This is a genomic window from Oceanobacillus sp. M65, from assembly GCF_052246275.1.
Lineage (GTDB): Bacteria > Bacillota > Bacilli > Bacillales > Amphibacillaceae > Oceanobacillus_B > Oceanobacillus_B jordanicus.
The window spans coordinates 1,326,444-1,384,114 of sequence record NZ_JBQQCJ010000001.1 but is presented as its reverse complement, the minus strand read 5'-3'; the positions used below and the strand labels follow the sequence as shown (position 1 = coordinate 1,384,114).

At 39.9% G+C, this 57,671-nt stretch carries 60 protein-coding genes and 2 riboswitches (2 of these 62 cut by a window edge); of the genes, 5 read left to right on the top strand and 55 right to left on the bottom strand.

Features of this window, described 5'->3' with window-relative positions; all coding sequences use genetic code 11:
* From prfB to ACTWPF_RS06430, 21 genes are all read right to left on the bottom strand, one after another.
* A protein-coding gene (prfB, locus tag ACTWPF_RS06530) for a peptide chain release factor 2 (RefSeq protein WP_106897358.1) occupies positions 1-365 on the bottom strand; the annotation gives its coding sequence in 2 pieces (ribosomal slippage) (positions 1-292 and positions 294-365; 1,101 coding nt in all); it reaches 737 nt to the left of the window's first position.
* 64 nt (positions 366-429) lie between these two features.
* Positions 430-2,946, bottom strand: a complete 2,517-nt coding sequence (gene secA / locus ACTWPF_RS06525) for a preprotein translocase subunit SecA (RefSeq protein ID WP_443148731.1) — start codon at positions 2,944-2,946, stop codon at positions 430-432.
* Positions 2,947-3,213: 267 nt separating this feature from the next.
* Positions 3,214-3,369: a hypothetical protein gene (locus ACTWPF_RS06520; protein ID WP_155988275.1), complete on the bottom strand. Its 156-nt coding sequence runs from the start codon at positions 3,367-3,369 to the stop codon at positions 3,214-3,216.
* A 282-nt stretch (positions 3,370-3,651) separates the two neighbouring features.
* A complete protein-coding gene (gene hpf / locus ACTWPF_RS06515) occupies positions 3,652-4,209 on the bottom strand; it encodes a ribosome hibernation-promoting factor, HPF/YfiA family (RefSeq protein WP_106897360.1) in 558 nt (185 codons plus the stop codon).
* A gap of 290 nt (positions 4,210-4,499) precedes the next feature.
* Entirely contained in the window at positions 4,500-4,853 is a 354-nt protein-coding gene (locus tag ACTWPF_RS06510) for a flagellar protein FliT (protein WP_106897361.1), read from the bottom strand.
* On the bottom strand, positions 4,853-5,251 hold the full coding sequence (fliS, locus tag ACTWPF_RS06505; RefSeq protein ID WP_443148730.1) for a flagellar export chaperone FliS: 399 nt from the start codon (positions 5,249-5,251) through the stop codon (positions 4,853-4,855). Before fliS ends, ACTWPF_RS06510 begins: the two co-directional genes overlap by 1 nt.
* Before the next feature lie 28 nt (positions 5,252-5,279).
* Positions 5,280-6,764 carry a flagellar hook-associated protein 2 gene (locus ACTWPF_RS06500; RefSeq protein ID WP_443148729.1) on the bottom strand — a complete coding sequence of 495 codons (1,485 nt, stop codon included), beginning with the start codon at positions 6,762-6,764 and terminating at the stop codon, positions 5,280-5,282.
* A gap of 27 nt (positions 6,765-6,791) precedes the next feature.
* On the bottom strand, positions 6,792-7,133 hold the full coding sequence (gene flaG, locus ACTWPF_RS06495) for a flagellar protein FlaG (protein ID WP_443148728.1): 342 nt from the start codon (positions 7,131-7,133) through the stop codon (positions 6,792-6,794).
* 84 nt (positions 7,134-7,217) lie between these two features.
* Complete coding sequence (gene csrA / locus ACTWPF_RS06490; protein WP_106897365.1) at positions 7,218-7,442, bottom strand: carbon storage regulator CsrA; 225 nt, start codon at positions 7,440-7,442, stop codon at positions 7,218-7,220.
* 2 nt (positions 7,443-7,444) lie between these two features.
* Positions 7,445-7,894: a flagellar assembly protein FliW gene (fliW, locus tag ACTWPF_RS06485; RefSeq protein ID WP_443148727.1), complete on the bottom strand. Its 450-nt coding sequence runs from the start codon at positions 7,892-7,894 to the stop codon at positions 7,445-7,447.
* Positions 7,895-7,968: 74 nt separating this feature from the next.
* Entirely contained in the window at positions 7,969-8,541 is a 573-nt protein-coding gene (locus tag ACTWPF_RS06480) for a DUF6470 family protein (protein ID WP_443148726.1), read from the bottom strand.
* Between the two features lie 102 nt (positions 8,542-8,643).
* Positions 8,644-9,516 carry a flagellar hook-associated protein FlgL gene (flgL, locus tag ACTWPF_RS06475; protein WP_443148725.1) on the bottom strand — a complete coding sequence of 291 codons (873 nt, stop codon included), beginning with the start codon at positions 9,514-9,516 and terminating at the stop codon, positions 8,644-8,646.
* 9 nt (positions 9,517-9,525) lie between these two features.
* Positions 9,526-11,064, bottom strand: coding sequence for a flagellar hook-associated protein FlgK (gene flgK, locus ACTWPF_RS06470; RefSeq protein ID WP_443148724.1), 1,539 nt, complete (start codon positions 11,062-11,064; stop codon positions 9,526-9,528).
* Positions 11,065-11,086: 22 nt separating this feature from the next.
* Complete coding sequence (locus ACTWPF_RS06465; protein ID WP_106897370.1) at positions 11,087-11,575, bottom strand: flagellar protein FlgN; 489 nt, start codon at positions 11,573-11,575, stop codon at positions 11,087-11,089.
* Between the two features lie 31 nt (positions 11,576-11,606).
* Positions 11,607-11,867 carry a flagellar biosynthesis anti-sigma factor FlgM gene (gene flgM, locus ACTWPF_RS06460; RefSeq protein WP_036575125.1) on the bottom strand — a complete coding sequence of 87 codons (261 nt, stop codon included), beginning with the start codon at positions 11,865-11,867 and terminating at the stop codon, positions 11,607-11,609.
* Positions 11,868-12,129: 262 nt separating this feature from the next.
* Positions 12,130-12,543 (bottom strand): TIGR03826 family flagellar region protein, encoded by a 414-nt coding sequence (locus ACTWPF_RS06455; RefSeq protein WP_058950937.1) that lies wholly within the window; start codon positions 12,541-12,543, stop codon positions 12,130-12,132.
* A gap of 45 nt (positions 12,544-12,588) precedes the next feature.
* The gene (locus ACTWPF_RS06450) at positions 12,589-13,263 is read right to left on the bottom strand and encodes a ComF family protein (protein WP_443148723.1); all 675 of its coding nucleotides are present in this window, start codon (positions 13,261-13,263) and stop codon (positions 12,589-12,591) included.
* Positions 13,263-14,408: a DEAD/DEAH box helicase gene (locus ACTWPF_RS06445; RefSeq protein ID WP_443148866.1), complete on the bottom strand. Its 1,146-nt coding sequence runs from the start codon at positions 14,406-14,408 to the stop codon at positions 13,263-13,265. The genes ACTWPF_RS06450 and ACTWPF_RS06445 overlap by 1 nt, the downstream gene beginning before the upstream one ends.
* 546 nt (positions 14,409-14,954) lie before the next feature.
* Positions 14,955-15,797, bottom strand: coding sequence for a DegV family protein (locus tag ACTWPF_RS06440; RefSeq protein ID WP_443148722.1), 843 nt, complete (start codon positions 15,795-15,797; stop codon positions 14,955-14,957).
* Positions 15,798-16,086: 289 nt separating this feature from the next.
* Positions 16,087-16,782: a response regulator gene (locus ACTWPF_RS06435; RefSeq protein WP_106897374.1), complete on the bottom strand. Its 696-nt coding sequence runs from the start codon at positions 16,780-16,782 to the stop codon at positions 16,087-16,089.
* Between the two features lie 102 nt (positions 16,783-16,884).
* Positions 16,885-18,024: a sensor histidine kinase gene (locus tag ACTWPF_RS06430; protein WP_036575135.1), complete on the bottom strand. Its 1,140-nt coding sequence runs from the start codon at positions 18,022-18,024 to the stop codon at positions 16,885-16,887.
* A 171-nt stretch (positions 18,025-18,195) separates the two neighbouring features.
* Here ACTWPF_RS06430 and ACTWPF_RS06425 point away from each other — a divergent pair, with 171 nt between their 5' ends.
* A complete protein-coding gene (locus tag ACTWPF_RS06425; protein ID WP_443148721.1) occupies positions 18,196-18,837 on the top strand; it encodes a YigZ family protein in 642 nt (213 codons plus the stop codon).
* A gap of 278 nt (positions 18,838-19,115) precedes the next feature.
* On the opposite strand, the gene nagB is transcribed toward ACTWPF_RS06425, so the two are convergent.
* The 10 genes from nagB to ACTWPF_RS06375 form a co-directional block, all read right to left on the bottom strand.
* Positions 19,116-19,841, bottom strand: coding sequence for a glucosamine-6-phosphate deaminase (gene nagB / locus ACTWPF_RS06420; protein WP_443148720.1), 726 nt, complete (start codon positions 19,839-19,841; stop codon positions 19,116-19,118).
* 3 nt (positions 19,842-19,844) lie between these two features.
* On the bottom strand, positions 19,845-21,008 hold the full coding sequence (gene nagA / locus ACTWPF_RS06415; RefSeq protein ID WP_443148719.1) for an N-acetylglucosamine-6-phosphate deacetylase: 1,164 nt from the start codon (positions 21,006-21,008) through the stop codon (positions 19,845-19,847).
* 309 nt (positions 21,009-21,317) lie between these two features.
* The gene (locus ACTWPF_RS06410) at positions 21,318-21,479 is read right to left on the bottom strand and encodes a hypothetical protein (RefSeq protein ID WP_159033269.1); all 162 of its coding nucleotides are present in this window, start codon (positions 21,477-21,479) and stop codon (positions 21,318-21,320) included.
* Positions 21,480-21,623: 144 nt separating this feature from the next.
* Positions 21,624-22,115: a VanZ family protein gene (locus tag ACTWPF_RS06405; RefSeq protein ID WP_238020987.1), complete on the bottom strand. Its 492-nt coding sequence runs from the start codon at positions 22,113-22,115 to the stop codon at positions 21,624-21,626.
* 202 nt (positions 22,116-22,317) lie between these two features.
* Entirely contained in the window at positions 22,318-22,647 is a 330-nt protein-coding gene (locus tag ACTWPF_RS06400) for a helix-turn-helix domain-containing protein (RefSeq protein WP_036575146.1), read from the bottom strand.
* A gap of 71 nt (positions 22,648-22,718) precedes the next feature.
* A complete protein-coding gene (locus tag ACTWPF_RS06395; RefSeq protein WP_081779379.1) occupies positions 22,719-22,853 on the bottom strand; it encodes an anti-repressor SinI family protein in 135 nt (44 codons plus the stop codon).
* A gap of 22 nt (positions 22,854-22,875) precedes the next feature.
* Positions 22,876-22,958, bottom strand: a riboswitch (cyclic di-GMP riboswitch).
* A 152-nt stretch (positions 22,959-23,110) separates the two neighbouring features.
* On the bottom strand, positions 23,111-23,785 hold the full coding sequence (locus ACTWPF_RS06390; protein WP_443148718.1) for a hypothetical protein: 675 nt from the start codon (positions 23,783-23,785) through the stop codon (positions 23,111-23,113).
* A gap of 36 nt (positions 23,786-23,821) precedes the next feature.
* On the bottom strand, positions 23,822-24,412 hold the full coding sequence (sipW, locus tag ACTWPF_RS06385; protein ID WP_443148717.1) for a signal peptidase I SipW: 591 nt from the start codon (positions 24,410-24,412) through the stop codon (positions 23,822-23,824).
* Between the two features lie 2 nt (positions 24,413-24,414).
* Complete coding sequence (tapA, locus tag ACTWPF_RS06380; protein WP_443148865.1) at positions 24,415-25,272, bottom strand: amyloid fiber anchoring/assembly protein TapA; 858 nt, start codon at positions 25,270-25,272, stop codon at positions 24,415-24,417.
* Positions 25,273-25,412: 140 nt separating this feature from the next.
* Positions 25,413-26,027, bottom strand: coding sequence for a CalY family protein (locus ACTWPF_RS06375; RefSeq protein WP_106897383.1), 615 nt, complete (start codon positions 26,025-26,027; stop codon positions 25,413-25,415).
* A gap of 429 nt (positions 26,028-26,456) precedes the next feature.
* Between ACTWPF_RS06375 and ACTWPF_RS06370 the strand changes: the two genes are divergently transcribed.
* Entirely contained in the window at positions 26,457-27,056 is a 600-nt protein-coding gene (locus ACTWPF_RS06370; RefSeq protein WP_443148716.1) for a class D sortase, read from the top strand.
* A gap of 131 nt (positions 27,057-27,187) precedes the next feature.
* A complete protein-coding gene (locus tag ACTWPF_RS06365; protein ID WP_443148715.1) occupies positions 27,188-29,209 on the top strand; it encodes a penicillin-binding transpeptidase domain-containing protein in 2,022 nt (673 codons plus the stop codon).
* A gap of 63 nt (positions 29,210-29,272) precedes the next feature.
* Here ACTWPF_RS06365 and aldA read toward each other — a convergent pair whose 3' ends face one another.
* The 24 genes from aldA to motA form a co-directional block, all read right to left on the bottom strand.
* Positions 29,273-30,715 (bottom strand): aldehyde dehydrogenase, encoded by a 1,443-nt coding sequence (gene aldA, locus ACTWPF_RS06360; protein WP_443148714.1) that lies wholly within the window; start codon positions 30,713-30,715, stop codon positions 29,273-29,275.
* A gap of 243 nt (positions 30,716-30,958) precedes the next feature.
* Positions 30,959-31,405: an IDEAL domain-containing protein gene (locus ACTWPF_RS06355; RefSeq protein WP_443148713.1), complete on the bottom strand. Its 447-nt coding sequence runs from the start codon at positions 31,403-31,405 to the stop codon at positions 30,959-30,961.
* A gap of 159 nt (positions 31,406-31,564) precedes the next feature.
* Positions 31,565-31,912, bottom strand: a complete 348-nt coding sequence (locus ACTWPF_RS06350) for a DUF779 domain-containing protein (protein WP_106897389.1) — start codon at positions 31,910-31,912, stop codon at positions 31,565-31,567.
* 29 nt (positions 31,913-31,941) lie between these two features.
* Positions 31,942-33,462 carry an aldehyde dehydrogenase gene (adh, locus tag ACTWPF_RS06345; RefSeq protein WP_443148712.1) on the bottom strand — a complete coding sequence of 507 codons (1,521 nt, stop codon included), beginning with the start codon at positions 33,460-33,462 and terminating at the stop codon, positions 31,942-31,944.
* Between the two features lie 298 nt (positions 33,463-33,760).
* Complete coding sequence (locus ACTWPF_RS06340; RefSeq protein ID WP_036575169.1) at positions 33,761-33,943, bottom strand: cold-shock protein; 183 nt, start codon at positions 33,941-33,943, stop codon at positions 33,761-33,763.
* Between the two features lie 179 nt (positions 33,944-34,122).
* Positions 34,123-34,863 (bottom strand): Cof-type HAD-IIB family hydrolase, encoded by a 741-nt coding sequence (locus ACTWPF_RS06335; protein WP_058950926.1) that lies wholly within the window; start codon positions 34,861-34,863, stop codon positions 34,123-34,125.
* Positions 34,864-34,866: 3 nt separating this feature from the next.
* Positions 34,867-36,057 carry an MDR family MFS transporter gene (locus ACTWPF_RS06330; protein ID WP_443148711.1) on the bottom strand — a complete coding sequence of 397 codons (1,191 nt, stop codon included), beginning with the start codon at positions 36,055-36,057 and terminating at the stop codon, positions 34,867-34,869.
* Positions 36,058-36,165: 108 nt separating this feature from the next.
* Positions 36,166-36,762, bottom strand: coding sequence for a pyroglutamyl-peptidase I (locus ACTWPF_RS06325; RefSeq protein ID WP_161464599.1), 597 nt, complete (start codon positions 36,760-36,762; stop codon positions 36,166-36,168).
* Positions 36,759-37,715, bottom strand: a complete 957-nt coding sequence (locus tag ACTWPF_RS06320; RefSeq protein WP_443148710.1) for a biotin-dependent carboxyltransferase family protein — start codon at positions 37,713-37,715, stop codon at positions 36,759-36,761. The genes ACTWPF_RS06325 and ACTWPF_RS06320 overlap by 4 nt, the downstream gene beginning before the upstream one ends.
* Positions 37,716-37,748: 33 nt before the next feature.
* Entirely contained in the window at positions 37,749-38,507 is a 759-nt protein-coding gene (locus ACTWPF_RS06315) for a 5-oxoprolinase subunit PxpA (protein WP_443148709.1), read from the bottom strand.
* The gene (gene pxpB / locus ACTWPF_RS06310) at positions 38,500-39,219 is read right to left on the bottom strand and encodes a 5-oxoprolinase subunit PxpB (protein WP_443148708.1); all 720 of its coding nucleotides are present in this window, start codon (positions 39,217-39,219) and stop codon (positions 38,500-38,502) included. The genes ACTWPF_RS06315 and pxpB overlap by 8 nt, the downstream gene beginning before the upstream one ends.
* Before the next feature lie 33 nt (positions 39,220-39,252).
* Entirely contained in the window at positions 39,253-40,455 is a 1,203-nt protein-coding gene (locus ACTWPF_RS06305; RefSeq protein ID WP_443148707.1) for a CynX/NimT family MFS transporter, read from the bottom strand.
* 333 nt (positions 40,456-40,788) lie between these two features.
* Positions 40,789-41,049: a hypothetical protein gene (locus tag ACTWPF_RS06300; RefSeq protein WP_238020681.1), complete on the bottom strand. Its 261-nt coding sequence runs from the start codon at positions 41,047-41,049 to the stop codon at positions 40,789-40,791.
* Between the two features lie 620 nt (positions 41,050-41,669).
* Positions 41,670-41,765 carry a putative holin-like toxin gene (locus ACTWPF_RS06295; protein ID WP_081779381.1) on the bottom strand — a complete coding sequence of 32 codons (96 nt, stop codon included), beginning with the start codon at positions 41,763-41,765 and terminating at the stop codon, positions 41,670-41,672.
* Positions 41,766-42,109: 344 nt separating this feature from the next.
* Positions 42,110-44,128 (bottom strand): LTA synthase family protein, encoded by a 2,019-nt coding sequence (locus ACTWPF_RS06290; protein ID WP_238020680.1) that lies wholly within the window; start codon positions 44,126-44,128, stop codon positions 42,110-42,112.
* Between the two features lie 321 nt (positions 44,129-44,449).
* A complete protein-coding gene (locus ACTWPF_RS06285; RefSeq protein ID WP_443148706.1) occupies positions 44,450-46,144 on the bottom strand; it encodes a methyl-accepting chemotaxis protein in 1,695 nt (564 codons plus the stop codon).
* Between the two features lie 112 nt (positions 46,145-46,256).
* Entirely contained in the window at positions 46,257-46,892 is a 636-nt protein-coding gene (locus ACTWPF_RS06280) for a response regulator transcription factor (RefSeq protein WP_443148705.1), read from the bottom strand.
* Between the two features lie 111 nt (positions 46,893-47,003).
* Positions 47,004-48,713, bottom strand: a complete 1,710-nt coding sequence (locus ACTWPF_RS06275; RefSeq protein WP_443148704.1) for a methyl-accepting chemotaxis protein — start codon at positions 48,711-48,713, stop codon at positions 47,004-47,006.
* Positions 48,714-48,902: 189 nt separating this feature from the next.
* Complete coding sequence (locus tag ACTWPF_RS06270) at positions 48,903-49,259, bottom strand: response regulator (RefSeq protein ID WP_106897402.1); 357 nt, start codon at positions 49,257-49,259, stop codon at positions 48,903-48,905.
* 23 nt (positions 49,260-49,282) lie between these two features.
* Positions 49,283-49,741, bottom strand: coding sequence for a chemotaxis protein CheW (locus ACTWPF_RS06265; RefSeq protein ID WP_443148703.1), 459 nt, complete (start codon positions 49,739-49,741; stop codon positions 49,283-49,285).
* Positions 49,742-49,754: 13 nt separating this feature from the next.
* Entirely contained in the window at positions 49,755-51,737 is a 1,983-nt protein-coding gene (locus tag ACTWPF_RS06260; protein ID WP_443148702.1) for a chemotaxis protein CheW, read from the bottom strand.
* A 33-nt stretch (positions 51,738-51,770) separates the two neighbouring features.
* The gene (locus ACTWPF_RS06255; protein WP_106897405.1) at positions 51,771-52,235 is read right to left on the bottom strand and encodes a chemotaxis protein CheX; all 465 of its coding nucleotides are present in this window, start codon (positions 52,233-52,235) and stop codon (positions 51,771-51,773) included.
* A 17-nt stretch (positions 52,236-52,252) separates the two neighbouring features.
* Positions 52,253-53,023 (bottom strand): flagellar motor protein MotB, encoded by a 771-nt coding sequence (gene motB / locus ACTWPF_RS06250; RefSeq protein WP_443148701.1) that lies wholly within the window; start codon positions 53,021-53,023, stop codon positions 52,253-52,255.
* On the bottom strand, positions 53,016-53,801 hold the full coding sequence (motA, locus tag ACTWPF_RS06245) for a flagellar motor stator protein MotA (RefSeq protein ID WP_443148700.1): 786 nt from the start codon (positions 53,799-53,801) through the stop codon (positions 53,016-53,018). The genes motB and motA overlap by 8 nt, the downstream gene beginning before the upstream one ends.
* Before the next feature lie 158 nt (positions 53,802-53,959).
* A riboswitch (cyclic di-GMP riboswitch) is annotated at positions 53,960-54,044 on the bottom strand.
* A gap of 252 nt (positions 54,045-54,296) precedes the next feature.
* Here motA and ACTWPF_RS06240 point away from each other — a divergent pair.
* Positions 54,297-56,282, top strand: coding sequence for a methyl-accepting chemotaxis protein (locus ACTWPF_RS06240; RefSeq protein ID WP_443148699.1), 1,986 nt, complete (start codon positions 54,297-54,299; stop codon positions 56,280-56,282).
* A 151-nt stretch (positions 56,283-56,433) separates the two neighbouring features.
* Positions 56,434-57,671, top strand: partial view of a YheC/YheD family protein gene (locus ACTWPF_RS06235; protein WP_443148698.1) — the 5' end (the start) only. 1,264 nt of this gene lie beyond the right edge of the window; only the first 1,238 of its 2,502 coding nucleotides appear in the window; its start codon is at positions 56,434-56,436; its stop codon lies beyond the right edge, outside the window.

Genomic DNA, 57,671 nt, shown 5'->3' with positions numbered 1-57,671 from the left:
ATGGCTCACTTAAAAGCATTAACAATTCAAACTCATTTACATCAGAGATAATTTCTTTCATCTCTCCTGATAACTCCTGAAAAAGTTCTTGATCGTTTTCCTCTTTTACGAGCTCATACGATACTTCCAGATTCTCAATTCTCTCTTCTAATGCTTCAAAGTTTTCCGAATAACTTTTCAATCCATTTACTTCGTTTATTACTTTTTGAGCAGCTTCCTGATCATCCCAAAATCCTGGATCAGCCATTTCTAGCTCAAGTTCTTGGATACGTGCCTTTTTATTATCTAGGTCAAAGAGACCCCCTAAAGTTCTCTATTCGGGTATTTAATTTATCTAATTCATTTCTTATTTCAGCTAATTCCATGCTCTTCACCTCTGTTAGTAATATGTAGGAAAACACTCCCTATACTAAGAGAGTGTTTTCCGTTTTAACTTCCGTGGCAATTTTTATATTTTTTCCCGCTTCCACATGGACAAGGATCATTTCTTCCTACATCCTGTTTTTTTATAAACGGTTTACGGCTTTTCTTTTTCTCCTCTTGGTTTCCGGAGACAGCTTGCGTATTCTTAACAACTTCTTGGCGTTGTAAGTTATCTCTAATCTGTGCTTTCATAATATATTTTGCAACTTCTTCTTCAATGTTCTCAATCATGACCTCAAACATGGCGAACCCTTCAAGCTGATACTCGCGAAGTGGATCGTTTTGTCCGTATGCCCGTAAGTGAATTCCTTGACGAAGCTGATCCATTTGGTCAATGTGATCGGTCCATTTCGTATCAACGGTACGCAGAAGAATTACTTTTTCAAACTCTCGCATTTGCTCTTCTGTTAATTCTTCTTCTTTTTCATCATAGCGGCTACGGACTTTATCCATAATTAATGCATTTATCTCTTCTGGTTCTTTTCCACTTAAGTCATTTTCTGTGATATCTTCTGGTGGAAGAAGGTTACCTTCCACAAATTCAACGATGGATTTCAAATCCCACTTATCTTCATCATCGTCCTGTGTATGTGTCGCAACGACGCGATCCAGTGTAGAAACAATCATTTTTTCAATGATGTCACGTAATTCTTTGCCGTCTGACTCAATCACATCAAAACGTTGTTTATAAATGATTTCGCGTTGCTCACGTAACACATCATCATAAGATAGGACTGTTTTCCGTGCGTCAAAGTTATTTCCTTCAACCCGCTTCTGCGCTGATTCAACTGCGCGGGATACCATCTTACTTTCGATCGGCTGGCTATCATCCATACCGAGGCGCTCCATCATGGTTTTTAAGTTATCAGAGCCGAAGCGACGCATTAATTCATCTTCCATGGAAAGATAAAATTGTGACATACCTGGATCACCTTGACGACCTGAACGTCCACGAAGCTGGTTATCAATACGTCTTGATTCATGACGCTCCGTACCAACTACAGCTAGTCCACCTACCTCTTTAACACCGTCACCCAGTTTAATATCTGTACCACGGCCAGCCATGTTGGTGGCGATTGTTACAGATCCCTTTTGACCAGCATTTTCAATGATTTCTGCCTCTCTAAAGTGGTTCTTCGCGTTTAACACATTATGGCGAACTCCAGCCCTTTTCAGCATTTGGGAGATTAATTCAGATGTCTCTACAGCAACCGTACCAACAAGGACAGGCTGACCTGTCTCATGTTTTTCTTTAATTGACTCTACTACAGCCTGGAATTTACCTTCCATCGACTTATAAATCAGATCAGCACGATCATCTCGCACTATTTCTCTATTGGTTGGGATCGCAATAACATCCATATTGTAGATGTTTCTGAATTCTTCTTCCTCGGTTTTAGCTGTTCCTGTCATACCAGACAACTTATTGTACATCCGGAAGAAGTTTTGGAACGTAATCGAAGCGAGCGTCATGCTCTCATTCTGAATTTGAAGCCCTTCTTTAGCTTCAATTGCTTGGTGTAGGCCATCACTATAACGGCGTCCTTTCATAAGGCGTCCGGTAAACTGATCGACAATCACCACTTCGTCTTCTTGTACCACATAATCTGCATCTCGGTGCATCGATACATGCGCCTTTAGTGCTTGGTTTATATGATGGGTTAAGGATACATTGTCAAGGTCATATAAATTCTCAATGTTGAAATACTTTTCAGCTTTTGTAATACCGTCCTCTGTAAGTTGTACACCTTTGGTTTTTTCATCATAGGTATAATCGGTTTCTTTAGATAGGTTATTAACAAAGCCATCTGCCCGCTGATAAAGGGAGGCTGACTTTTTCGAAGAACCTGAAATGATAAGTGGTGTTCTTGCTTCATCAATTAAAATCGAGTCCACTTCATCAATAATGGCGAAATTCAATGGGCGCTGAACCATTTGTTCTTTGTAAAGGACCATGTTATCACGCAAATAATCGAAACCAAACTCATTGTTTGTTCCATACGTTATATCGCTATAATACGCTTCACGCTTTTGCTCTTTCGTAAGCCCATTACCATTAAGGCCGACTGTCAATCCTAGAAATGAGTATAGTTCGCCCATTTCTTTCGCATCACGGTCTGCTAAGTATTCATTGACCGTAATAATATGAACGCCTTTACCAGAGATTGCATTGAGATATGCAGGCATGGTAGAAGCAAGGGTTTTCCCTTCCCCTGTTTTCATTTCTGAAATATTTCCCTCATGCAGGGTCATCGCGCCCATTAGCTGCGTCTGGAAAGGACGCATACCAAGAACACGTTTTGCACCTTCTCGTACTACTGCATAAGCTTCAACCAATAAATCATCAAGTGTTTCCCCTTGTTCAAAACGCTGTTTAAATTCTTCTGTTTTTAATTTTAGACCGTCATCAGTCAACTTTTCTATTTCAGGCTCCAAAGCCTCTATTTGATCTACTTTTTTTTGTAATCGATTAATTTGTTTTTGGTTACCATCACCAAAAATCTTCTTAATTAATCCAGCCATAGCAAACGCTCCTCAATTTCAACATTTCATTTGAAAAATAGTATATAGTCCACAATTAATAATAACACTATATAAAGAAAGATGACAACTGCTTGCCCGACTGATAAACGCATGGTTCTCGAAAAATGTGATTCGTTAAGTTGCGAGTTAGCCATGTTATAAGAGGCATAATTAAAATTGAAAAGAGCAGCCCGGGGATGAACTGCTCTTTGCTTTGAGGGATGGTGAGGTTACGTTGTTGGAAGGCAACTTATCTTGCGTGGAGATTTAGGATGTTCCAGTTAACGAATCTTGCCTGGCAGATATGTCTGTTACTCTTCGATTAGTTGCTGCAATAATTTCTACCAGCTGCGTGATCGTCTCTTCTTGCTGCTGTACTTTTTTTGACAATGTCACTAATAATCTTCTTTCTTTTTCACTCATATCACACCTCCTTGGTTCCATTGGCTCATTTATATCACGTAATAGGACTTTTTGGCTAATGCCCATTTTCCTGTTTCGGCTATCCATTCGACAAAAATTAAGCTAGGAATGCTGTTATTCGACATGTATTCTGAACAAACTAGGCTCTTTTTGAATAAAACCCACATCTAAAATTTAATTTTGGTAAATCGATCTACATTTTTCGACATTAAAGTTGATGGAATGTAAAAAAGGCGACCCCATTCACTTATCAGGGGTCGCCTTCGTTTTTAATTTATATTTTTAAGCATTCGGTTCAATCAAGCCATAGCGTCCATCTTTTCTTCGATACACGACATTGGTTTCACCCGAAACGTCATTTGTGAATACATAGAATGCGTGTCCGAGCATGTCCATTTGTAATACTGCTTCTTCAGAATCCATCGGCTTAAGGTTAAATCGTTTTGTTCTTACAATTTCAATATCTGAAGTTTCTTCTTCAACCGCTACACTCGCGGCTTCTTTTTCCAAGTCTGCGAAGACGTGCTTTGCTGCACCATGTTGTCTTGTTTTGCGATTTACTTTAGTTTTATACTTACGAATTTGTCTTTCTAGCTTATCGACAACCAAGTCAATGGCAGCATACAGGTCGATGTGTTGAACTTCCCCGCGTAATAGTAGGTTTGTCATTGGAATCGTGACCTCTATTCGCTGCTCATCATTATAGACACTTAAATTGACATGTACATCCGATATTGGCGTTGAATCAAAATACCTCTCTAGTTTACTGATCTTCTTCTCTACATATTCTCTTATCGAGCCAGTCACCTCTAGATTTTCACCACGAATGTTAAATTTCATTAAAGTGTCCTCCTTTCATCTTCTACCTATATTATACTATGTTTCCCACGAAAATTCCTGCATAAACCTAGCTAGATTTTAAGGTTAACGTGCTTTTATGTGAATTTTCTGTATGAAAGCCTGCTACAACGCTTCACACGGGCTTCACATAATTTACAAACTTTTTAGATAAGATAGCTAATTTGTAAATATAATCTTACAAACGACTTGAATATCCAGCCAGAGTATATAAAAAACACGAAGCAACTTTTCGCTTCGTGTTTTTTATATTTGTTGGTTGAGGTTTACGATTAGTTTCTGCTGTCCATAAACCTTCCATCTCGAGCCCTAACTTTTTCATAGGGGTTGGTATATGTTCGATTAGATTTCTTTTGTTTCTTAACTTGCTTCATTTCCAATTTAAGGTCACGGAAAAGGTTCTCCATTTTCCCCTCGATTGTCCGATTCTTTTCTACCACGATTTGTCCCAGTTGTTTTTCTTCACTGGAGAAAGGAGCAACAATGTTCTCCATCTGCTCGCCCCGTAGTTCCACTAACTGGTTAACTTGCTCTATAATTTTTTCTCTGTTTTTTGCTGTCGTCTCCTGACTCAATACTTTTTCAAGTCTTATGGTGACATCGTATACTGGCTTTAGACGATTCATTACACTTGTGCGCCCTGAGTATAAGTAGTCTGTCGGCTTTTTTGTAGAACCTGTTTCCATGTATCTCGGAAATCTACGGTTAGGTCAAGGACCTCTTGCAAGATTGCTGGGTCGTTTTTTATATTCGCTTCTTTAAGCTGAAAATGCATGTATTCATATAAAGGAAGAATTTGCTGAGAAATTTCGACCTTTTGATCTAATGTGATCATCAGTTCTTGTATAATGTTTTGTGCTTTTTGGATATTGGTATTTTTTTGTTCGAAGTCATTGTTCTCAATATTCCTGCTCGCATGCTTAATGAATTTAATACATCCATTATAAAGCATGAGCGTTAATTCTCCGCCAGATGCTGTATTCACTGCGTTGTTCTTGTAAGCCTGGTACTGCTTAGTCGACAATACACTCACTCCTCTGTTGGTATTCCACTTACATCATGCCCCCGCCAAATTGTGACATTAGTTGAGCAGACTGGTTATTCATTCGGGAAATAGCCTTTTCCATCGCGGTAAATTGATTCCAGTATCGCGTCTCAACTTGGGTTAACCTGTCTTCAAAAGCAGATATCCGTGTATTTAAATCCTTCATCCGTTTACCAAGGGTATAACTTTCTAGTGTAGTACTAGTAGCTGTTCCAGCCCTTTCCCCTATTGTATTCATTGTCCGATCTAGTGAATCTTCTAATCGATTAATTATACCCCGATCAGATCCCTCACTACTATTAGCAAAAAGCTTTTGTACGTCTGCAGGATTTTCTTCCAAAGCAGCTCTGAGGTCATCTTCATCTACAATTAACTTTCCACCATCCAGATAGTTAGAGGAGGTGGTGATGCCAATTTGCGTTAGGGAATTATATTCACCACTTGTTTCAACTGAGGAATACCAGCTTTGACGCATATCAAAAAGCCCTGACGTTAAGGAAGTTTCCCCTCGGAGAATGCCGCTTTTCGCTCGTTCTTCCCAACGTTCTATTTCATCCTCGGACATTTCTTCTTTCTGTTCTTCTGTAAGTGGTGGATAATCGCGGTGTCTTTCCTCTTTTTGAACATCGTTTATCATTTCAACCACTTCGTTGTATTTATCAACGAACTTCATGATTTTTTCCACGGATGCATCCACATCATTGGTTACTGTCATCTTGGCAGATTCATTTCCTGTTGTATCAGTGAAATTAAAGGTAATGCCATTCATCTTGTAACTGTTTGTTTTGGATTCCATTTCAAGGCCGCTGTTGTTGTATTCGAATTTTGCGTTCTGGCCGCCTTTTTCATTTGCTTGATCCATTTGTAAAACTGAATCAAAGAAAGACCCTGCTGCAAAAGTAATTTCATTTCCATTTGGATTGTAATCACCGGTCCGTGTCGTTTCCATGATAACTTTATCTGTTCCCGAATCATAAAATGCACGGACATTATTGTCTTGGTCGGTAACCCTTTTGAGAAGACTATTAAGCGTATCATCTGCTTTAACTTCTACTTCATGGTTGACCGCTTCTCCATTCTCATTATAGGTTTGGAACACTATTTTTTCACCAGGTAGCTTTCCCTGCTCTTCCAATGTTTTGGTTGGATCAATACCTAATTCATTTTGACTCACATTGATCGCATTTGAAGCAAGTTGGCTTACCTTCATTTCAAAAGTGCCATTAGAAGTACTTGGTGTTCCAGTTGCAGTTACTGCACCTTCCATAGAGGAGGAGATTGTTTTCGGGTTGTATGTTTTACTCAATTTCATATCTAGCATTAAATTATCTAGCTCAGATAGTTTTGTATTAATTTCACGGAAGCTATCACGCTTCCATTCCAGTAGTGTTTTGTCTTGTTGCATTTTATCAAGCGGCATTCGCTCTGCTGTCATTAGCTTATTTACGAGCTGGTCAATGTCCATTCCTGATGCAAGTCCACCAATACGCATGGGTTTTCCTCCTTTACCTTTAAGGCTTTATACTTTTTTATCAATTAAAATCCCCATAAATTCTGCCATTTGGGCATACATGTCTAAAAACTTCTTTGGAGGGATCTCTTTAATTACTTCTTTTGTTTCAGAATCTACCACCGTAACGTAATATTTCTCTAATTTATCATGCAGTTCAAACTTCAAATTTGTATGTAACGGTTTCATCAAATCATTTAATGCGTTAGTAGCATTCTCTATATCTGTCTTGTCAAATTCCTTTATGGCTTTTCTGTTTTCACTGATTCTATCTATCTCTGGAGCTGTAGCTTTGGTGTTTTCACTTGATAGAAGAGGTTGTGAGTTATTTATCACATTTTCTAAGCGCATGTCCATGCAACTCCTCAACTATATTATTCAATTTTTATATCGGCTAATTAGTAATTAATATGAAGCAGAATAAGAAAACTTCTACTACTTCTCCGTATTTTTCAGAAGCTGTAATAAGTCTTCTGAAATATTAAGTGCCTCATTATTTTGCTGTTTTGTATCTATGTAGAGCTCTTTGCGATAAATGTCTACAGATCCTGGCGCTTCAATCCCTATCTTCACCTGATCTCCTTCAATGCCGAGAATTTTGATTTCAATCTCTTCACCTATTTGAATGGACTCATTCTTTTTTCGTCTAAGTACAAGCATAATTATTCCCCTTCCGCTTCCATTGGTGTCTCTGGAACAATCGGAGCTGTTGTAGAATATTCATCTATCGCTACAATATATTGCTTGCCTCGTTTACTTCTCGGATTAATGACTAGCGGGGATTTTAAGTTTAATGTGCTTTTTTGAAATGGGCTCTTTAACGTGACAATAGAAAATAATAGAACATCCTTTTCAGTCTCTATCTGCAGACTCTCCATAATGGCGTCATCCAATTTAATCGTATAAGCCGGGTAAACGGTATGCGGGCTTGTTATAACAAAAGCCACATCCTTTGTCTCGACAGATTGTAGAATTTGAAAAGCAGGGTTATCCGCTAATTCTAATAATACAAAACGTTTTTCATCTATAAAGCCAGGAATACCTGTTGCAAAATGAATCAGTTGCTGTTCCTCTACTTCTACTTCGCCTAAATACTTCGTTTGAATTCTCAAAAAAAACTTCCTTTCGTCTAATAGAAAAATATCGTATTCACATGTAATATAGTGAACTATTTCAACGCCGCCCTTTATTCATCCCCACCGTGTAAATTAACAAAATCAATCTCTAATGATGGCTGCTGTTTCATCCCTGTTTGAACCTTACCTGGAATATAGCTTATTTCCGGTTTGTTTGACTTGGCTTCGATTATAGGTGCATTGGTTTTCACCGAAATATCTAATTGAGATGGTTGATAGCTTGTTTTCACACTAAAGGTTGATGGGATAAACGTCAGTTCGAGCGATTTCATTGGATTTTCAGAATTAGTCTTTGCTTGCGTTGTTATCGGGTTCCCGCCGTTTTCAATCTTCATCAGCGCTGTTCCTTGCCTAGCACGACGTGCCATTCCCTCTTTCACCGCTGCAAGGCCTTCCTGTGCAAAACGATCATTTCGTTTAAAAATATGCATGAGGTTCATATCCTCCCATGCTTTTGTTTGATCTATCTTTAATTTAGAGGGCGTTGTCTTCATCGTCATCTCTGCCGCCGGCTGTTGAATCGTTAGGTCCGCTTTCGGTTGCCTGATCTCCTGTCTAGCCGGTGTTTGCTGTATTTGAATTTGTGCCATTTGGGACTGCATCCTGATTTGTGGTAACTTCACTTTATTCCACCACCTTATCATCTAGAATAATCACTGTTTGACATTTTATTATTTAAAATGAAATAAACCCTGCGCCCTTTTCTGGGTCAGGGTTTATGAGAACTACCGAAGAAAATCAATTAAGGATGGTTGAATAATTTTAGAGCCAGCAGACAATGCTGCTCGATGTAAGCTCTCCTGGGTAATCAACTCCGTAATGGCTTTTTCATAATCCACATCTTCATTTTCGGCCATTGTTTGAGTGGCAACAATCTCTTGTTCACTCAATCGATTTTCAACTAGCTCTAGTCGATTCATACGTGCTCCGAGGTCCGCACGAGCATTAATAATGTTATCAATCCCACCTTGCAGACTCGATATATTGCCTTCGATCGCTTCCTGGTCGTTATTCTCAAGGTCTTCAATAAAAGAATCAATGTTTGCAAATAGATCATTTCCAAAAACATCTTCAGGATTTACGTTCGCTTGTAGCTTTGTGCCACCAGCCACATCAATTAAAACTGGGCTTGTACTGGAAGGATCAAATTCGCCACCCTCATTAACGGGCGGTGTCTCTGTATCTGTCCCATTAAAAATATACTTCCCATTCACACTGGTATTCGCAATATCCATCATATGCTCTTTCAACTGTTTTACTTCTTTCATGATGTTTTCACGCTCGGAAGCATCGTATGTATCATTGCTTGCCTGTACAGCAAGTTCACGTAACTTCTGCATCGTTTGCGTTGCTTTATCGAGTGCGGAATCCGTATTATCCATCCAGTTATGAACTTCACTCGTATTACGTTTATATTGTTCAATCTGTTTGAGTTCTGTACGATAGCCCATTCCTTTCATCGCAATAACCGGATCATCGGAAGGGCGGTTTATCTTTTTACCTGTACTAACTTGGTCCATCAATGTATCTAATTTTGAATAGCTAGATGTTAGGTTACGAAGCATGTTATTGGATAACATTCCTTGTGTTATACGCATTTATTTCCCCTACCTTCCTACTAATCCCATATTATTGATGACACGATCAAGCATTTCATCAATTGTCGTCATACTTCTTGCAGCAGCACTATAAGCATGCTGGAATTTAATCATATTAGACATTTCCTCATCAAGTGAAACAGAGCTTACTGACATACGTTGATCTTCTACTTGAGAGCGAAGAACATTAGCGTTTGCTGTCATTCTACTAGCTTCTTGAGATTGTACCCCCATCTCGCCAATTAAAGATTGGTAAAATGTATTAACGGAAGTATTTTTCCCGAGTGGGTCGTCAGTTAATGAAGTATCATTAAATACCTCTGCTAGTTTCGAAGCATTGCCACCATTTCCTGTATTACCTGTTTCGTCTCCTGGGGCAGCTGCAATAAGATCAGGTTCATCCAGGATATCTTGGTTAACTGTTAAGCCCTCTGCAGTACCACCTAGGCCATCTTTAAATTCAAAGAAATCTAAGCCTTCATTACCGTCAAGATCCTTACCTGAACGATGTACTGCATTAAACGCTTCCGCAAAAGTCTTCGCCATTTTATCAAGGTCTGCCAACATATCGGTATAGGTTCCAGTAACACCGTCTCCGCCTTCTGCCTCATAACCGTATGCATCAATTAATCCTTTGATCGAACCATTTGATGACATAATGGAGTTGCCGCCAGCAGTAAGACCAGTTACCGCAGCTGTATTATCATCTGCGTAATCCACACTGATTTCATTTACTGCTCCAGAATTGCCTGCATTGGTACCATCAACAAGTTTGACAGGTGGGTTAAGTGCTTTTCCTTTGTTATCGACAACTTCAATACTTGCAAGTCCTGCCGCTATATCAGGGGAGCTTTCAGAACTCTTGTCATAGCTAACCTTGATGTTCATCATGCCAGAAAGTTTGTCTACTAATCTGTCTCGCTCATCATAAAGATCATTGGGCAGGTAGCCATGTGGTTCTAATGCACTTATCTGTGCGTTTACACCATCGATTTGTCTTAGCAACGAGTTGGCATCACTTACAGATACATCGATTTGAGTTTTCAGGTCTGTTCGAATGGAGCTTAATGATTCAGATAAATAGTTAAATGTCTCAGCAACAGCTCGGCCCCGCTCTGCTACAACAGATCTCGCTCCAGAATTTTCAGGTGTTGTTGCTAAATCCTGCAATGATTGCCAGAAGCTATCCATTGTCTTAGATAAGCCACTATCTGATGGTTCGTTCATAATGCCTTCCATTCTGACATATGAATTGGAAAGCGATTCCCAATAACCCGTTTTGCTGTTCTCAGAACGGTATTGGTAGTCTAGAAAGCTATCTCTTACTCTTTCTACAGATCCAGCTTGCACACCAGTCCCTAGTTGACCAGGAATTTCAGGGCGATTCCTTGATCCAGCAGGAAAGGGGTTCATCGTTTCGAAATTAACTCGTTGTCTAGAGTAACCTTCTGTATTTGCATTTGAAATATTATGACCTGTTGTATAGAGCGCTGATTGCTGGGTAAACAGCGCTTGCTTGGCCATTTCTAATCCGTGAAATGTGCTCATCATCTTGCTCCTTTATTCTTTATTAAGCTTTTGAATCAAATACCGATCGTTTGCCAGCAGAAGAAGCTGCCTTCCCTTCCCCATAATTCAAGTTTTTAAGAGAGGGATTCATTAAATCAAGGGAGAGCTGCACAAATTGCATAGACTGGTTAATTAATGCCTCGTTAAGCTGCTCCTGTTGTTTTAATTTTGTGATAGCTTCTGTTAGCGAAATGGCACTGGCTTCAAGTTCCGTCTTTTCTTCCTCTTTATCCAAATGCTCCAATAAGGAAGTAATGGATGGATCACTAACGGATGGGTGCTCCTTAACAAAGGCTTCTACTGTTTGGATACGGGCAGTCTCGGTCTGTTCTAATTCTCGAATCCGCTTTCTCTCTTTTACAAGAATGGACTGCAGCTTCTCTACTTTCCCTTCCTTTATAACCTCGGTTTTTTCTCGGGAGATTTCTAGTAGAGCTTCATGAAGCTTTACTAGACTATTTAATGCTTCTTGCACTTTTTGAATTGACATGGGGTGTTGTCCTCCCTGTTATCCGAAAACTCTATTTACCTGACCAGAAATCGATCATTTTTTGTGCGGTCTTTTCTGGGTCGACTTTATATTCTCCAGCATCCACTGCTTTTTTTATATTTTGGATATACTCTGCACGTGCTGGATTTGTCTTTTCACTCTCTTGTAGCTGTTTTGCTTGATTAGAGATTTCCAATTGATCCTGCTTGGTTTCTTTTTTTATCTCCGTGTGTTTTTGTAGATGACTCTTATATGGATTAAAGTTCGTTTGATTAGGTCCGTTAATCTTCATGGCCTTCACACCTCTTTACTTGAATATTCTTCTTTTATAGGTTGTTCAAAAAGTCCGGTACAAATGACACATCGAATTTCTTCGTTGGCTTGCTTTTCCATTCCTCACGTATAATTACATACGTTCCGGTACTCAAAGCTACACCGCCTCGAACTTCTTGGTCCTCTATATCCTCCTTTTTGAACACGCACTATTATAAATACCAATGGTAACATTCTCTTGTTCATTATATCGGTATTATTTAGGATTTCTAAAGTATTAATTAAGATTTATCAAATAAATAGTACGTTCTACCCGGTTCGTTTTGTTCACTTTTTTGTTCAAGTGATTTATTTTTCTCAAACCGCTCCAAATCATCCTTTAACTCTTTCGTACATTTGTCACACATTTCTCCTTGGACAATCGGTTCTCCACATTTTGCACAAGGATAGGAAAGTTGAGGAAACTGCGATGTTCTTAACCTTTTTTGTTTCACAAATTTTAGGATGAGCATCTGATCTACCCCAGTTGCCTCCACAACCTCCTGAAGGGTTGCTTCTCTATTTTTTCTTACCCGTAGAAAACTATAAACCGTTTCAAATGCTGCTTCCTCTTCTTTATAGCAGCTCTGGCATATATCCCGCAGTCCTTTAACAAATACCGCATCACAGCGGGAGCAGTTTGCTAATTCAGCCATTATACGTTCTCCTTCGATTCTATAATTATAACAGTGCGACAGAGCCTACCCTCGAATTAAGGTATAAGAATAAACCTCTGGACAACCATTTTGCTTTAAAAGCTCTGCTGCATGTCTGATGGTTGTACCTGTTGTATATATATCATCGACCAAAATAGCTGGTTTGTTAAGTGTTTCTTTTAAGGTAAATGGGTTCTTTCTCGTGATTCTTTGCTTTCTAGATTTTTTCGATTGTTTTTCACTATCTATTCTGGCTAGTAGGCTTTTGGATTGGTTAGGAAGAAATGCAGCTAGTGCTTCAGCTTGATTAAACCCCCTTTCCTTTAGTCGGTTTTCGCTTAGAGGAATAGGGATGATAATGGCATCTTTTTTCTTCCCAAATGCTTGATAATATCCTTCTGTAAAAACTTCCGCAAAAACATTTCTTAGAATATAGTCACCACGGTATTTCCACTTTGCAATTATTTCTCGCATAAAGGCATTATAGGTATACACAGAGTAATTACCAGCTAAAACATTGCGCTTTTGCGATTCCCACCACTGGCAATCTCGGCAAACGGCCTCTGCTGTTTTCCTACTGCATTTTCTGCATCTATCCCCTTCTATCTGCTCTAATTCACTCTCGCATTTCTCACAAAGAGAGGCGGACCTGGATGGCAACAGAAGATTGCCCCAGTTTACGGAAGGGATAATTTCCTCATCACACCATAAACAATGCATTAGGCAAAACCTCCTCGCTTGTTCATTTTTCGAATCGACTCGACTGCTTCTACCATGGCATCTGTTTTGCCATCGTGAAATAATAGTACGTCACCAAATGGGTCATTTGGACTTCTCCCAGCCCTTCCGGCAATCTGCACAATCGCGGCTTGGTCAAATACATGATGACCTGCATCCAAAATAATCACATCCACAGACGGAAAGGTTACCCCACGTTCTAATATGGTTGTAGTTAACAGCATAAATAAATCCCGGTCACGAAAGGATTGAATTTTCTCCTCCCTATCTCCATCAGAAGCATGCACAGTGCTTGCCTGCTGTTTTGACGTGATAATGTCATAGCTAATTAAAAGGTCCGTTAGAGGCACTGATAAGTGGTCGGCTAAGGAGACGGTGGGAACAAACACAAGAATTTGTCGTTGCGGATGCTTTCGAATAAGAAGCCATTTCAAAAAGCTCGGAGGGAGTTCTTTCTTTTTCAACTGACTTTTAAGCTGTGAAACTTGCTTCATCTGCGGTACTGGAAGTGGATAACCATGAAAGCGACGAGGGACAAAAATATGGGGAAGGAGGTTGTTGCGAATTCGTTTCAGTTGCTGTTTTCTTGGTGTAGCTGTTAGGTAGATCGTGGTACTGTCTAGTTTAATTGCTCGCTCTGCAGCAAACGAAAGGGAAGGATCGGCATGAAAAGGAAAGGCATCAATTTCATCAATAATCATGACATCAAAGGCCTGCTTAAATCGTAGTAATTGATGCGTAGTGGCAAGAAAAAGCTGTGCTGTACCTACTTTGTCCTTGCTCCCACCATAAAGTGCTTGGACTGTGACGTTGGAAAATGCCTGTTGGATACGTGGTTGGAGCTCACGGACGACATCTGCTCTCGGTGTAGCCAAACAGATACGCTTTCCCTGTTTTAATGCTATGGAGATGGCAGGAAATAACATCTCTGTTTTGCCTGCACCGCAAACTGCCCATGATAGTAGTTCTTTTTCTTTATTTACAACAGTGCTGGCAATACGATCGGCAGCTTTTTGTTGTGCCTCCGTCAAGGTTCCCTTCCATGTACAGGGGGCAGCGTGTATTTTCCATTCCGATACAGGGCCAGACCATTCATAAAGCATAGTACACTCACTCACCCTCCCCATCGCGATACACTTTCGACAATAACTATGCGACTTATCACAAATACTACAGGGATATTGTGCCATAAGACGCTTTTCGTTATTTCCACAACGATTACATTGCAGGGTGAAATGTTTCTTGGTAAATGAGGGGACAGCTCGGATAAATTTTTGTTCTACAGCTTGTGTGAAGTGGAATGCAGAGAGAGGGATTTCCTGACGAAGCAATAATTTTCCAGTGACGTTCTTTGCAAGATCCATAAGCTCCTGTCTGTTGAGTGGAACGACCATAAAAACCATTTCCTTTCTATAGAGATATGATTAATGAACGGTGACTGTTCTGCTTGTCATCAATAGCTGAGGAAGTCTTACTTGTTCAGTGGGGAGAACTCTAATACGAAGATCCCGGAAGTTAGGAGAAGAAATATTGGTTAAAAACACTACATATTGCGGCAACGCCTACGTGACCAACGCTCTGTTGGCCCGAGGCTGAGACCGTGCTCACCAGAAGCGAAGTTACCTTAGCGCTAATTGGAGCTTTTCTTTTATGCTTTACTTGATTAATTGAAGTTACTTTTTATACCAGCCAACGCCAATAGAGCCTTGCCCTAGATGCGTTCCAATTACCGGACCAAAATAACTGATCGAAGTATCCATCTGTGGGTACCTTTCCCGGAATTCTTCTTGTAATTCTAATGCAGCTTCTTCGTTATTCCCATGGATAAAGACAATGCGCAGTTCATTACCTTGTGCGGCATCTTCTTCAACCATTCCCATAATTCTAGCAATGGCTTTTTTACGGGTGCGAATTTTTTCAAATGGAACAATAACTTTATCAACAAAATGAAGTACTGGCTTTACTTGCAACAAGCTTCCAACAATTGCTTGTGCTTCATTCAGCCGTCCACCCCGCTGTAAATTTGTAAGATCATCTACCATAAAATAAGCTCGCATAGATTGTTTCATTTCTTGAAGCCGTTCCATGATTTCTTCTGGTGTTTTCCCTTGTTCCGCCATCTCTGCTGCTTCCAGTGCATAAAAGCCCTGTGGCATACAGCTTAATTCTGAATCAAAAGCATGTACCTTGATGCCCTCTACCATTCGTCCAGCACTGGCAACTGTCTGGTAGGTACCACTGATACCACTAGAAAGGTGGACGGAAATCACAGCATCATAATCCTTCGCTAACTCTTCCAACTTCTCTGTTACATATCCAATAGATGGCTGGGATGTTTTTGGTAGTGATTTCGTTGTTTTTACTTTTTGGTAAAATGTTTCCGTGGAAATATCCATTTCTTCTCTGAACGATCCATCGTCAAAAACAACAGTAAGTGGTACCATATGTATGTTATGCTGCTTGCGGATATCGCGAGGAATATATGCCGTACTGTCTGTCATAACAGCAACCTTCATAACTACCTTCTCCTTTTTGCTCTAGCATATTACGTTTAGTATTTATAATTTTATTAGAATAATGCCTAAGACATTATTATTTTACATGAATCGATAAGAAAATGCATCAGTTTGTTTATTAAATAAAAAGCATTTCTTAGACCTGTATTCTGTGCATACGCCCCCACCCGAAACTACACATAAAAAAACACCCCGGTTTCGTTATCCAGGGTGCACGCTATAGTCAATTAGCTATAAAGATAGTACGTTGTGGTAGGAACAAATTATACATAGGGAACCAAAAAATCTACTAGAGAACCTCTACCCATCCTTTGCGAATTGCAGAGACAACAGCTTGCGTACGATCATTTACATTCATTTTTTGCAATATGTTACTAACATGGTTTTTCACTGTTTTTTCACTAATATATAACGTCTCAGCTACTGCACGATTACTCTTTCCATCTGCAAGGAGTTGTAGTACCTGACATTCTCTCTTTGTTAGTAAATGCAGTGGTTTGCGGTATTCGATGCCATTTTCTGTAATATTAGAATTATTTTCTTTCGCAAGTCTCCGGTATTCCAAGACAAGGTTATGGGTAACTTTAGGGTGTAAATAAGAGCCACCTTCTGTTACCACTTTAATTGCTTCAATTAACGCATCGGAGTCCATTTCTTTTAACAAATATCCTTGTGCTCCTGTTTTTAAAGCATGTGTCACATAGCTTTCATCATCATGAATGGATAGAATGATTACACTGGTATTTGGAAAGTAGCGCACAAGATCTGCTGTAGCTTGTACACCATTCATGTTCGGCATATTTATATCCATCAAGACTACATCTGGCTCGTTTTCTTTAACCAGTTTGGAAGCAACAGATCCGTCGTCTCCTTCTGCAACCACATCAAAGGATGGTTCGAAGTCGAGAATTCGCTTAACCCCTTCACGAAATAATTTGTGATCATCAATAAGTACAATTTTTATTTGTTTTTCCGTCGTATTCATATCTTTGCTCCTCCAGGTTCTTTTTCTATTTTTACCCTATTACAATACGATGATAGATTGATAGTGTATTTTATTTAAAATCTCTTATCTACTAGTATAACCTTAGCTAAGCGTATAAGGAACTTTTATTAGAATTGAAGTTCCTTTGCCAATATTGGAATTAATTTCGAGCTTGCCTTCTAGCATCTCTACTCTTTCACGCATTCCAATTAAACCGAAAGACTTGTCCCGCTTCATCGAAGTATCAAAGCCTTTCCCATTGTCTTTTATCAACATCGTTAAATTTTGTGTGCATATCTCTAGTTTAACCTGAATTCTTGTCGCCTCTGAGTGCTTCACTGCATTTTGTAAAGCTTCTTGAACAAGACGAAAGAAAGCAACCTCGTATTTCGTGTTCAAGCGTTTTTCTTCCCCAATGGAAGCAAATTCTATTTTCATATTATTATAATCCGCGATTGTCGCAACATATTTTCTGATGGTAGGGATAAGACCAAGATCATCTAAAGCCATTGGTCGTAAATCGTAAATAATCCGGCGGACTTCATAAAGAGAAGACCTGATCATTTTTCGAATATCTTTAATTTCATCCAGTGCTTGATCCACATTGTTTTGACGAAAAATACGATCTACCAATTCGGAGCGTAGCAATATATTGGCGAGCATCTGAGCAGGCCCATCATGAATCTCTCTGGAAATCTTTCTCCGCTCGTCTTCCTGTGCTTCAATGATTTTCAGACCGAATTCCTGCTTTTCCTTGGCTTCCTCAATCATTTCATTAACCTGTCTAAAGTCATCGTGTAAATAGTTAAGGATAACCGATATTTTCCCTGCTAACCCCTCCGCCCTGTCTATCGTTTGGCTTAAGGATATTAAACGTCGCTCTAAATCATCGCGTTTCTCTCTTAGAGCACTCTCTTCTTGCCTGAGCATTGCTAGCTTTGTTTGCATGGCATGGGTATTTTCATATACTTCCCGAATCTCATTTTCTGAGTACTTATCAAAATACCTACTTACCTCTGCAAGTCTTTGTCTGGAAAACCGCACCTTTTGTTCCAGTTGGTCTCCATCCTCAATATGTTGGGCGACTTTATGCTTTGTGTCTTTTAACTCTCGGACGAGGTGTTCATGTTCACTACGTGCTTCTTCACTAATATTAAAAATCTCGTCCTTGCTGTTTTCGACTACCTCAATCATTTCATTAATAATATAATCGAGTGCTGTTTCGCTAATCTTTTGTGCCATCGTCTCCCACCAACCTATGTTATAATTATACGTATATATTTTGAATTTTTATAGGGCCTTTTATCATGTATCTTACATTTTTTCAGACCCGACTTCCTACCTATGTGCATGAGGATGCATTCTAGCACACTCTATAATTATATCATGTCTGTTAAGGAGGCTAAATGCAACATGTTAGCAACTTATTTCACAGTAAAACAAACTGCTATTGAAGAAATAATCATACAAAAGTCACGGTTTATTGGCCATGTGGCTAGAGTAGAAACAGAAGAGGAGGCCCAACAGTTCATCCAGGAGATTAAAAAGAAACATAATGCTGCAACACATAACTGCTCCGCTTATATGATCGGCGAACATGACCAGATCCAAAAAGCTAATGATGATGGCGAGCCTAGTGGTACAGCTGGAGTCCCAATGCTTGAAGTTCTCAAAAAGAAAAATCTAAAGGATACGGTTATCGTTGTCACACGATACTTTGGCGGCATTAAACTTGGAGCTGGCGGGCTAATCCGCGCTTACGGTAATGCCACAACAGAAGCACTTCAAGGTAGCGGTATTGTAAAAAGACAATTAATGCAGGGAATTTCTATTACGGTTGCGTATACATTGCTTGGCAAGCTGGAAAATGTGTTGCGGCAATCCGACTATATCCTTGAAACAATCAACTATCTGGAGAAAGTAGAGTTTATCGTCTATGTAAAAACAGGTGAAGAAGATAGCTTCCAGGACTGGATTATTGACCTGACAAGTGATCAGGCCACACTATTACAAACCGATCAGAAATATGTTGAGATAGATGTTGAACCAAAATAAGAAAAGCTCAGAGCGCCTGCTTAGAAACAGCTTGTTTCTTCCTGGTGAAAAGGCCTTTGCGAGCCAGCCTAGTTCCTGGTGCTCTGAGCGAAACCTCTTTCCTTTCCCACGCAGCAATTCAAACAAGCGTTATCCTGGTGCAACCGTCCGTAAGACCCCCACTTCAAAACATGAAGTAAAACAGTGATGTTTAAGGGAAGTAACGGACGCTAACACCCCGATTCGTTCAACTTGCAATCAGTGGGGGAAGAACGCCCCCCTCTGATTGCAAATTCACTTTATAACAAGGAAAGTGCTGCTTTATCCCCAATCACGGTAACATTTGGATGTTTTTGCAAGATAGATGCTGGGAATTCTTCTGATATTTCTCCCTCTATCATTCTGGAAACAGCTTCCGCTTTCTTTTCACCTGATACTAGCAAAAGGATCTCCTTGCTTTGTATTATTGTTTCAATCCCCATTGTAATGGCTTTCTCTGGAACTTCGGCCAGATCTTCAAAAAAACGGGCATTTGCTTTTCTTGTTGAAGGCGCCAAATCAATGATGTGCGTTCTACTAGAAAAGTTAGTTCCAGGCTCGTTAAAGCCAATATGACCATTTAATCCGATCCCCAATACTTGTACATCAATACCACCAGCCTGTTCAATTCTTGCTTCGTAATCGATACACTCTTTCTCCAGGTCTGCTGCCACACCGTTTGGTAAGTGGGTGTTTGCTTGATCAATGTCAATATGTTGAAACAAATTATCTTTCATATAGAAGTCGTAACTTTGCTCGTCTTCTTTGGTTAAACCAACGTATTCATCCAAATTAAAGGTGCGAACAGATTCGAAGGAAACATTCTTCTGCTTGTACTGCTCGATCATTTGCTTGTACAACCCTTCTGGTGTTGATCCTGTTGCTAAACCTAAAACTGGATTATCTAGTTGCTGTATTCTTTGGATTATGACAGAGCAAGCAAGCCTGCTCATTTCCTCGTAATTTTCTACTGTTTTTAATTGCATCCTTTATTCCTCCCTAAAAGCTACTTCCCCGCGACAAATGGCAGAAGTAATATGAAGCTGACGATCCACTAACAACAAGTCAGCATCCTTACCTACAGTTATACTTCCTTTTCGGTCATATAAACCAAGCTGTTTTGCAGGATTTACAGAAGCCATTTCGATTACTTCTTGTAGTGTAACACCATCTAAATCAAGCATTTGCTTCGCACCATCACGCATTTTTAAAATACTCCCCGCCAAAGTTCCATCTTCTAAAACTGCGCGGTCTTCCGTTACCACAACTGGTTGCCCTCCAAGCTCGTAACGTCCCTGTTGCAAGCATTTAGCCCGCATGGAATCCGTAATTAGCAATAGTCTTTCACTGCCCATCGTTTTGTAAACTAATTGCAGCATCTCCTTGCTTATATGAATGCCGTCCGCAATCAATTCGGCCCGTAATTCATGGAGCATGAAAGCTGCTCCCACTGTACCTACATCACGATGATGTAAACCAGTCATCGCATTGCAGAGGTGGGTCACCTGTTTGACACCATGTTCTACTGCTTGCTTCATATCTGAAAAACTGGAATTTGTGTGCCCTGCTGATACAATTACCCCTTGGTCTGACACGTGGCGGATAAAGGTTCCATCCGGATCGTGCTCTGGCGCCATCGTTATCGTCTTAATCTTGTCTCCCGATAACTTTTGCCATTCCTCGAACTGTTCAATGCTAGGCTCCATAATATAAGCATGTGGCTGCGCGCCTGCCTTGGACTTTTCTATAAATGGTCCTTCTAGGTGTACGCCAATCACTTCAGCCTGTCCGGGCTTATTTTTATAGGCAGAAACTGTTTTTAGCGCTTTCTCAATGTTTTCAGGTGATTGTGTGATCGTCGTTGCCAGAAAGCTTGTAGTTCCTTCCCTAGGCAGAACGGAAGCAATTGAGTCAAGTGCTGTATTGCTTGCATCCATCACATCTGCACCGTTTGCACCATGGATGTGTCCGTCTATAAAGCCAGGTATAACGATTTTTCCCTTCCCATCAATTTCTTGAATCTCATCCGGAAGGGCCGATTGTTTCCCGATCTTAGATATTTTTCCGCTCTCTAAAAGAAGAGCGCTATCTTCCATAATCGTTTCTTCTGTTAAAATGCTAACATTTTTTATGTAAATGGGACTTGTTTGCAACTGTCTCTTCCTCCTCTACTATAATATATATCATACCATTTTTTTCATAGAAAATGGAGCAAGAGATAGCGCTATAATAAAGAATTTGAATAGAAAAGATTCAGAAAGAAAGACTTTTTAGGAGAATGGAAAAATTGGTAAAACGAAGAGTGTAAGAAAAATGAAACACAAGGGGAAATTATATACAGGAAAAAGATCTATGAGAACACTAGCAGCATAAAATCACGCCACAAAGAAGCTCTCCTCTATTTGCTACCATTCTTAAGAGGCGAGCTTTAACGTAACGGTTTATCTTGACCGCTTTTTACTTTATTTACTTTTCAGTACAGATTGCTGGACATTCGGAAGTAGTCTTTCATGTGTGAGTTCATCAATTAAAGTCTGAATCATTTCTTGAGAGGATTGTATATGATGCGTTTCGGTATCATGAATTACTTTTTTTAGCATCGTTTTAAACTTTTCTTGCTCCATTATTCATACCCCGCCTTTTGAAAAATATCTTACCTGTTGCATAATAGCATATGAACGAACAGAATGTTGTCGAACCTTGTCGTAGATGCTCAAAATTTACAAAAAATTAATACCTCATTACCTTATTCGTTTCCCTGGACAACTTTATAGAGGTCTTCTATCTTTTCTTTTATGAAAAAGTACAAGTAGGCCTACCGCCAACAGGGCACCAAAGCTATCAAGTATGACGTCACCTACGTAGGGCGTTCTGTTTGGTGTGAATCCTTGGTGAATTTCATCCGATATGGCATAAATTACCGTTAGAAACAAAGAGAAGATTAGCGCTTTACTATGATTTTGTTTTCCAGCTTTTCGAAAGGCCACATAAAAAAGCAAACAGAGTACTAAGAACACAGATACGTGGGCACCTTTACGAATGAAAAATTCGATAAATCCAGCAACACCTAACTCTTCCACGCTAACGACACTTTCATGATAGGTGAAGGATAACCAGTTTAAATACGGCTCAAGAAAACTTACGTTTATGAAATTGTTCAAAAGTGGTTTCACATCTTGATTTTCATAAGGCTGATGGGAAGAGTAAAAAATGATCCCCATCCAGCATATGGGTAAAAGCCAGAAAATGTGTTTCTTCAAAATTCATTCTCCTTGTCTTGTTATATATGCTTTTTGTGTAGTCCGCTTTTTGGGCTTCCCCCGGCACATGTATGAATTATTTATTCAGAGTTATTTATAATGGCCACCTTAATAAAATAACCTTAATCCACCATATCGGCAATACCCCGAATGAGAAAAAACCAAACAAAAAACCGTGCATCACTGCAACGGCTTTGATGGGTCATCTATCTTTATTACTGCGCCATTTGTTAAACTCTAGATATTCCTTAAACTGTTCTTTTGAAACACCAGACTCCATTGCTTCCTGTACGATCTTCAACCATTCGTTATCTAAATCCTCAGGACCGCTTATGTTTTCTTCCCGTAGAAGATCATTAACCGTTGTACCAAGAACGGTGCTTATTTTTTCAATAAACTGGATCGATGGGTTTGTCTGAAGGTTACGTTCAATCGAACTAAGGTATGATTTAGCGACCCCTGCTCTTTCAGCTAATTCAGAAATGGACATCTTTTTTTCTGTGCGAAGTTGTTTGATTTTTTCACCGATCAAGCCCTCACCTTCTTTCAAAGCGAATTATAACATAAAGTGGGTGAGGAGTTCTATATAAAGTACAATTAAATTCAGGCATTATGTAATGATTCCGTCTGTTTTAGAAATTGACGTATTTCCTCTGTAGTGATCCCAAGATTCTTTGCCCTTTTGATTAATTCAATCCATTCACCATCTAACGATAACTGCTCAACTATTTTTTCCATATCCTATCCCCCATTATTATTTCCAGATAACCCAGCCATCCTAGCATATGCCGTAGATCTGTGATTTTGCGTCCTCGTCTTTCGATGAGTATGCCTTTTTCTGAGGAAATGTAGTTATGACACTAAATAGAACTGCCTAGTAATATGATACTACAAATTCACGACTATTTGCGTAGGTTCTTTTGTCTTATTTCAACTAGTTTTGTAAGAGAAATGGAATATCTTACACCTGTTTTTGTCGAAGAATATGGAAAATATTAGATACGATGATCTTTAATCAACCGTAGTTTACGTATAACAAGAATGCCGCCCCCGACTGCCAGTAAAATCGTTCCGAAAAGGAGAAGAGTAAAAATATCTGTTGATGTATTAGGTAAGGCTGCTCCACCTTTATCCCCCGAAGTTCCATTCCCATCTCCATTACTAACATTACCACCTACACTAATGGAGTCTTGCTGATCTTCCTCTCCTTCTGCGGTGAAGATGAGAACAAACTCCGTTTCAAGGCCTTGAAATTCGTTCCCCAGATGGTCTGGGAAATAAACGGTTAGCTTCAGTTCCTCTTGTTCTCCGACATCCAGACTTCTGTCCGGGATGGCGAAATTCGGCAGATTCCCTTTATAAAGTTGTTCATCCTCGTCTGCTACTTCAATTATTAATTCATTAAACAGCTTTTCCTCTTCCGTCGTATTTGCCAGCTCTACATGATAACTAAAATCCTGTCTGCCGTCATTAGAGATTTTAAGATCCCTTGGCGCCCAATCGCCTGGCTTCATATTGGGAACCTGGAACAAATAGTCGTTTGGCGTAAGTTGAATATCCAACTCCTTAGAAGCGTCTGCTTCATTTGCTTCCGCTGCGGATACGTACCCTAATGGGAAAAAGCTGCATAGTAGTAAAACAAAACTTAGAATGAAGAAACGTTTATTCATGGAATCCACCCCCTAAAATCCGATTTTCTTCTATTGTTAGGAAGAAAGTGATTGCCCTTCTTCCAGTTTCTGATCACCTTTTTTATTTTGCTTCTCTATTTCTCCTAGGGTCCGCCAAATCGTTAGGCCGGAGTAGCATAGCAGTAAAATCCCTGGAATGAGTAATAGAAATGCTCCATTTCGAGACTGTGCAAAGTTAACCAGATATCCAAGATAAGGGATCGTGAAACCAGTGTATTCCGCCACGACGTTCTCAGATAATACTGGCTGAAGATCTTCCACATTATTGTTATCACCTTTTGTCCGGTACATCACTTGCTCCCCACTTGCCATTACTTCGGTAATGCGGTGAGTAATGAGTTTTTCTTCTTCATCCATGAACGTGATGACATCCCCGTCTTTAAACCGTTTCATATCCCCATCGGGCATAACAGCGATTAACGAGCCAGTTTGAATTCCTGGTTCCATGGAGCCTGATAACACGGTTTTCAGCTGGTAACCAGCAATTTCTGGTTCTCCCCCAGACGCTTTAGAAGAGACTACGACAACTGCCATTACAATTAGTGCAGCGAACAATACATAGGTCGTAATGTGGCTAACCCACTTTTTTACTTGTTTAAGTGACATGTTTATTCTCCCTCTTCCTCTTTGGTTCCAGTAGATGGTTGCTCTGTCCCTTCATTTTGCTCTTGTTGCTTCTTCTCTGGCTGTTTTTCTACCTGCTTTTCCGTTTGCTTTTCTTGTTTTACTTCCTGTTTTTCTGATTCAGCTTCTGATGCGTCTGTTTCCTGTTTGTTTTCCTCAGTTGATGAAGTGTCCTTCTCTTCCTCCACAGGAGCCTTTTCTGTTTCTGGTTTAGCTTTCTCTTGCGTATCATCGGTGCTCTTCGACTCTTCTTTTTTGTTATCCTCGTTAAAAATGTCCTCGTCTTTTTTCTGTTCTACTCCTTCATCTGATTCTTCTTTTACCTTTTTCTCTTTACATTTTGCATTTACTTTTTTGCTCCAAACCTCTAATGGTTTCTCTGTTTCTTCGCCATATAATGGATGCTGAAGTGCTTTAAAAACATAAAAGCCTTCTTTTTCTGCCTTGTAGCTTAAGGACACTGTTTCACCCTTTTCAAGCGTTTTAATTTCACCACTCGCTACTTTCTTACCCGTTTTTTGTGGATTGCCAGTTTCGGAATAGAACACTTCATAGGTAGTTGTATCTGTCATGGAAAAACCTTTATTTTCCAATTCCATGCTAACGTTCATCTGAGGGCAGGCTTTTTCTTCCACTGTTGGTTTGCCTACAAAGTCAAGCTCACTACCATCCCACCATGTCCCCGCCTGAATAACTTGTTCACTTTCCTGTGAGGATACGAAATAGGCTCCTGTTCCGGAAGCAAGATATCCAAGCGTAAATACCGAAATATAACAAATAGCTACAACCTTCCATACCATCACAAATTGCTTATACCTTTTAAACTTTCGCATCCGGCTCATTCGCAACCTATTTCCCTCCATTCAACATGATTCATTGCTTTCGTAAACGCAGCTATATGTGCTGCCCTTACGAAAGCAAAATCTCTGTTATATAATATGTATGGAAGAAAGACGGGAATATCCCGCCTTTCCAAACTAACTTATCTTCTTTCACCTTCACCTTGGTGTCCAGTAAAGTTCCAATCAAGTTCTAAAGAATCTCCTTGGAATTTGTTTTGATCTTCTCCGTTATCAACAAATTCAAATTGAACATGTAATTCGTCCGAATCGCCTGGTTGTAGTCCACCACGTTCTTCAAAGAATGGAATAAAGATTTCATTAGCCACTGCGTCTGGAGACATACTCTGCAATTCTGCAAGCGTCGTATAGTAGACAACATTATCTGGAGACCATGGTCCTAATACTGCTTTGTCTTCATTCCATAAGAAGTTGACTCTGATATGCTCACCGAAATCTTCTCCAGCATTGTCGCTCCCAGCGTCGATAACTTCATACGAGGTTTGTAGTAGAACTTCAGCAATTTCAAGTGAGCCACCATTACCAAGAGTAAATGAACGGTTCATCCAATCACCCGGCTTTAAATTTTCCACATCAATGATTGTAGTTGGATTAGCATTAAGATCTAAAGTTCCCGCAGCAAATGTGCCATTTGTTTCTGCTGTATCACTGAAATATGCAAATGTTCCTCCGCCTACTAATGAAATTCCTAGTGCTGCTGTTGCAATCCCTAGACCTAATTTTTTCTTCATACTCATAATAAAATTCCTCCTCATAGTTTATAAATATTTTGAGATACGTTCCGCTGCTGTTACCTGAAGAAATACATGATGGTTACCTTGATAAACGAACGTCCACTACTCCTACCATCTTCATATACAGCGAATATCCCCCTCCCTATGTATAATGATCGTTCTTTTTATCTACATAATTGTTTTATATAACGAACGATTACTTGAAGTATAGGTCATATTTCATAGTTTGCAAAACTTCATATTCGTTCAATAATTCTATATAAAGAACGTTTTACTTAGTTTTATGCTCTTTTTCTTTAAATTACTTAACTTTTTGCTAAATTGAATAAATAGTTGTTCTTAATAAAATCCAACTTTCCCTTATCTGATCTTTCAAAAAAAGAAAGCTTTCTATATACTAGAAGTAAATAACGAACGCAAGGAGTATTGCCTATGAAAAAGCTCTCCCTATTGTTAATCGTTGCTGGACTCGTTTTACTAGGTGTTGGAGGTTATCAATGGTTCCATACAGCCCAAGCGCAAAAAAATAGTCTAGCTGAGGCCCAAACATTGCTCGATGAGGGTCAAAAAGTGCAAACAAATGAAGGATCAACTGAAACAGCGGAAGGGTTTGCCCCTCAAACAGGCGACACTGCCGGGATTCTGTATATTCCCAGACTAGATGCCGAATTACCTATAGTAGAAGGCACAGATGAAGATGACCTTGCAAAAGGGGTAGGTCATTATAAGGGGACTGCATATCCTGGTCAGAACGATCAGATCGTTTTATCCGGTCATCGGGATACTGTTTTCCGCAGTATGGGGGAGCTCGAGCTAGGAGACCATTTAACAGTCAAACTTCCTTATGGGGATTTCACTTATGAAATAGTGGATACAAAGATCGTGGATGCCGATGATCGGACCATCATCTCCCCTACAGCGCCTGAGGAAGTATTGACCTTGACCACCTGCTACCCTTTTTCTTTTGTCGGAAGCGCTCCAGACCGTTATATTATCACAGCCTTACCTATTGAAACTGAAAAAGATAATTAGGGCTAATAGCAAATGTAATAACTGGCCACCAGGGTTATCAATTTCCTTGTGGCTTTCTGTATTGGCTGAATTCTTTAACAAACATGTTATAATAGACCTAGATTACAAGATAGATACTGGAGGGGGATCCGATGAAAAAGATTACAATAGCCTTAGCTGCTATCATTATGGTAGTATTAGCCGGCTGTTCAGACGACGAAGTAACACCAAATGAACGATTTGATACGTATGTGAAGCATTGGAATGAACAGGAATTCTCTGATGCATATGGCATGCTATCAAGTGAGTCTACTGAAACGTATCCAACTGAAGAATATGTGGATCGTTATAATAAAATTTATGAAGATCTAGCAATATCTGACCTTTCTATTTCGTTTTCAAAATTGGATGAGGAAGAGCTGGAAACCGCAATGGAAGAAGGGACTGCTACTATTCCCTTTGAAGTAGCGATGGAAAGCATGGCTGGACCAATTGAATTCGACTATGAAGCTGCCCTTGTACAAGAAGGTGAAGAGGATGAACAAAACTGGTATGTACAGTGGGACCCTGGCTTTATTTTTCCTGAACTAAAAGATGGTGGAGACATTAGTATTCAAAGCGAAGCTCCTACGCGAGGAGAGATTCTTGACCGGAATCAAATGCCATTAGCCATTAATGACAAGGTAAATGAAATTGGGATTATTCCAGGAAAACTTGGCAGTAACCCTGAACAAAGCAAAGAAGAACTCTCAAGCTTCATAGGGCTTTCCGTTGATGCCATTGATGAAGCATTAAATGCTGCCTGGGTTGAGCCAGACTTATTCGTCCCCTTAAAAAAGGTGCCTTCTACTAATGACTTATCCCCATTATGGGAAATAGATGGTGTTGCTGGTAGAGAAGTAACTGGTCGTGTTTACCCAGCTGGAGAAGCTGCTGGACAGCTGGTAGGATATATTGGAAATATTACAGCTGAAGAGTTAGAGGAACAGGAACCAGGCGTTTACAGTGCAAACGACATGATTGGTAAAAGAGGTCTTGAAAGTCTCTATGAAGAGCAACTTAAAGGTAAAAAAGGCACACGCATTGAAGTAATCAAAGAAAATCAAGAACCTATCGTTCTTGCCGAGACGCCAGTTGAAAACGGTAAAAATATCACCTTGACAATTGATGTAAATGTACAAGAAAGCATTTTTGATTCTTATGAAGAGGATGCTGGTACTGCTGCAGCCATAAATCCCAAAACAGGAGAGACACTTGCACTTGTCAGTAGCCCATCTTTCGATCCAAATGAAATCCTTTATGGGACGAAAGCGAATCTGTGGGAAACATTACAGGAGGATGAGCAGCAGCCATTGTTAAATCGTTTCTCATCAACCTTTGCACCAGGATCAGCTCTTAAACCAATTACTTCTGCAATTGGTTTAAAGAATGGCAGCATTGATCCGAATGAAGGATTAGAAATCGATGGATTGACATGGAGTAATGGGAAAGGATGGGGAGAATATGCTGTCCGCCGTGTTTCCGAATCTAGTGGCCCAGTTGATTTAAAGGATGCCCTTGTACGTTCTGATAACATTTACTTCGCCATGCAAGCAGTGAACATGGGGAGCGAAGCATATGTAAAAGGATTAAAAGAATTCGGTTTTGGGGAAGATCTTCCATACGAATATCCTTTCACTGCTTCCACCATCTCATCTGATGGAAAGTTGGATGATGAAGTATTGCTTGCCAATTCAAGTTATGGGCAAGGACAGTTAGAAATGAGCTCGTTACACCTTGCCACAGCATACACTACCTTTTTAAACGAGGGGAACATGATAAAACCAACATTACTTACAAGTGAAGAAACAGCTCAGGTATGGAAAGAAAACCTGCTTAATAATGATCAGGCTAATTTGATGAAGGATCTGTTATACGAGGTTGGTCAATCTGGTACACCATCCAAATATACTGCTGACTCAGAAGTAGGGATTTCCGGTAAAACTGGTACAGCTGAATTGAAACTGACAACAGAAGATGATTCTGGTGAAGAGAATGGTTGGTTTGTCGGCTTTCCGACAAAAGAAAGTGAACAAGATTTATTAATCGCCATGATGGTTGAGAATGTGAAAGAAAAAGGCGGAAGTGTTTATACAACGAATAAAGTAGTCGATGTGTTTAATGAGTTGAAATAGAAAAGCAAAAAGCTGAACAGTCTCGATTGACTGTTCAGCTTTTTTGTTACGAAGTTTTCCTCTCTATTGCTTGTACTGCATGTAAACAACTTGCGTTACGAGGAAATCTTCTACCCCGTGCTTGCCATCTGTTCCACCAAGTCCTGATTTACGCATACCTGCGTGATAGCCTTGAACAGCTTCAAAGTTTTCCCTGTTCACGTACGTTTCTCCGAATTTAAGATGATTCACGACATGCATGGCCTCATGCACATTATCGGTATAAACGGAGGATGAAAGACCATATTCTGTGTCGTTCCCCATTTGAATTGCGTCATCGAGTTCATTAAAGGTGACAATCGGTACAACAGGTCCGAAAATCTCTTCCTTAATGATTTCTGAATCATGTTTGACATTTTTAAGAATCGTTGGCTGAAGGAAAAATCCCTTTTCCTTATTAGCCCTTTCGCCACCTGTCACAACCTCCGCTCCCTCTTTTACAGCTGTCTGTAGCATTTCCTCTACTTCTTCTAATCTATCTTTACTCACCAGTGGTCCCATACCAGCCTGTTTGTTTTGTAGAGGGTTATCAACTGTGACTGCTTCAAAGGATTGTTTCAGCTTTTCCGTAAAGGCTTCAGCCACTTCCTCCTGAACATAAATTCTTTCTGCATTCGTACAGGCCTGTCCATTATTGGCTAGTCTTGATGTCGTAATATGCTTGGCAGCCAAGTCAAGATCAGCGTGCTTTGTTACAATAGCAGGTGCCTTACCACCAAGTTCCAGATTCACTTTCGTAATACTTTGGGCCGCTGCTTCCATCACTTTTGTACCTGCAGTGACACTTCCTGTCATGGAAATCATATCGACATCTGGATGAGAAGCTAAGGCATTTCCTAGTGTAGAGCCTTTTCCGGTAATAAGGTTGTATACTCCTGCAGGAAGTTCCTCCATCTCATCGACCAGTTTTGTGAATTCTGCCGCTGTATTTGGTGTTTTCTGGCTTGGTTTTAATACAATTGTACAGCCCGTTACAAGCGCTGTTGCAACCTTCCTCGCTAAAATAAATACTGGGAAGTTCCATGGTACAATTCCACCAATTACCCCAATAGGCTTCTTATATAAGAGGATATTTTCATTTGGCCTGTCACTTGGGATAATATCTCCTTCTATTCTTCGGGCCCATTCGGACATATATTTGAAGAAGTCAATTGCCATGTCTACTTCTCCATTAGCTAATTCAAAATCTTTTCCTTGTTCTTCCTGTAATAATTCAACAAATTTACTTTTATTAACTTCTAGCTTTTCTCCAAGTTTACGAACAATTTCTCCACGTTCCACAGCTGGTTTATGCTCCCAACCATACTGCGCATCTGAGGCAGCCTTAACGGCCTTATTCACATCTTCGTCAGTTCCGCTCGCAATCTTTGAAATCACCTGTTCTGTAGCAGGGTTTATTACATCAATTGTTTCTGTCGCCGTCGATTCTGTGTATTTCCCATTAATATATATAGGTTGCGTTTGCACAATAAAGCCTCCTTCATGGTATCCTACTTTTAAATTTCCACCATGAGGAGGCTCTAAAACATATTATTTATCCCGGTGCAATCCGTCCGTAAAACCACCACTTCAAAACATGAGGTGAAACCGTGATGTTTAAGTTGGAGTAAACGGACGCTAACACCTCGATTCGTTCAACTAACAATCAGTGGTGGAAGAATGAACCCACCCGACTGATTGAAGTTTCACTTTATGTATGATGACAGCTTGTTAAAGCATTTTCAATAAGGAATAAAAGGTTGCTTCATCCCGTTCGTCAAGTGCCTTATCGATGGATCTTTTTATGTTTGCCAGTTCAAGCTGGTCAAACAGTATGTCAAGTTCATCTAGATCCCATGGAGGGGTCGTTTTGCTTGGAGTATAAGGTTTTATAAATGCTTGTAAATAAATAAGAAAATCGCTACAAAAAAGGAGTTCATACATCGAAATACGTTCTTCTTCTTTTCCATGCCGGAAAACGAATACAGCATCCTTATTAGATACCTCTCCTGTCGTTCTGTTAACATGGATAGAAGTAGCACCATTTGGGGTATAATGAAATTCCTTGCCATTGATTAGTACGACAAATCCACCAACTGATAATTTTACATAAATCGCACTGCTGCTTAAGCCTATTCGAAAAGGCAAAAACGACTTGATGATGACCATACTTTCCATTCAGCTCCTCACTCCATGTATTGTTCATTAAATAGAACGATTACCTTATTATAATTCATTTTGCCTAGTAATTAAAGCCTATTTTATGTTTTTTCTACTAACAATAAACAAATAAAAAGCCAGCTCCTATAAAAAGAAGCTGACTACTACTTGTTTTACCTATTCTAGTTTTTCCTCTTCTGTAAATACTCTTGACCTTGTAAGAAACCTTTTCCCTTCAGGTCCTTCCAGTGAGAACATTCCTCCCCTTCCATCTACAGCATCTATTATAAGCTGGGTATGCTTCCAATAAGCATATTGATCTTTGGAAATATAGAAAGGCATCCCCCCTATTTCACCGAGTAGAAGGTCTGACTCACCAACGCGAAATTCGCCCTGTGGATAACACATTGGAGAGCTTCCATCACAACATCCACCAGATTGATGAAACATTAAATCTCCATGAACTTCTTTTAACGTTCGAATGAGCTCCAGTGCTTCGTCTGTAGCGGTGACCCGTTCTGTCACATGCCTCATCCTTTCATCGAGTGTGCCTCTTAAAATAGACCTGCTGGTTGCTCACTATAGCTAACTAGTAAATTTTTAGTCTGCTGATAATGTCCGAGCATCATAAGGTGATTTTCCCGGCCGATTCCGGATTTTTTGTAGCCACCAAATGCGGCGTGGGCAGGGTATTGGTGATAACAATTCGTCCACACACGTCCTGCTTCAATTCCTCTTCCAAATCGATAAGCAGTGTTCATATTTCTTGTCCAGACTCCTGCTCCTAAACCATATAGCGTATCATTTGCGACTGCAAGGGCTTCTTCATCATCTTTAAAGGTCGTAACAGATAAAACTGGGCCAAAGATCTCTTCTTGGAATATACGCATCTTGTTATCTCCTTTAAAGATCGTAGGCTGTACATAATAGCCGCTTTCCAGTTCTCCTTCCAATTTATTAATATTTCCCCCTGTAAGCACCTCTGCTCCTTCTTGTTTTCCAATATCCAGATAGGACTGTATTTTTTCCATTTGTTCATTGGAAGCCTGTGCTCCCATCATGGTCTCCGTGTCTAATGGATGGCCTATTTTAATTTGTTTTACCCGTTCCAGCGACCGCTCCATAAATTCATCGTAAATGGATTCATGTATAAGTGCACGAGAAGGACACGTACATACTTCTCCTTGGTTGAGAGCAAACATAACCAAACCTTCTATCGCCTTATCGAGAAAGCCATCATCTCTGTCTAAGACATCTTCGAAAAATATATTAGGCGATTTCCCACCCAATTCCAGGGTCACAGGAATGATGTTTTCAGAGGCATATTGCATAATTAATCGCCCTGTTGTCGTTTCGCCAGTGAATGCTATTTTAGAAATCCGACTGTTTGATGCTAATGGCTTCCCTGCTTCTACACCAAAGCCGTTCACAACATTTAAAACACCGGGCGGAAGTAGATCACCAATGAGTTCTAGTAAAACATGGATAGATGCTGGTGTCTGTTCGGCAGGTTTTAATACAACACAATTTCCTGCTGCAAGTGCTGGTGCTAACTTCCAGGTCGCCATCAGAATAGGGAAATTCCATGGAATAATTTGTCCTATCACACCAAGTGGCTCATGAAAATGGTATGCCACTGTATCATTATCAATCTGGCTAATCCCACCCTCTTGGGCACGTATCACTCCTGCAAAGTAGCGAAAATGATCTACTGCCAGTGGGATATCGGCAGCAAGCGTCTCTCTTACTGCTTTACCATTGTCCCATGTTTCGGCCACAGCTAATAATTCCAAGTTCTCTTCCATACGATCGGCAATCTTATTTAAAATATTTGCTCTTACTGCCACGGATGTTTCTCCCCACTCTTTCTTGGCTGCATGTGCTGCATCAAGGGCTGCTTCCACATCCTCTTTTGTTGATCTGGAAACTTCGCAGAATGCTTTTCCCGTAACTGGGCTCACATTTTCAAAGTACTTTCCATTTGCCGGTGGACGATATTCTCCGCCAATGTAATTGTCATACCTGTCTTTAAACTGGACTAGCGATCCTTCGCTATTTGGATTTGCATACCTCATTCTATCCACTCCTCCTCTTTTGCAAACGCTTACAAATTAGGTGTAAAAACTAGGTGGCTTTCTACTGATTACTATAGCAATTAATTCAGAATCATTCAAACATTTTGTATTAGTTAGAATTTATCAAGATAGAACGCGCTGATTCAAAACGTAACTGCGTCCTGTAAAAACGAATCACCGCTGTATGTATCGCCCAATAAAAAAGATCCCCTGGGTTTATAAAAACCCGAGGACCTATTCTATGGGCAAATAAGTTTGCCTAACTTATAAATTCTAATCCAAGAGATACGCGTTCATGTTACTTTACTTCTGGAAGTACACGTACTTCCTGTTCCATTGAAGATTTACAAAGTGGACATTCCGGCTCCTGTTCAAAACTGTAACTTTCTCTCATCCAACCCTGACAATCGTCACTGGTACATGACCATACGTTAGTTTCCACCTCTGGAACTGGTTCCTTTGGTCCGCGAGAAAATGACATGGCAGCATCCCCTTTCCTGATACCCTTCTATTATACCCCTTTCTCTTAAACAAAGAAAGGTCATATTATGCTAATTACGATTCTCCATAACCCTATGTTGAACAACACAACTAGCATTTTCATCCTTCTACTAGTATAGTCATGCACTATACAAATTATACCAAAAAGGGGGTGGGGCATTACAAGGCAAATCGTTGAATTGCTTTCGCAACACCGTCTTGATTATTCGTATCTGTGACAAAATCTGCAGCCTGTTTGATAGCATCCTGCGCATTGCCCATCGCAACACCAATTCCAGCTTGCTGGATCATTTTCATATCATTCAAACTATCGCCTACTGCCATAACGTTCTGCATGGTGATACCGAGCTTATCACAAACAAGTTCTAAGGCACTGGCTTTACTTACCCCTTTAGGGTTTGCCTCTACATTCGTAGGTAGCGAGTTGGTTAATTCAAGGTCATCTGAATAGGAAAGTTCCTTCACCATCACATCAAGCTTTTCTTTATCAAATGACTCACAACCAAACTTTAACCAATTATGTGCATAGAAATCTTCTGGTGGCGTCTCTCTGTACACACCGTCGGTTGAGATCATCCACATGCCTACACCTGTTTCAATACCAAGATTCCATAGCTTCTCCATTTTAGCCGGATCCATCAAATGCTGATCAACAAGCTCCTTCTTAACAGTCCAAATCTCTCCTCCATTAGCTGTCACCAGGTAGGATTGGAGTTTCAATTTTTCTGCATACGGATAGCAGGAGTTCAGCCAACGCCCTGTACTAAGTACTACCTGAATGCCTTTCTCTAATGCCTTGGCAATAACTTCTTCTGTGTACGGAGTCACTTGATGCTCACTTGTTAGTAATGTTCCATCCATATCTAGTGCAATAAGTTTCACTTCTTGTTTTTCTTCCATTTTTCAAACCTCCATGTTCTGGTTATGTTCCACTTTAATTTTTCGATCATACAAACGCGTTGTAACAAAAGGTATTATCAGGAGACCCAATAAAATAATAAATAAAAGTTCAATATTATATAAATCTACAATAAAGCCACCAAACACTGGACCTATCATTCTCCCTGCTGCAGCGACACTGTTGACAATTCCTTGGTAAAATCCTTCCCTTCCTTTTGGTGCCAGTTCATTTGCTAAAGTTGGCACAGCCGGCCATACAAGCATCTCGCCTACTGTCAATATCACCATAGCTGCAGCAAACATGGTAAATGTCTCTGAGACCATCGCAATCAGATAGGATACGATAAAAATAACCGTGCCCATATAAATATGAACCTTTTGGGATGTTATACGTTCTGCTACCCATTTTATCAGAGGCTGGCCAAGAACGATAAGAAAACCATTTATCGCCCATAAAGAACTATATTGCGCTAATGGGATACCAATGTCCTGTGTATAAGAAGCAATGGTTGATTGCCATTGACTATAGGCAATCCAGGCTATGAGGAATCCCCCACACAAAATAAACAAGGCAGTAAAAGCTGTTCTGCTTTGTATTTTTGCCCGTTGCTGCAAAATAGATGTGTGCATCTGTCGATCTTTTTCTTTATCGAGGTTCCGAAATGTAAACAGAACGATGATAAAATAAATAAGAAATACAGTGGCATTAGAAATAAATATATAATCAAAAGAAATACTGGCAATATAGCCACCCAACGTCGCACCGAGCGCCACACCAAAATTTTGAGCAACATAAATGGCGTTAAAAGCCCTTCTTCCACCTTCAGGCCAGATGGAACCAGCCATAGCAAACATAACGGGCCAGGTAATTCCTGAACCAAACCCAATTAGCACGAGAAAGATCGAGTAAGAGACGATGCTATCATGTGTGAAGGCAAGCATAACAGCAGAAACTACCGCAATGCCTGTTCCTCCTAGAATCGTTTTATACGCGCTAAATTTATCGAAAAGGAGCCCGCCGATTAGATTCCCTGCAATAGAAGCACCTTGGTTAAACATTAAAATGAACCCCGCAAAAGCTAAGCTTTTACCGAGCTCATTATGCATATAAATGGTGTTTAATGGCCAGAGAAAAGAGGCCCCCGTTACGTTAATTGCTGTTGCTATTACTAATAGCCAGATATATTTTGGCAATTCTCATCATCTCGCATTCTCTGTAATGTACCACGTTATTCTATTACACTTTCGGCACTGTGGCAATTCCTATTTGCGCAATGAAAATAAACCTGTTTGTCCAGTTAATTACAGTGTCTCTATTGCTATTTTAATCCCTTTAAGAAGATCTTGCTCCGACCAGCTTGGCATATTCTTTTCAACAGCAAGCGCGTGTGAGGCTGGGATATGGATAAAGCCAGAAGGGGTCGCTAACCCATGCTGTTTTGCATAGTGTAGGCCATGATACATGACATTATTACACAGATAAGCTCCAGCCGTATTTGAAATTTTGGCAGGTAACTTCTCTTCTTTTAATCGGTCTACTATTTTCTTAATGGGTAGTGTAGAAAAATACCCATCTGCTCCATCTTCAGAAATAGCTTCGCCGTCTGGTTTATGCCCTTCATTATCTACAGGACCATCATTACAATTGATTGCGATCCGCTCTGGCGTGATACAGTTTCGGCCAGCCGCGAAACCTAGTGAGATGATAACATCGGGTTTATGTTGCTCAATTAACTCAATCAGCTGCTTACCAGACTTATGGAAATCCACGGTAAGTACTTCTCCTATAATCTCGTACCCATTGTGCTGCTCCCCATTTAATGACTGTGCAATAGACGTAGTTGGGTTAATGGGAAATTCTAAAAAGGCTTCAAATCCTGTTAGTAGTAATTTCTTCATGCTTTTTTCCCTCTCTCTATATGTTGTCGAAATTGTTTCAGGCGTATGAGAAATTTCTCTTGTTTACGAGCATCCTCCTCTGCTTTTTCTACAGATACCCGCTTAAAGGAGACCTCCCCACCTGGGATAAGCTGCGCAATCTTCGGAATATCTGTGGAGCTCACCGTACCTATTCTCGGATAGCCGCCCGTTGTTTGTCTGTCTGCCATTAAAATAATGGGTTCGCCAGCGCTTGTGATTTGCACTCCACCGAATGGAATGCCATCTGACCAGACCTTTACCTTTTCCGGCTTGATAGCCTGTCCCTCTAGTCTATAGCCCATTCGATTGGAATTGGCGCCCACTTTATACGGTTCAGTGAAAAACGTGGTTCTGTCTGCTTGTGTAAAATAATCGGTATGTGGACCTTCAATCAAAGAGATCTTAACCCTTTTTTGATAGATTGGAATGAGTGTGTTTGCTACACTGATTCCGGTCTTTTCCATTACTGGGTATCCTTTTATCACATCTTCTATTTCCAGCGACTTTCCAAAGCCACTATTCCCATCAACGGAGCTACTTCCAAAATAAGCTGGTGTCTCAAATCCCCCAGACACTGCCAAATATGCTCTTACGCCAGATTGATGTTTTCCGAAAACAAGTTCATCCCCTTCTTCAATCCTTACCGTTTTCCACATAGCAATGGGCTCACCATTACACGTTGGACTTAGGTTGGCACCCGTGATGACAATTGTCATGGTCGTTTTTGCCAGTAATGTGGGACCTACTAATGTAATTTCAAGACAGGGACTCGTTCGCTTATTTCCTGCGAGGATATTTGCCACTTGAAGGGAAAACCGGTCCATTGCGCCAGACACGGGTACACCAAACTGTTGGTAGCCTGTCCGCCCCATGTCCTGAAATGTAGTTTGTATCCCTGGCTTGATAACTTGAAAGAGCTCTTGCTGTACCATAAGGCTGTCTCCTTTCTTCATTTAAAGGAATGTTTACATACTTTCAATCAAAATTCCTTCCGCTTGAAGTGCTGTAGTTAATTCCCTTACAAAAGGCACTGCGGAAGTACCATCTCCATGTACACAGATCGTATCAGCTTGTATAGGAAGGCTATTCCCTTTTACGGACGTTACGTGGCCTTCGGTTAGCATCCCCTTCACTTGCTTTACTGCCTGGTCAACTGATTCTATTAGTGCTCCTGGCGTGTTTCTTGGTGTAAGACTGCCATCTTCCTGATATGTACGGTCAGCAAAAACCTCTGAAGCTACGCGTAAACCTAGACGTTTCCCTTCCTCTACCAAATAACTACCTGCAAGGCCATACAAGATTAAGTTTTGGTCGAAGTCTGCGACCGCTTTCGCAATTGCATGTGCCACATGCTTCTTTTTAGCTGCTACGTTGTATAATTCGCCATGGGCTTTAACGTGATGCATTGGAACGTCTTGTGCCTTACAGAAGGCGTGCAATGCCCCAATTTGATAGAGAACATGGCTGTATATTTCTACATCCGTTAATTCGATCTTTCTCCGTCCAAAGCCTGCAAGGTCTGGGTAACCTGGATGTGCCCCAATGGCTACCCCGTTTTGTTTAGCTAGCTTCACCGTGTCTTCCATAACGTTTGGATCGCCTGCATGTGCACCACATGCTATATTTGCTGATGTAATATGTTGCATTAGCTGTTCATCTGCCCCGAAAGTATACGCACCAAAGCTTTCTCCCATATCGCAATTTAAATCTACTGTCCTATTCATCAGCGATCACCTCTTCCCACTTATTACTCAAGGTCAACTGACTATAATCTGCTTCAGATATTTCATAAAATTTCACGCGATCACCAGGCTGAAATAGAAAAGCATCCTCCTTCTTTTCTGCATCAAATAAAGGGATAGGAGTATTACCTATAATATTCCAACCACCAGGTGACGACAGTGGATAAATTCCTGTTTGGGCATCAGCAATACCTACAGATCCTGCCGGCGTTTTAGCACGAGGTTCTTGTAGTCTTGGTGTGGCGATTGCAGAATCCAATCCGCCGAGGTAAGGAAACCCTGGTAGAAATCCTAACAGATAGACTAGATATTCCGGTTGCTGATGTCGTTTCACCACCTCATCTTCAGTCATATGGTGTCTCTTCGCTACATCTGTAAGATCTGACCCATGTTCTCCCCCATAGCACACAGGAATATGTAATAGCCGTGTTTTTTCCTGAATGCTTTCTTGATCTTGTTCTTTTCCCAGTAGGTTCTCTAGCTTGCCTATTAGTTCCTCAAATCGAATTTTAATGGGTTCATAGTAAAGGGTGATGGTTTGATACCCTGGAACAAGCTCTATCACACCATAAATAGACCTCTCTTGGATAAGCCTACAAGTATACTGAATTTGTTGGTTCATTTGCGGACTAACATCACCTGCAAATTCTATACGGATAACCCCATCCCCGATCGTAGCAATCGTCTTTTCCATTTCATCAGCCCCTTTCCATTTACTTGCTGTTTCCTATTCTAAAACAAATTTGTTTCTTCCTGCCCCCATACCAAATAACACGACACATAGAGAAACTCCAATTAGGAACATTAAAGGAATATTCCAGCTATGTGTCAGGTCATAAAGCAAACCAATAAGCAAAGGGCCAAGAGCTGCTAATAGATAGCCTAGGCACTGTGCCATTCCTGATAAGGCAGCTGCCTGCTTTGCGTTTTTTGCACGCATCCCCAGAAAAGCTAAAGCAAGGGCAAAGGTTCCGCTTAACGTAAATCCAATTAACACTGTGCTTATAATCATGACAAGGTAAGATCCCCCCATTAAAAGTCCTGTATACCCCGTAATCGAGAGAATACCATTCACAATCACGATCGGCCGCTGTGATTTTAACTTTCCGGCAATAACTGGCACAAGAAAGCTAGCTGGTAACCCAACAAGCTGCATGATGGAAAGCATCCAGCCAGCTGCTGACATACTTAAGCCATATTGGTGAAGAATCTCCGGTAACCAGGAAATCGTTACATAAAACAAAAAGGACTGCAGTCCCATAAAGGCTGCAACCTGCCAGGCAAGCGATGATTTCCAGATCGCATTGTTTTCGCCCGTAACGAAAGCGACATCCATAGATTGAGTAGACTTATTTCGCTTATTTAGGTATATCCATAAGAAGATGCCAAGAAGCGCAGGCACTCCCCATACAACTAAGGCCCATTGCCACCCTAGCCCCATGTTAATGGTTAGTGGAATACTGAGTCCTGAAGCAGCTGCAGCAAAAACACCCATTGCTGTGGAGTATACACTTGTCATCAACGCAACCTTCAAGGGAAACTTTTCTTTAATTACACTAGGCAACAAGACATTACATACAGCTATCCCTACACCAACAAGCAATGTCCCGAAAAATAAAAGGGAGATTACGGAGACCGAGCGGACGCTAATTCCTAATAGTAATAGCACAAGTCCTGCCAGCATGACGCGCTCATTTGAGAACCGGTTTGCTAATCTCGGGATGAGTGGTGACATCATGGCAAAAGCTACCAATGGTAGACTTGTTAACAAACCAGCACTCCAGTTAGAAATACCCAAATCGTCGCGAATCGTTGTGATGAGAGGTCCTACTGAGGTAATAGCTGGACGTAAATTAAAGGCTACAAAAATAATTCCTGCAACCAATATGATCTGTTGTAATTTCTGCGTCTTTTCTAACGTACGTTCCATTCTAAGTTTGTCTCCTTTATCTCTATCTGTGTTAATAGTAGCACAATAGGGAGAAAAGGAAAAAACGTAATGATCCGTAATTTTCACACGACTATACTTACTAGCTAATGATATAGATAAAAAGCGTTACATGTGGATACAAGGAAGGTGTTCGGAAGGTTTTATTCACGTGTGTTTCGAGGTGAAAAAGGTAATTCGTTTGCAAGAGGGAAGTGTAAAAAATAGTGGGGGTTAATATGCTCCTGAATATCGGGGTTATTAACAAAGAGGCTGGGGACTATCCGACGAGGTATGATGATGAGTCCCCTTTATGTATGTATAAAGTTTCTTTCCTTATTTCCCTGAAGAAAGAAGGCTTTCTTTATGCTCATCCAGTATATTATTGGATATCCAGGCAATACGGTAGCTAACTGTGCCAAACCTTAACTTACTCCGCGTCAATGCATTAACCATAAGGATCTCTTCCAACTCTTCCATCATGTACGACACTTGAGCATATGGATTAATTTGCTTTTCCTCCTCAAAAGGTTGACAGGCTAATAACCAATTCCCACTATTTCTCCCTTTCTCCCCTACATTTCGAACATCCTTCATCAAATCCCCCTATCTTGTTATACTTCTTTTTTTCTCCGCTGCTTATCTTCCCCTTTAAAACCAATTACAATTTAGTTTAATACAGGAAAATATATTCATGACTATATTCCTATTATGCCATAGACGTCAAGAACCATATGTTTTCTGTAATGATGTCGAAACAAGGAGAAAATCCCATGCATTTGATCCATCCGCTGTCAAAAAAACACGCATTATAGAATACCTTGTAGAAAAATAAAACAAATTGAGGATTTAAAAAGATATGAAACTAAATATTACAATTGTGTAAATTATTTTACGATTAAGTAACAACTTAAACTGGTCTGTGCTTTTTGATGAAACTTCTCCTTGCAGTCATTAGCAATAACCCTTGGTTGACCAATTTTCCCAACAGGCTATTTTCCTTGGATGTCGCTATGATTATGGTATAATATTTGTATAAATCAGCATATACTAATATGGCTGTACAGTGTGTAAATAAGTCTTTTGGACGATTGCTTTCGTTCGAAAAAAAGACCACAGCTGCAACTGTGGTCAGGTGATAAGCGGTTCTCTCAGAGGATCGGCTTCCTAGTTAATAGGCCTTCCCCAACCATCACTTTTTAGGTTAATGGGGAGGTCTATTTTTTGTTGATCATACGAATGATCAGAGTCAGGAGCGCTATAATAAACGTCCCAAACGAGAGCATTACCATAAATACTTGATAAATATCCAAATGGCATCCCCCCCTTCGTCAGAAAAAGGGCTTTGCCGATCACTACTGATAAAGAACGTTATCTAGTTACTAGTATACCACGCACAGAGCGAAAAATACCCCAAAACAGGAACAAATGTTCTATTTATTTCATAGGATATCTTTCCCCTAAAAATGTGGCTATAAAACAAGCTTTGACTGCTTGTTTACGATATTATATGCTACAAAATTAATTCCTTGTAATGCAAATGGAAGGAGTTAACGATATAAATTTTGTGATTTAATAGAAAATCTGCGCTTGTCTCCATTTATAAGGATCAAAAAAAGGACACTGATTTCAAATCAGTGTCCTTTTTGTTTCGTGTTTATTCCGTTTCATCCGTTGTAGCTGGTTCCATATCCTGAATGTCTTCTGGTTGTTTAATCTCTTCGGAATCAGAAGATTTAACGATGCCTTCCTCTTCCGGTGTTCCGTAGAAATAGTCGGAAGAATCAACAGGATTCCACGATTCATTTGGTGTATAGAATCTTAATAGATCACCGTATAAGACTTCATCTGACAGTTCAAGCTCTTTCAGAACCTCTTCTTTTTGTTTTTCCATTTCTTCAGTAGGGTTTTCAATTACTTCTTTTGTTTCATTGTCATAGAAAACATCATTCACAGAGCTGTATTCTGGTGTCATAAAGTCACCGTTTCTGAATGGAACAACTTCTTCATGCTCCTCTGAGAACAAGTCGGTACCAAATTGGATATAGTCTTTCGCATCAACGCCCATTAAATGAAGCATTGTTGGCATAACATCTACTTGACCACCATAAGAGTGGTTCGTCCCTTGTCCTTCAACACCAGGAACTTTAATAAAGAATGGTGTCCGTTGAAGTTCCGCATTTTTTAATGGTGTAATTTCTTCACCCGTAATTTCTTCCATTGCACGGTTATGGTTATCAGAAATTCCGTAATGGTCTCCATAAATCATGATTATAGAATCTTCATAGAGCCCTTTTTCTTTTAGATCATTGAAGAATTGCTCCAACGATTCATCAAGATAACGCGCAGTTTGGAAATAACGGTCCACTGAACCATCGCCCGTTTCTGCAGGAGCGATGCTAGCATCCTCTTCATCTATTAAATAAGGATGGTGGTGTGTCAATGTCATCATGTGCGCGTAGAATGGCTGATCCATGTTTTCCAAATATGGCATAGATTCATCAAAGAATGGTTTATCCTTCAAGCCATAATTAATTACATTATCCTCACTCATATCGAAAAAGTCAGCATGATAGAATTCATCAATGCCTAAATGCTTGTATACTTCGTCACGGTTCCAGAAAGACTTTCCGTCACCATGGAAGACAGAACTTGTGTAACCAAGCTCTTGATCTAAAATAGCAGGTAATGCTTGGTACGTATTTGTTCCCTTCGTTACAAATGCAGCCCCTTGTGGCAGTCCATAAAGGGAGGTATCCATCGTTAGCTCAGAATCAGCAGTTTTACCTTGTTCTGTTTGATGGAAGAAGTTATCAAAATACGTAAAGTTTTTGCTTTCGTCATGTACGAGTGAATTTAGAAATGGGGTTACTTCTTCCCCATGTAACTCGTAATCTATCAAAAAGGACTGGAAGGATTCTAAGTGAATCTTAATAATGTTTTTACCTTCACCTTTACCAAAGTATTCTTCGTTTGGTGCAGCATACTTGTATTTCGTATAGTTTTCCACTTGTGTAATATCATCACTATCCGCTAGCACACGGCGTGTAGATGTTTTAGCACTTTGAATCGCATCATAAATGGTGAAGTTATATGCACCTAAATATTTTACGACATAGTTACGGTCAAATGTCCGCTCCAACAATTGCGGACGATCCGCTTCGGCTAAACCAAGGTTAACAGAAAAGGCAATCACACCTGCTACGATAACTGTTAGCGGTTTGCGAATTTTCATTCTTGTAACAGACCAGTTTGATTTCATTGTAATAAACAAAACAATCAGCAATACAAGATCTAATGCATAAAACAAATCTTGAACTTGAACTAAATCTGCAATACTTCCACCAATGCTACCAAAGTTATCAGTCTGCATTAATGTAGGAATCGTAATAAAATCACTATTGAAACGATAGAAAACAACATTTGCATAAAGAATAAATGTCATGATCGCATCAATCAGGATAATAAACAATCCCGCTTTTCTTCCTTTAGCGAATAAGGCAAGCCCTAAAAATATTAGAGCAGAGCTTAGTGGATTAAAGAATAATAGAAACTGTTGCATGGCTCCACTAACACCAAGACTAAATTCAGTAGAATAGATTATATACGTTTTTAACCAGAGTAAGACAACAGCAATAGCGAAGAATCCCATCTTCGTAGATATTAATTTCTTCACTTTCTTCACCTCTTATTTTCTTTACATTTAATTTACATTACAACGATTTTTTATTATACCCTACTTATTACCTTTGGTCAAAGTTATTTTGAACCGGGTATATCCTACTGTATGGCTTGTTCACATATATAGTGAGGCTTCACAGGCTAACTCAGCACGTAAATTAGAACAATTTACCTATGGTACAAAAACTTGCAAAAAAGATTAAATAAAAAAGGGACAAGCACTCCTGTCCCTTTTTTCCTTCGTTTCGTACCTTTTAACGTTATTATACCATTCTGTGAAAGAAGTTAAACCTCTATTTCTTAAACTCTGTCCTTATTAAACTTTAAATCTGGCAACGAGGCTATTTAACTCTTCTGCTGAGTTTGCCAGCTGTTTGGAACTGTTTGCTACTTCTTCCATTGCGCTACTCGTTTGTTCAGTTGAGGCGGAAGTCTCTTCTACACCGGCGGCAGATTCCTCGGCGATGGCCGCAATTTCTTCAACAGAATGATTCATCTTGCTGCTTTTTCCTGCCAGATCTGCTAAGTTGGCAGAAATAGCTTTTATACTATCCGCCATCGTAGTGACAGACCGATTGATCTCCGTAAAGGTTTCCGATGTGGATTGTATTTTTTCTGTCCCTTGTTCTACTTCTTGATAGCTGTCGTTCAGCGACACAGAAATAGCTCGTGTTTCGGTTTGAATATTTGTTACAAACTCTGTAATTCCGGATACTGATTTTGCTACCTCTTCAGCAAGCTTTCTTACTTCATCAGCAACAACCGAAAAGCCTTTGCCACTTTCCCCTGCTCTAGCTGCTTCAATCGCAGCATTCAGTGCAAGTAAATTCGTTTGCTCCGCAATATTCTGGATTACCGATACAAGTTGACTAATATGCTGTGTATGCTGGTCTAATCCTTGCACTTTCACCACTGCGTCCCGTACAATCTCGTCAATTTTCATCATTTGCTCTCTGGACTCATTCATCAAACTTGCTCCCTCATTCGTCTTAGCAAGTACGTTAGTGGAAGTCGCTTGAATGTTTTCTCCGCTTTCATTCGTTTCCTGTATGCTCTTAGTAAAAGTGGACATGACCGAAGATAAGCTGCTGGCATTGGTTGCTTGTTCCTCTGTACCATGAGCCAATTCTTCCATTGTAATGGCAACTTGCTCAGAGCCTGCCTTTACTTCATTAGCTGACTGGGTAAGTTCCTCGCTTTGATTGGACACCGTACCAGATACCTCGCCTATTTTCATAATCAACTGTCGCGTATTGGTAGTCATGGTGTTTGTTGCGGACACGAGCTCACTAATCTCATCCTTTGTTGTGATGGAAAGATCATCGTGTCGAAGATTTCCTGAAGCAACCTCTTTCATCCGTTGCATTACCGTCACAATCGGTTTCGTAATTTTGCTTGAAGTTACAAGAGCAATTGTCACACCAGCAAGAATTACTAACACAGCAATAACAGAGGTGACTATTAAGTTGGTATGACCACTATCTACAGTCTGTTTTCCGAGCTCTTGGATCTCTTGCTCGCTAGCTGCTGCCATTTCTTGAAATGCTCTGGTGATCTCTCCCTCCAATGGTTGAACAAACAAGGACATGATTTCCAGTGCTCTATCTTCATTACCATTCTCATACTCTGTAAGGACTTCATCGGTAAATGTGCCCCATTCAATTTTTTTCTCCATTAGGGTTTGAATTTCTTCTGCGTCATTTAGTTCGAGCAATTTGTTTTCCAAAGCAATCGATTCATCAATACCTTCATTAAATTGTTCCTTTAAATTAGAATCACCATATAACAAATAACCACGTAATAAGGACGTTCTGTTTTGCATATCAAGTGTGATTTTCTCTTGGGTAATTAACAGTTCCAAATGGTAATCTGTCAATTTTTCCATATCTTTATTTGTACTATATACGGTATAGGCATTGTATGCCGATAAAAGAACAACCAAAAAAATGACAATCCCGAAACCGAATAATATTTTTCCTTTAATTCGTTTGAAGCCAAATCTCTTCTTCATCTATTCCACCTCTTCATGTTAATATCCGTGTTGCCCGATTCTTCCTACTAGATATATCGACATGAAGCGAGAAGTATTTAGTTCTCTGAGAAAAGCAACAATATTAAATTAATTATGGAATGATTAGCCAGTTATGCTTCACTGCCTTGAGTGCGGCGCTTGTCCGGTCTGCAACATTTAACTTCCTTAGAATTGCGCTAACATGATTATTCACGGTATATGAAGAAAGGTATAATTCCTGAGCAATCTCGGAATTTTTCTTTCCATTTGTAATGCCTTCAAGTATCTTCCACTCTTGTTCACTTAAAATGCCAGTTGGTTTTTGTTCCTTTATAGGATTCTTATGTATATAGTCACTCATGAGCACTGGGCACAGTTGTGGATGTACGTATTGACCTCCTGCGAATATCGATTCTATGGCCATTTTTATTTCGATTAATTCCATGCGTCCATGAAAGTAGCCATCGAAGCCCATCTGGAATAGCTTTTTTAAATCTTCAACAGTAATTTTTTTAATTAAAATAGCAATTAGTGTCGTAGAATTGCTCAGACCTGAAAGAATCTCTTCTAAATTTGTGTCTCGGCCTAACTCAATAATGACTAAGTCTGTATCCAGTGTTTGCTTAGATATCTGCCCATGCTTCAATATGTTGTAGGATTCTATGTTGTAATAGTTGATACTTTCGCTTAGAATTTTACAAATGTTATCCATTATTTCAGATCTCGAAATAACCGTGACTTTCTTCATCTATTTAATCTCCTTTATGATTATTATGGCCTAGCTGTTTTCGTGCATGCAAAAAGGGAGTCGATTGTTCGACTCCCCTTACTGCCTACTTTCCCTCTTCCTATTATATACTTACAACCTAAATTTTCCAACAAGAACGTTTAACTCTACTGCCAGCTTAGCAAGTTGTTCCGAGCTACCAGCTACTTCTTCCATTGAACTGCTTGTTTGCTGTGATGAGGCAGATGTTTGTTCAACACCTGCTGCTGATTCTTCTGAAATAGCTGCAATATCTTCTATTGAACGATTCATTTCTTCACTGCTCGTGGCCATTTCAGAAAGATTTTCGGAAATTTGCTTCACGCTATTGGTCATCTCATTTACAAATAGCTGAATGCCTTGGAATGTTTCTCCAGTCGTCCTCAATTGGGAAGTCCCCTTTTCCACTTCCGCATAGCCTGTTTCCAAGGTTTGGGCGACACTGTTCGACTCTGTCTGGATGCCCGTAACGATTCCAGTGATATCTGTTACCGAAACAGATACCTGTTCGGCTAACTTACGTACTTCATCGGCAACAACGGCAAAGCCTTTTCCTTGCTCTCCAGCACGTGCTGCTTCAATCGCTGCATTCAAGGCAAGGAGGTTCGTTTGTTCTGCAATGTCTCTAATGACCGATACCAGTTTCGAAATCTCCTTCGATTGGGCATCTAGTCCTTTCATCTTCTGTACAGACTCTTTTACAATACGATCTATTGCTACCATTTGCGTTGTGGAATTTTCCATTAACGTGCTTCCCTCATTGGTCATGACCATTACTTCATTGGATGCTTGTTGGACAAGTGCCCCTTTGTCATTAGCCTGATGCACTTTGGTGGTGAAGGAACTAATTACTTCCGCCAAATCACTTGCACTATTAGCTTGTGTTTCCGTACCACTTGCTAACTCCTGCATCGTTTCTGCTACCTGTTCACTTCCCGCTTTTACTTCATTTGCAGACTGTGTCAGCTCTTCACTATGACTGGTAACAGTTTGGGAAACGGTTGCTACCTGATGAATGACATTTCGCAAATGTTCTGTCATTCCATTAATAGCTGTCGACAGTTTGCCTATCTCATCTTTGCCTTTATAATCCATTGGTTCGACAGCCAGATTGCCGTCAGCAATTTGATTACTAATAGAAACCACACGGCCTAAGTTACGTGATACACTTCTACTAATCACGAAAACGAGAACCCCACCAATAACAATGCTACCAATCATCGTTGCCAGTTGAATGATTAAGGTAAGTTCTTGCAAATCCTTTGTTTCCCTTGTAGATTTGAAGCGTTCTTCATTCATTACTTCCCGCAACTCATCAAGTTGAAAAACAATACTTGAACGAAGGATTTTAGCTTCAGAAACAAGGGAAGCTGCATTAGATGTGTCTCCCTTGTTCGCCGTAGGAACCACTTCATTCATGAAAAGTTCGTTCATCTCTTGATCCTTGCTAACAATTTGCTCAAATAATTCTTTTTGTTCAGCAGTATTTATTCTTTCCCGAATCATTTCAGCCAGCTCATTAAATTGTTTCGTGTAGGTCTCATATTCTTCCACGGATAACATGCTTTGATTATACATGTAGGTTGAAATAGGAACACCTTTCTCTTTCGTAATTGCGCTCATTTCCGTAATATCTACTGCTTGATTTCCCCGCATATCCACGTTTCTAACATTGTCTCCAATGTCAGTTAGCAACTTAGAAACGTAGGCTGTAGATGCAGCAATGAGAATAAACACAAGTATAATGGTAAAGCCGTATTTCCAACCGATCTTCACATTTCGTAACGTAAGCTTTTTCCGCATTCCCCTAGTTCCTTCCCTATGTAGCTTGATCTGTTTATCACGGTGCAACCTTCCGTAAGACTCCCACTTCAAAACATGTGGTGAAATCATGATGTTTAAGTTGGAGTAAACGGACGTTAACACCCCGATTCGTTCAACTAACAATCAGTGGAGGAAGGATGAAACCGCCCCACTAATTGAAGTTTCACTTTATAGTGCTTTTGATAATGCCTCGTTAATTCTGTCCGCTGTAAAAGGCTTGACGATAAAATCCTTTGCCCCAGCTTGAATTGCTTCTACAACCATTCCTTGCTGCCCCATCGCTGAGCACATAATAACTTTTGCATCTGCATCCAGCTTTTTAATTTCTTTTAATGCTTCTACACCATTCATCTCAGGCATCGTAATATCCATCGTCACAAGATCTGGTTTTACTTCTTGATACATATCTACTGCAACTTGGCCATTCTCCGCTTCGCCAACAACCTCATGTCCAAGTTTTGTTACGATATCCTTTAATTGCATACGCATAAATGCAGCATCATCTGTTACTAAAATTCTTGCCATGATTGAAACCCTCCAAAATAAAATTAATTAATCGCTTGTTTCACTTCCTGTACTTCTTCCATATCCAGAATATGCTCTAGGTCCAAAAGGATAAGCAGCTCATCCTTTAATTTAGCAACACCTTCTAAATATCTTGCCTCCACTCCAGCAATCATTTCTGGCGGTGGCTCAATTGCCTCTGCTCCGATATCCAAGACTTCATTAGCAGCATCCACAAGCAATCCAACCTGCATTCCTTTTATCTCTACAATCAGAAAGCGGCTTTCATCTGTTGTGTCCGTCTGACCGATCCATAATCGCTCTCTTAAATCAATGACTGGAATTGTGTTTCCGCGCAAATAGATGACTCCTTTAATGAAAGAAGCCGTTCTTGGTACCTCTGTTACTTTTTGTAGACGTTCAATGGAATGTACCTGACTGACATCCACTCCATATGACTGGTTTTTTAATGTAAACACAATAAATTTTCTTAGGCCTTCCACAGTTTGTCCCCCCTTATTTCACTAATGCATTAGGATCAAGAATTAATGCCACACGCCCGTCACCTAAAATTGTGGCACCTGAGATGGCAAAGACATCCTTCAAGTAAGCTCCAAGCGCCTTAAGTACGACTTCTTTCTGACCGATGAAAGAGTCAACCAGAATTCCTGTCAGCTTGTTCCCTTTTTTCACAACCACAATAGCCTGGTCTGTTGAATTATTTGTTTCTGTTTCTTCTATATTAAAAACTTTTCTTAAGGAGACGATCGGGATAATATTTCCCCGGAAATCAATCACTCTCTGTCCGTGAGCATCCATAATTTCTTTTTCGTCAATCATCAGTGTTTCAATAATAGAAGAAAGTGGGATGGCATATATTTCTTTTGATACGTCAACTAGCAGTGTTGATAGAATCGACAATGTTAGTGGAAGCTGGATGGAAAACTTACTTCCTTTCCCTTGTGTTGACTCAATGGATAGCTTTCCACCAAGCGATTCAATTTTATTTTTGACCACATCAAGTCCTACTCCGCGGCCGGAAATATCTGAAACTGTTTCTGCTGTACTAAAGCCAGAAGCGAGGATAAGCTCATTTACTTCTTGATCTGTTAATTTTTCCAGTTGTGCTTCTGTTAAGACACCATTTTCAATCGCCTTTGCAGCAACTTTTTCACGATTGATTCCAGCTCCATCATCTTCCATTTCTATAAACACATGGTTTCCACTATGGAAAGCACGCAATATTAGGCTGCCTTTTTCCGCTTTGCCTGCTTTTTTACGCTGCTCTGGTGATTCAATACCATGGTCAATCGAATTTCGGATTAAGTGAACAAGTGGATCACCAATTTCATCAATTACCGTACGGTCTAGCTCCGTATCTGCCCCAATAATCTCTAGTTCTAAGTTTTTGTTAAGATCCTTGGCCAATCCGCGCACCATTCTTGGGAAACGATTAAATACCTGTTCTACTGGAACCATCCGCATCGTAAGAATTAAGCTTTGCATGTCCTCTGAAACTCTGGACATATGCTCGACAGTATCCTGTAAGGCTTCGTTTTTAATTTCACTCGCCAAATCTTCTAATCTACTTCTGTCAATAACTACTTCTTCAAATAGATTCATAAGATCATCAATCCGTTCAAGATTCACCCGAATTGTTTTAGACGTAACGGCTTTATGACTTTCTTGTTTCGCCTCAGTGGGTGCTTCTTCTTTCGTTGCAGCGATTTCTTCTGTTGCTAATACAGCTTCTTCTTTCACCGCGGAATACGGGCTAATCTCAGCAGATTCTACTTCCGATACATTATGTACACTTTGCTTCACTTCTGCTGCAGGAGATTTTGTTAGCACGATAAGAGAAAAACGGTCTACCTCGCCTGCTTCAAGCTCTTCAACAGGAGGAGATGTTTTTATAATTTCACCATGTTGTTCGACCGCTTCCACTACCATATAGGCACGGGCCGCTTTTAAGATACACCCTTCGTCCAGCGCAACCTCCATTTGGTAGGCTTCAAAGCCTTGCTCCTTCGCCTGGTCAAGGACAGTTAATTGGTATTCATCAAGCTCCAGGTTTTCTTGCGTTGTAGCTTTTGTTGCTACTGGAGCCTCTTCTGGCTGTTTTCCATTTTCAATTGCTTCTAAGCGAGCAAGTAAATCTGTCACATCTTTCTTTCCTTCGTTGCCACCTGCAATCGATTCGACCATCTCTTCTAATGCCTCGACGGCTGCAAACGTAACGTCGATTACTTCTGTCGTAACATGTAGTGAGCTGTTTCTAATTTTGTCTAACACATTTTCCATATTATGAGTAAGTGATGCAATATCTTCGTATCCCATCGTGGCTGCCATCCCTTTTAATGTGTGGGCGGAGCGAAAAATCTCATTCACAATGGAAAGGTCATCAGACTGTTTTTCCAGCTTTAACAGCTGGTCATTGACTGCCTGTAAATGCTCATTACTTTCATCTAGAAATATTTCGATATAATCATTCGTATCCATATAACCTTCCTTTCACCTTCGCATTCTTATAGACTAGCTATCTAATAAGAACATGACATCTAATTCACCAAGATTTTCAAAGCCTGCTGTTAATTGTATTGCTTTTTTGTAACCAGAAATCTTTGTAGATCCCTGTAATACTGTTGGTGCTGTAATATCAGTTGTCAGCCCTTCATTCACGATAATGGTCGCAATTCCACCGGCTATCATATTCCCCAGCTCTCCACTAAAAGAGACAAGCATCTCTCCCTCCACAGCCATTCCAAACATGACACCGCCAATTCCACTAAAGACAGCGGGATCACCTGAGAGCATGATTTTTCCTCTGATGTCGCCTGTTATCCCTATTAGCACACCATACTCTACAATTGGCGGCTCTGTTAGTAGTTGTGGTTTTGAAACGTTTTGAGCTACTGGGATAATGGATTTCATGGTAGTATTTGTGCCATTAAGTAAATGTGTTATAACTTTGCTCTGTTGATTGGCTGTTGTTGTCATCTTGCTATCTCCCCTTATTATTCATTTGTCGTTATATCGTAATTAGGTAGAATGAGTACTTCTACTCGCCTATTTTTTGCCCGGTTTGCTTCCGAGTTGTTTGGCACAATTGGTTGGTGTTCCCCGTATCCCTTTGCACTAAATTTGCCTGGGTCAAGCTGATCGTTCTCTAGGATCAGCCCCATAAAATTAATCGCGCGCATGACACTAAGCTCCCAGTTTGAAGCAAATTCTGCGTTATAAACGGGGCGATCGTCTGCATGCCCACTTACAACGATCTGATGTGGTGGGTCTGTATAGAGAAGTTCTGAAACATCCTTTGCAAGACGCTGCCCTCTTTCTTTTACCTCTGCACTACCCGAGTCAAAAGAAATATCATTCAAAATCGTAAGCAATAATCCTTCATCCGTGAGCTGTGTATCAAACACCTCTTCAAGCTCTTCTTCTTTGATATAGCTATTAATGTGCTCTTGGATTGTCTCCAGCTCTTCAAGCTCTTCATCTTCTTTGCTTACCTGTTTGGGCTCTTCTTGTATCTCTTGCTCCTCATCGTCTTCAGGAATATCGACAGTTGATTCATTCGGTGCATTGCTTTCTTCCATAAAACTAGCCCCACCCGAAAATTCTTCTTGGAATACAGTGGAAAGCTGGTTATACTTTTCCGAATCTATTTCACTCATGGCGAATAAGACAATGAAGAGTGCTACAAGTAAGGTAAGTAGATCGGAATATGGTAAGAGCCAGGATTCATCAATATGGTTTTCTCTATTTTTTTTCTTCCTACGCATCTTCCTGTTCCTGCCTTAACGCCTTTAATTCCTTTGTAGATAAATATGATCCTAATTTATCTCTTACCATCATGGCAGAATCGCCATTCGTAATAGAAAGGATCCCTTCCACGATCACTTCTTTACGTTGCACTTCTTTCTTTGACTTTTCCTTTAGCTTATTGGCAAATGGGTGCCATAGCACGTACCCTGTAAAGATACCGAGTAGAGTAGCTATAAAAGCTGCGGAAATCGCATGGCCTAATGCTTCGATATCATTCATATCACTTAGTGCTGCTATTAAACCAATTACGGCACCAAGTACTCCAAGGGTCGGGGCATACGTTCCTGCTTGAGAAAAAACGGCAGCGCCTTCCTGGTGTCTCGACTCCATCGCGTCTACCTTTTCCAGCATAACTTCACGTATAAACTCTGCTGGTTGACCATCAATCGCAAGTTGTAAGCCTGAGGATAAGAAAGGATCCTCTGTTTCTTCTACTTGTCTTTCTAATGATAGTAGACCTTCTTTTCTTGTTTGATCAGCCCACTCTGTAAACGTCATGATTAATTCCTGCGTGTTTTCCTGCTTTTCTTCAGAAAAAATAATTTTAAACAGAGAAGGAATTTTCTTAACGGTGCTCATTGGAAAGGCAATAACCACCGAAGCTGCTGTTCCCACGAGGATGATTAGAATGGCAGCAGGGTTTACTAATGCTGCAACGCCTACACCTTTTAATACCATCCCTACACCGACTGCAATCACACCTAGTATGACGCCAATGACAGACGTTTTATCCATTACACATGTCTCCTTTATCTCGTTGTCAGTTGTAAAATTAACTAGTAGGTTTCGTTAAGGTGAGGAGGATCTTTAATATTCGTTCAACCTTTTTCAGCCTTATTAAAAACGCTATCCCTTAAAAGTAGAATAGCCAAAAAAGAATAATTGATTATCTTTTTGGCAGCCAGGCGATCGTAGCTTGAGAACCTTAGACCCTTTGCTTTGCGTCCTACTCTTTCAAGCAGTTTGCCTTTTCTAGAATTGGATTTTGTCCCATTAGTTAAAAATACCTATGCTTTTATATCGTCTCATTTCAAAAATAATTTAGGGATAATGTAAAAAATAAAATTTGGTACAATACTCCAATTTTTTTGCAGAGTGTGATTATATAGTGTCCTACCCGCTTTAGCTAAAATATTATTCTACATTTTTCTACATAATTTGTTTTCTTTGTCGATATAACTTGAGAATGTACATTTCAAAATAAATTATCAATGAGAGTGGTGTTATTACATGAAGAAATTCAAATTAAAAAGATTCAAGTTCAGCTTAAAGAACAAGCTTCTTTTATCCTTTTTGCTGGTGTTGCTCGTTCCTAGTTGCATTATTGCCTATACATCTTACATGAGTGCGAAAAGTAACACAGATAGTCGAATGCTGAATACCGCAGAGGAAAGTCTGCAAATGGTAGATCAAACGATTAATCAGCTACTTCAGGCACAAATGGAAAACGTGGACTTTCTATCCAATGCAATTTCTGCGGAAGCCCTTATAGACCAGGATACAGACCAAATTAAAGCTTTACTTGATAGAATTCAAGATTCTAAGGTTGATGTGGAACAAACCTATGTGGGGACAGTTGAAGGAGATTTTATAAAGTCTCCTGATAAATTTAAAAATTCGGCGGATTATGATCCTCGAGAACGTCCTTGGTATCAACTGGCAATGGAAAATAAAGGTGAAGTGGTCATTACAGAGCCTTATCTATCAAATTCGACTCAGGTAATTGTAGTGACGATTGCCAAGACAACTGCTGATGGACAAGGTGTTATTGGAGCTAATTTAAAACTTGATAGCTTATCAGCGATGGTTGGTGAGATTAACATCGGCAAAGAAGGATATGTGTATTTACTTGACGGGACAAAGCATTATATTACACACCCTACAAATGAGGCTGGGTCGGAGGCAACCGCTTCGTTTATCGATGATCTTTATGCATCTAATAAGGGCAAGTTTAGTTATGAAATGGACGGAGAAAATAAAAAGCTTGCCTTTACAACAAACGAAACTTCCGGCTGGAAGATAGCTGGTTCTATGTTCCAAGATGAAGTAGATGATGCTGTGGCGCCCATTTTCCATAAAACAATTATTGTAATTGCCATCGCGCTTGTCATTGGAATTGCAGTTGTTCTATTCATCATTCGTTCTATCACTCGCCCAGTTAATAATTTGGTTGAAGTTGCTGATAAAATGAGTAAGGGCGATTTAACTGTCGAGGTTGAAAATCATAGTAATGATGAAATTGGCCAATTGGCAAATGCCTTCAATCGCATGAGAAAACATTTAAATGAAGTGATTGTACAAGTACGTGACAAAGCAAATAACCTTGCAGCCTCCTCAGAGGAGTTAAATGCGAGTTCACAACAGAACACGGTAGCTACAGAACAGATTACAAATTCTATACAAGATGTAGCATCCGGAGTGGAAAGTCAATCTAGCAGCATAGATGCTAGCTCCAGAATGGCACAGGAAATGTCTTCATCCATCCAACAGATTGCAACCAGTTCCAATGAAGTTGCTTCCACTGCAGAAGATGCTAATGTTGTTATTGATGCTGGGAATAAAGCAATTAGAACAACAGTAGGACAAATGGAATTCATTAAGAAAACAGTCCATGAACTTTCAGGAAACATCAAAGGTCTTGGCAATAAAACGAGAGAAATTGGGGAAATCGTAGATGTGATCACGAACATCGCAGAGCAAACCAATCTATTAGCCTTAAATGCTGCTATTGAAGCGGCAAGAGCTGGCGAACATGGGAAAGGCTTTGCCGTTGTAGCAGATGAGGTTCGTAAGCTTGCAGAGCAATCATCTCAATCATCCGAGCAGATTAAGAATATGATTCAATCTATACAGAGCGAATCCATCGATGCAGTCAAAGCGATGGAAACTGGTACAACCGAAGTAGATCGAGGAATTGAAGTGGTTGGCGAAGCTGGTCAGTCCTTTAATGATATTACATCATTTGTAAATACAGTAACGACACAGATCCAGCAAGTTGCTTCAAAAATTCAAGAAATCTCGTCAGGTACAGACCAATTTGTTGAAACATTTGATAGTCTTGCAGGTATTTCTGAAACTACATCTGGAGCAGCACAAAACGTTTCTGCATCAACAGAGGAACAGCTAGCATCCATGGAGGAAATTACCGATTCTGCTAATTCCCTTTCCATTATGGCGGAGGAATTGCAGGAGGTAGTGGAACAGTTTAAGTTGTAACATAAAAAAGAGGAGTTTTCTAGAACTCCTCTTTTTTATATTCGTCTATCTTCAAAAACCTTCTTTAAAATTGTGCTAATATATCCGATATAATAAGTATGTACGCACCATGTATACATACTATTACAAATTAAGTTAGGAGCATTTATTAATGACAACTTTAGATAATAAACAGTACTCGCAAATTGTTAATATAGCAACTACAATGGTTGAGGCATCAGAACACTTTTCAATACTCATAAAACAAAAAAATCTTAACCAAAGTATCTTCATATTTAGTTCAATTGCCGAGGGCTTTGATGCTTTAAAAACTATGCTAGGTTCTTTAACAAATAGTTTGTTAATCGAAAAGTACAGTAAGCTTGATAACACTCTCTTGTTAATCGCTACTAATTTAGAAAAAGGTAACCTACTTAAGGTCTCTGAAATTACTCAATTCACTTTGATACCGCAATTTAGAAAGTTTAAACAAGAGCTAGAATTATCACAAGTAAATACAGAGAAAAAAAAGAGCTTAACAATAGGCGTTTATCTAAGTATTAAAAGCCCTCGGGACGCATACCCAGAAACTCGAATCAATGCATTAGTAGAAGAAAGTAAGAAACAGCAAACTCCTCTTTACTTTTTTTCCTCCGCAGATGTTAATTTAGAAAAAAAAGAAATAAATGCTGAAATGTTTATAGAAAAAAAATGGATAAGAGCAACGGTTGATCTACCAGATGTTATCCATAATATTGCACCTTTAGCTAGGGGGCAGCAATCTACTATAGAGAAAAAGTTAAGAAGAATAATTCCTTTCACTAGCTTTGGTGTAGGCGACAAATTTAATCTTCCGAAAACATTGGTCCAAAACAGGGAATTTGCAGATTTACTAGTTCCTTTTAAAATCACGACTGATAAGACAACTATATTAAACTTCGTTAAAGAAAATGATAGTGTTGTTTTTAAACCATTAAGAGGTAGACGAGGAGAAAATATCTACTTTATAGAGCAGAAAGGGAACAGATTTAACTTATTAGATCATACAAAAAGTACTATTTTGAGTCAACAAAAGCTAGAACAGTGGTTAGAGGAAAGGATTCTAGTAAACAAAAATAGCTATATGGTCCAACGGTATATTAATAGTCGAACCAAAGCAGGAGAACCTTATGATATAAGGGCTCATGTTCAAAAAAATGGAGAAGGAAAGTGGCAATTAACTAAAATCTACCCACGAATAGGGAATAAGAAAAGTATATTAAGTAATATTAGTCGTGGGGGTAGAACAGAATCCTTAACAAGCTTATTCTCTAACGAATATGGTGTTAAAAAGGGGAAAGTTCTTGAGGAAAAACTAATCAATTTATCAATGGATCTTACTTGGCATCTTGATAAATTACACAATTTATC

Excerpts from the sequence above, each read along its gene's own strand:
- secA (WP_443148731.1), bottom strand. The coding sequence starts at position 2,946 with ATGGCTGGATTAATTAAGAAGATTTTTGGTGATGGTAACCAAAAACAA.
- ACTWPF_RS06520 (WP_155988275.1), bottom strand. The coding sequence starts at position 3,369 with ATGAGTGAAAAAGAAAGAAGATTATTAGTGACATTGTCAAAAAAAGTA.
- hpf (WP_106897360.1), bottom strand. The coding sequence starts at position 4,209 with ATGAAATTTAACATTCGTGGTGAAAATCTAGAGGTGACTGGCTCGATA.
- ACTWPF_RS06510 (WP_106897361.1), bottom strand. The coding sequence starts at position 4,853 with ATGAATCGTCTAAAGCCAGTATACGATGTCACCATAAGACTTGAAAAA.
- ACTWPF_RS06500 (WP_443148729.1), bottom strand. The coding sequence starts at position 6,764 with ATGCGTATTGGTGGACTTGCATCAGGAATGGACATTGACCAGCTCGTA.
- flaG (WP_443148728.1), bottom strand. The coding sequence starts at position 7,133 with ATGCGCTTAGAAAATGTGATAAATAACTCACAACCTCTTCTATCAAGT.
- csrA (WP_106897365.1), bottom strand. The coding sequence starts at position 7,442 with ATGCTTGTACTTAGACGAAAAAAGAATGAGTCCATTCAAATAGGTGAA.
- flgL (WP_443148725.1), bottom strand. The coding sequence starts at position 9,516 with ATGCGTATAACACAAGGAATGTTATCCAATAACATGCTTCGTAACCTA.
- flgK (WP_443148724.1), bottom strand. The coding sequence starts at position 11,064 with ATGAGCACATTTCACGGATTAGAAATGGCCAAGCAAGCGCTGTTTACC.
- ACTWPF_RS06465 (WP_106897370.1), bottom strand. The coding sequence starts at position 11,575 with ATGTCAATTCAAAAAGTGCAAGAAGCATTAAATAGTCTAGTAAAGCTT.
- flgM (WP_036575125.1), bottom strand. The coding sequence starts at position 11,867 with ATGAAGATTAACGGACCTAATCAAACGAACTTTAATCCATATAAGAGT.
- ACTWPF_RS06455 (WP_058950937.1), bottom strand. The coding sequence starts at position 12,543 with ATGGCTGAATTAGCAAACTGCTCCCGCTGTGATGCGGTATTTGTTAAA.
- ACTWPF_RS06450 (WP_443148723.1), bottom strand. The coding sequence starts at position 13,263 with ATGCATTGTTTATGGTGTGATGAGGAAATTATCCCTTCCGTAAACTGG.
- ACTWPF_RS06445 (WP_443148866.1), bottom strand. The coding sequence starts at position 14,408 with ATGGGGAGGGTGAGTGAGTGTACTATGCTTTATGAATGGTCTGGCCCT.
- ACTWPF_RS06440 (WP_443148722.1), bottom strand. The coding sequence starts at position 15,797 with ATGAAGGTTGCTGTTATGACAGACAGTACGGCATATATTCCTCGCGAT.
- ACTWPF_RS06435 (WP_106897374.1), bottom strand. The coding sequence starts at position 16,782 with ATGAATACGACGGAAAAACAAATAAAAATTGTACTTATTGATGATCAC.
- ACTWPF_RS06430 (WP_036575135.1), bottom strand. The coding sequence starts at position 18,024 with ATGGCACAAAAGATTAGCGAAACAGCACTCGATTATATTATTAATGAA.
- ACTWPF_RS06425 (WP_443148721.1), top strand. The coding sequence starts at position 18,196 with ATGTTAGCAACTTATTTCACAGTAAAACAAACTGCTATTGAAGAAATA.
- nagB (WP_443148720.1), bottom strand. The coding sequence starts at position 19,841 with ATGCAATTAAAAACAGTAGAAAATTACGAGGAAATGAGCAGGCTTGCT.
- ACTWPF_RS06410 (WP_159033269.1), bottom strand. The coding sequence starts at position 21,479 with ATGGAGCAAGAAAAGTTTAAAACGATGCTAAAAAAAGTAATTCATGAT.
- ACTWPF_RS06395 (WP_081779379.1), bottom strand. The coding sequence starts at position 22,853 with ATGGAAAAAATAGTTGAGCAGTTATCGTTAGATGGTGAATGGATTGAA.
- ACTWPF_RS06390 (WP_443148718.1), bottom strand. The coding sequence starts at position 23,785 with ATGAATAAACGTTTCTTCATTCTAAGTTTTGTTTTACTACTATGCAGC.
- sipW (WP_443148717.1), bottom strand. The coding sequence starts at position 24,412 with ATGTCACTTAAACAAGTAAAAAAGTGGGTTAGCCACATTACGACCTAT.
- tapA (WP_443148865.1), bottom strand. The coding sequence starts at position 25,272 with ATGAGCCGGATGCGAAAGTTTAAAAGGTATAAGCAATTTGTGATGGTA.
- ACTWPF_RS06375 (WP_106897383.1), bottom strand. The coding sequence starts at position 26,027 with ATGAGTATGAAGAAAAAATTAGGTCTAGGGATTGCAACAGCAGCACTA.
- ACTWPF_RS06370 (WP_443148716.1), top strand. The coding sequence starts at position 26,457 with ATGAAAAAGCTCTCCCTATTGTTAATCGTTGCTGGACTCGTTTTACTA.
- ACTWPF_RS06365 (WP_443148715.1), top strand. The coding sequence starts at position 27,188 with ATGAAAAAGATTACAATAGCCTTAGCTGCTATCATTATGGTAGTATTA.
- ACTWPF_RS06355 (WP_443148713.1), bottom strand. The coding sequence starts at position 31,405 with ATGGAAAGTATGGTCATCATCAAGTCGTTTTTGCCTTTTCGAATAGGC.
- adh (WP_443148712.1), bottom strand. The coding sequence starts at position 33,462 with ATGAGGTATGCAAATCCAAATAGCGAAGGATCGCTAGTCCAGTTTAAA.
- ACTWPF_RS06340 (WP_036575169.1), bottom strand. The coding sequence starts at position 33,943 with ATGTCATTTTCTCGCGGACCAAAGGAACCAGTTCCAGAGGTGGAAACT.
- ACTWPF_RS06335 (WP_058950926.1), bottom strand. The coding sequence starts at position 34,863 with ATGGAAGAAAAACAAGAAGTGAAACTTATTGCACTAGATATGGATGGA.
- ACTWPF_RS06325 (WP_161464599.1), bottom strand. The coding sequence starts at position 36,762 with ATGAAGAAATTACTACTAACAGGATTTGAAGCCTTTTTAGAATTTCCC.
- ACTWPF_RS06320 (WP_443148710.1), bottom strand. The coding sequence starts at position 37,715 with ATGGTACAGCAAGAGCTCTTTCAAGTTATCAAGCCAGGGATACAAACT.
- ACTWPF_RS06315 (WP_443148709.1), bottom strand. The coding sequence starts at position 38,507 with ATGAATAGGACAGTAGATTTAAATTGCGATATGGGAGAAAGCTTTGGT.
- pxpB (WP_443148708.1), bottom strand. The coding sequence starts at position 39,219 with ATGGAAAAGACGATTGCTACGATCGGGGATGGGGTTATCCGTATAGAA.
- ACTWPF_RS06305 (WP_443148707.1), bottom strand. The coding sequence starts at position 40,455 with ATGGAACGTACGTTAGAAAAGACGCAGAAATTACAACAGATCATATTG.
- ACTWPF_RS06300 (WP_238020681.1), bottom strand. The coding sequence starts at position 41,049 with ATGAAGGATGTTCGAAATGTAGGGGAGAAAGGGAGAAATAGTGGGAAT.
- ACTWPF_RS06285 (WP_443148706.1), bottom strand. The coding sequence starts at position 46,144 with ATGAAGAAGAGATTTGGCTTCAAACGAATTAAAGGAAAAATATTATTC.
- ACTWPF_RS06280 (WP_443148705.1), bottom strand. The coding sequence starts at position 46,892 with ATGAAGAAAGTCACGGTTATTTCGAGATCTGAAATAATGGATAACATT.
- ACTWPF_RS06275 (WP_443148704.1), bottom strand. The coding sequence starts at position 48,713 with ATGCGGAAAAAGCTTACGTTACGAAATGTGAAGATCGGTTGGAAATAC.
- ACTWPF_RS06270 (WP_106897402.1), bottom strand. The coding sequence starts at position 49,259 with ATGGCAAGAATTTTAGTAACAGATGATGCTGCATTTATGCGTATGCAA.
- ACTWPF_RS06260 (WP_443148702.1), bottom strand. The coding sequence starts at position 51,737 with ATGGATACGAATGATTATATCGAAATATTTCTAGATGAAAGTAATGAG.
- ACTWPF_RS06255 (WP_106897405.1), bottom strand. The coding sequence starts at position 52,235 with ATGACAACAACAGCCAATCAACAGAGCAAAGTTATAACACATTTACTT.
- motB (WP_443148701.1), bottom strand. The coding sequence starts at position 53,023 with ATGCGTAGGAAGAAAAAAAATAGAGAAAACCATATTGATGAATCCTGG.
- motA (WP_443148700.1), bottom strand. The coding sequence starts at position 53,801 with ATGGATAAAACGTCTGTCATTGGCGTCATACTAGGTGTGATTGCAGTC.
- ACTWPF_RS06240 (WP_443148699.1), top strand. The coding sequence starts at position 54,297 with ATGAAGAAATTCAAATTAAAAAGATTCAAGTTCAGCTTAAAGAACAAG.